General features: G+C 68.5%; 55 protein-coding genes and 1 tRNA gene. 15 read left to right on the top strand and 41 right to left on the bottom strand.

Annotation, left to right across the window (positions count from 1 at the left end; all coding sequences use genetic code 11):
• Nucleotides 1-143: 143 nt before the first annotated feature.
• The 7 genes from E3D03_RS12480 to E3D03_RS12450 form a co-directional block, all read right to left on the bottom strand.
• Nucleotides 144-1682, bottom strand: coding sequence for a DegQ family serine endoprotease (locus E3D03_RS12480; protein WP_263567218.1), 1539 nt, complete (start codon nucleotides 1680-1682; stop codon nucleotides 144-146).
• Nucleotides 1683-1897: 215 nt separating this feature from the next.
• Nucleotides 1898-2197, bottom strand: coding sequence for a hypothetical protein (locus E3D03_RS12475; protein ID WP_062560842.1), 300 nt, complete (start codon nucleotides 2195-2197; stop codon nucleotides 1898-1900).
• Nucleotides 2161-5760: a vitamin B12-dependent ribonucleotide reductase gene (locus E3D03_RS12470; RefSeq protein WP_263567229.1), complete on the bottom strand. Its 3600-nt coding sequence runs from the start codon at nucleotides 5758-5760 to the stop codon at nucleotides 2161-2163. The genes E3D03_RS12475 and E3D03_RS12470 overlap by 37 nt, the downstream gene beginning before the upstream one ends.
• 419 nt (nucleotides 5761-6179) lie before the next feature.
• Complete coding sequence (locus E3D03_RS12465) at nucleotides 6180-6737, bottom strand: 5-formyltetrahydrofolate cyclo-ligase (RefSeq protein ID WP_263567217.1); 558 nt, start codon at nucleotides 6735-6737, stop codon at nucleotides 6180-6182.
• Entirely contained in the window at nucleotides 6722-8107 is a 1386-nt protein-coding gene (mgtE, locus tag E3D03_RS12460) for a magnesium transporter (RefSeq protein ID WP_263567216.1), read from the bottom strand. Before mgtE ends, E3D03_RS12465 begins: the two co-directional genes overlap by 16 nt.
• A gap of 76 nt (nucleotides 8108-8183) precedes the next feature.
• Nucleotides 8184-8999: a histidinol-phosphatase gene (gene hisN / locus E3D03_RS12455; RefSeq protein ID WP_263567215.1), complete on the bottom strand. Its 816-nt coding sequence runs from the start codon at nucleotides 8997-8999 to the stop codon at nucleotides 8184-8186.
• 79 nt (nucleotides 9000-9078) lie between these two features.
• On the bottom strand, nucleotides 9079-9438 hold the full coding sequence (locus E3D03_RS12450; protein ID WP_062560845.1) for a helix-turn-helix domain-containing protein: 360 nt from the start codon (nucleotides 9436-9438) through the stop codon (nucleotides 9079-9081).
• A 180-nt stretch (nucleotides 9439-9618) separates the two neighbouring features.
• Between E3D03_RS12450 and E3D03_RS12445 the strand changes: the two genes are divergently transcribed.
• A complete protein-coding gene (locus E3D03_RS12445; protein ID WP_263567214.1) occupies nucleotides 9619-10587 on the top strand; it encodes an NADPH:quinone oxidoreductase family protein in 969 nt (322 codons plus the stop codon).
• A gap of 122 nt (nucleotides 10588-10709) precedes the next feature.
• Entirely contained in the window at nucleotides 10710-11453 is a 744-nt protein-coding gene (locus E3D03_RS12440; protein ID WP_263567213.1) for a Bax inhibitor-1 family protein, read from the top strand.
• A gap of 53 nt (nucleotides 11454-11506) precedes the next feature.
• Here the strand turns inward: E3D03_RS12440 and E3D03_RS12435 are convergent, their stop codons facing one another.
• Nucleotides 11507-12703: a winged helix-turn-helix domain-containing protein gene (locus tag E3D03_RS12435; protein WP_263567212.1), complete on the bottom strand. Its 1197-nt coding sequence runs from the start codon at nucleotides 12701-12703 to the stop codon at nucleotides 11507-11509.
• A gap of 88 nt (nucleotides 12704-12791) precedes the next feature.
• Here E3D03_RS12435 and E3D03_RS12430 point away from each other — a divergent pair, with 88 nt between their 5' ends.
• Nucleotides 12792-13034 (top strand): BolA/IbaG family iron-sulfur metabolism protein, encoded by a 243-nt coding sequence (locus tag E3D03_RS12430; protein WP_062560848.1) that lies wholly within the window; start codon nucleotides 12792-12794, stop codon nucleotides 13032-13034.
• 38 nt (nucleotides 13035-13072) lie between these two features.
• The gene (gene grxD / locus E3D03_RS12425; protein ID WP_062560849.1) at nucleotides 13073-13435 is read left to right on the top strand and encodes a Grx4 family monothiol glutaredoxin; all 363 of its coding nucleotides are present in this window, start codon (nucleotides 13073-13075) and stop codon (nucleotides 13433-13435) included.
• Between the two features lie 51 nt (nucleotides 13436-13486).
• Here the strand turns inward: grxD and E3D03_RS12420 are convergent, their stop codons facing one another.
• From E3D03_RS12420 to E3D03_RS12410, 3 genes are all read right to left on the bottom strand, one after another.
• Entirely contained in the window at nucleotides 13487-14158 is a 672-nt protein-coding gene (locus E3D03_RS12420; RefSeq protein ID WP_062560850.1) for a phage holin family protein, read from the bottom strand.
• A 10-nt stretch (nucleotides 14159-14168) separates the two neighbouring features.
• A complete protein-coding gene (locus E3D03_RS12415) occupies nucleotides 14169-14630 on the bottom strand; it encodes a YqjD family protein (RefSeq protein WP_263567211.1) in 462 nt (153 codons plus the stop codon).
• Between the two features lie 82 nt (nucleotides 14631-14712).
• Nucleotides 14713-15852, bottom strand: coding sequence for an aminotransferase class V-fold PLP-dependent enzyme (locus tag E3D03_RS12410; protein ID WP_263567210.1), 1140 nt, complete (start codon nucleotides 15850-15852; stop codon nucleotides 14713-14715).
• Nucleotides 15853-15992: 140 nt separating this feature from the next.
• Here E3D03_RS12410 and E3D03_RS12405 point away from each other — a divergent pair, with 140 nt between their 5' ends.
• From E3D03_RS12405 to E3D03_RS12395, 3 genes are all read left to right on the top strand, one after another.
• Nucleotides 15993-16703, top strand: coding sequence for a type 1 glutamine amidotransferase (locus tag E3D03_RS12405; protein ID WP_263567209.1), 711 nt, complete (start codon nucleotides 15993-15995; stop codon nucleotides 16701-16703).
• Nucleotides 16700-18058, top strand: coding sequence for a glutamine synthetase family protein (locus E3D03_RS12400; RefSeq protein WP_062560854.1), 1359 nt, complete (start codon nucleotides 16700-16702; stop codon nucleotides 18056-18058). The genes E3D03_RS12405 and E3D03_RS12400 overlap by 4 nt, the downstream gene beginning before the upstream one ends.
• Nucleotides 18059-18124: 66 nt before the next feature.
• Nucleotides 18125-19432, top strand: coding sequence for an NAD(P)/FAD-dependent oxidoreductase (locus tag E3D03_RS12395; RefSeq protein ID WP_263567208.1), 1308 nt, complete (start codon nucleotides 18125-18127; stop codon nucleotides 19430-19432).
• Here E3D03_RS12395 and E3D03_RS12390 read toward each other — a convergent pair.
• The 4 genes from E3D03_RS12390 to folK all read right to left on the bottom strand — a co-directional run bounded on the left by E3D03_RS12390 (nucleotide 19340) and on the right by folK (nucleotide 23246).
• Entirely contained in the window at nucleotides 19340-20077 is a 738-nt protein-coding gene (locus tag E3D03_RS12390) for a DUF2062 domain-containing protein (protein ID WP_263567207.1), read from the bottom strand. The two genes, E3D03_RS12395 and E3D03_RS12390, sit on opposite strands and share 93 nt — an antisense overlap.
• A gap of 10 nt (nucleotides 20078-20087) precedes the next feature.
• Nucleotides 20088-22205 carry a RelA/SpoT family protein gene (locus tag E3D03_RS12385; RefSeq protein WP_263567206.1) on the bottom strand — a complete coding sequence of 706 codons (2118 nt, stop codon included), beginning with the start codon at nucleotides 22203-22205 and terminating at the stop codon, nucleotides 20088-20090.
• A 21-nt stretch (nucleotides 22206-22226) separates the two neighbouring features.
• Nucleotides 22227-22583 (bottom strand): DNA-directed RNA polymerase subunit omega, encoded by a 357-nt coding sequence (rpoZ, locus tag E3D03_RS12380; protein WP_018000477.1) that lies wholly within the window; start codon nucleotides 22581-22583, stop codon nucleotides 22227-22229.
• Between the two features lie 69 nt (nucleotides 22584-22652).
• On the bottom strand, nucleotides 22653-23246 hold the full coding sequence (folK, locus tag E3D03_RS12375; protein WP_263567205.1) for a 2-amino-4-hydroxy-6-hydroxymethyldihydropteridine diphosphokinase: 594 nt from the start codon (nucleotides 23244-23246) through the stop codon (nucleotides 22653-22655).
• A gap of 12 nt (nucleotides 23247-23258) precedes the next feature.
• On the opposite strand from folK, the gene E3D03_RS12370 reads away from it, so the two are divergent.
• A complete protein-coding gene (locus E3D03_RS12370; RefSeq protein WP_018000475.1) occupies nucleotides 23259-23813 on the top strand; it encodes an NYN domain-containing protein in 555 nt (184 codons plus the stop codon).
• A gap of 26 nt (nucleotides 23814-23839) precedes the next feature.
• Here E3D03_RS12370 and E3D03_RS12365 read toward each other — a convergent pair whose 3' ends face one another.
• The 3 genes from E3D03_RS12365 to E3D03_RS12355 all read right to left on the bottom strand — a co-directional run bounded on the left by E3D03_RS12365 (nucleotide 23840) and on the right by E3D03_RS12355 (nucleotide 27459).
• Nucleotides 23840-25210 (bottom strand): peptidoglycan -binding protein, encoded by a 1371-nt coding sequence (locus E3D03_RS12365; protein WP_263567204.1) that lies wholly within the window; start codon nucleotides 25208-25210, stop codon nucleotides 23840-23842.
• Nucleotides 25200-26822 (bottom strand): hypothetical protein, encoded by a 1623-nt coding sequence (locus E3D03_RS12360; RefSeq protein ID WP_263567203.1) that lies wholly within the window; start codon nucleotides 26820-26822, stop codon nucleotides 25200-25202. The genes E3D03_RS12365 and E3D03_RS12360 overlap by 11 nt, the downstream gene beginning before the upstream one ends.
• An 82-nt stretch (nucleotides 26823-26904) precedes the next feature.
• The gene (locus tag E3D03_RS12355) at nucleotides 26905-27459 is read right to left on the bottom strand and encodes a gamma-glutamylcyclotransferase (protein WP_062560860.1); all 555 of its coding nucleotides are present in this window, start codon (nucleotides 27457-27459) and stop codon (nucleotides 26905-26907) included.
• Between the two features lie 92 nt (nucleotides 27460-27551).
• Between E3D03_RS12355 and E3D03_RS12350 the strand changes: the two genes are divergently transcribed.
• Nucleotides 27552-28529, top strand: a complete 978-nt coding sequence (locus E3D03_RS12350; protein WP_263567202.1) for a DUF2125 domain-containing protein — start codon at nucleotides 27552-27554, stop codon at nucleotides 28527-28529.
• Here E3D03_RS12350 and E3D03_RS12345 read toward each other — a convergent pair.
• The 11 genes from E3D03_RS12345 to yajC all read right to left on the bottom strand — a co-directional run bounded on the left by E3D03_RS12345 (nucleotide 28526) and on the right by yajC (nucleotide 36842).
• Nucleotides 28526-29455 carry a prephenate/arogenate dehydrogenase family protein gene (locus E3D03_RS12345; RefSeq protein WP_263567201.1) on the bottom strand — a complete coding sequence of 310 codons (930 nt, stop codon included), beginning with the start codon at nucleotides 29453-29455 and terminating at the stop codon, nucleotides 28526-28528. The genes E3D03_RS12350 and E3D03_RS12345 overlap by 4 nt on opposite strands.
• Nucleotides 29455-30558 carry a histidinol-phosphate transaminase gene (gene hisC / locus E3D03_RS12340; RefSeq protein WP_263567200.1) on the bottom strand — a complete coding sequence of 368 codons (1104 nt, stop codon included), beginning with the start codon at nucleotides 30556-30558 and terminating at the stop codon, nucleotides 29455-29457. Before hisC ends, E3D03_RS12345 begins: the two co-directional genes overlap by 1 nt.
• 162 nt (nucleotides 30559-30720) lie before the next feature.
• Nucleotides 30721-31239 carry a DsbE family thiol:disulfide interchange protein gene (locus tag E3D03_RS12335; protein ID WP_062562228.1) on the bottom strand — a complete coding sequence of 173 codons (519 nt, stop codon included), beginning with the start codon at nucleotides 31237-31239 and terminating at the stop codon, nucleotides 30721-30723.
• Between the two features lie 13 nt (nucleotides 31240-31252).
• The gene (gene ccmD, locus E3D03_RS12330) at nucleotides 31253-31396 is read right to left on the bottom strand and encodes a heme exporter protein CcmD (RefSeq protein WP_062560864.1); all 144 of its coding nucleotides are present in this window, start codon (nucleotides 31394-31396) and stop codon (nucleotides 31253-31255) included.
• Nucleotides 31393-32118 carry a heme ABC transporter permease gene (locus E3D03_RS12325; RefSeq protein WP_062560865.1) on the bottom strand — a complete coding sequence of 242 codons (726 nt, stop codon included), beginning with the start codon at nucleotides 32116-32118 and terminating at the stop codon, nucleotides 31393-31395. The genes ccmD and E3D03_RS12325 overlap by 4 nt, the downstream gene beginning before the upstream one ends.
• Before the next feature lie 63 nt (nucleotides 32119-32181).
• Nucleotides 32182-32838 (bottom strand): heme exporter protein CcmB, encoded by a 657-nt coding sequence (gene ccmB, locus E3D03_RS12320; RefSeq protein ID WP_062560866.1) that lies wholly within the window; start codon nucleotides 32836-32838, stop codon nucleotides 32182-32184.
• Nucleotides 32835-33467 (bottom strand): heme ABC exporter ATP-binding protein CcmA, encoded by a 633-nt coding sequence (gene ccmA, locus E3D03_RS12315; RefSeq protein WP_062560867.1) that lies wholly within the window; start codon nucleotides 33465-33467, stop codon nucleotides 32835-32837. Before ccmA ends, ccmB begins: the two co-directional genes overlap by 4 nt.
• The gene (locus E3D03_RS12310; RefSeq protein WP_062560868.1) at nucleotides 33464-33820 is read right to left on the bottom strand and encodes an Mth938-like domain-containing protein; all 357 of its coding nucleotides are present in this window, start codon (nucleotides 33818-33820) and stop codon (nucleotides 33464-33466) included. Before E3D03_RS12310 ends, ccmA begins: the two co-directional genes overlap by 4 nt.
• Nucleotides 33820-34815 (bottom strand): protein translocase subunit SecF, encoded by a 996-nt coding sequence (gene secF / locus E3D03_RS12305; protein ID WP_062560869.1) that lies wholly within the window; start codon nucleotides 34813-34815, stop codon nucleotides 33820-33822. Before secF ends, E3D03_RS12310 begins: the two co-directional genes overlap by 1 nt.
• A 12-nt stretch (nucleotides 34816-34827) precedes the next feature.
• Complete coding sequence (gene secD / locus E3D03_RS12300) at nucleotides 34828-36492, bottom strand: protein translocase subunit SecD (RefSeq protein ID WP_263567199.1); 1665 nt, start codon at nucleotides 36490-36492, stop codon at nucleotides 34828-34830.
• A gap of 17 nt (nucleotides 36493-36509) precedes the next feature.
• A complete protein-coding gene (gene yajC / locus E3D03_RS12295) occupies nucleotides 36510-36842 on the bottom strand; it encodes a preprotein translocase subunit YajC (RefSeq protein WP_062560871.1) in 333 nt (110 codons plus the stop codon).
• A gap of 323 nt (nucleotides 36843-37165) precedes the next feature.
• Between yajC and mazG the strand changes: the two genes are divergently transcribed.
• Nucleotides 37166-38008: a nucleoside triphosphate pyrophosphohydrolase gene (gene mazG, locus E3D03_RS12290; RefSeq protein WP_263567198.1), complete on the top strand. Its 843-nt coding sequence runs from the start codon at nucleotides 37166-37168 to the stop codon at nucleotides 38006-38008.
• On the opposite strand, the gene dusA is transcribed toward mazG, so the two are convergent.
• Both dusA and E3D03_RS12280 read right to left on the bottom strand, forming a co-directional pair.
• A complete protein-coding gene (gene dusA, locus E3D03_RS12285) occupies nucleotides 38005-39015 on the bottom strand; it encodes a tRNA dihydrouridine(20/20a) synthase DusA (protein ID WP_263567197.1) in 1011 nt (336 codons plus the stop codon). The two genes, mazG and dusA, sit on opposite strands and share 4 nt — an antisense overlap.
• Before the next feature lie 32 nt (nucleotides 39016-39047).
• Nucleotides 39048-39124, bottom strand: a tRNA-His gene (locus E3D03_RS12280).
• Between the two features lie 113 nt (nucleotides 39125-39237).
• On the opposite strand from E3D03_RS12280, the gene E3D03_RS12275 reads away from it, so the two are divergent.
• The gene (locus tag E3D03_RS12275) at nucleotides 39238-39474 is read left to right on the top strand and encodes a DUF6324 family protein (RefSeq protein WP_018000457.1); all 237 of its coding nucleotides are present in this window, start codon (nucleotides 39238-39240) and stop codon (nucleotides 39472-39474) included.
• On the opposite strand, the gene E3D03_RS12270 is transcribed toward E3D03_RS12275, so the two are convergent.
• The 8 genes from E3D03_RS12270 to E3D03_RS12235 form a co-directional block, all read right to left on the bottom strand.
• Nucleotides 39455-39934: an MmcB family DNA repair protein gene (locus E3D03_RS12270; RefSeq protein WP_263567196.1), complete on the bottom strand. Its 480-nt coding sequence runs from the start codon at nucleotides 39932-39934 to the stop codon at nucleotides 39455-39457. The genes E3D03_RS12275 and E3D03_RS12270 overlap by 20 nt on opposite strands.
• 327 nt (nucleotides 39935-40261) lie before the next feature.
• The gene (locus E3D03_RS12265) at nucleotides 40262-41194 is read right to left on the bottom strand and encodes a YdiY family protein (protein ID WP_062560875.1); all 933 of its coding nucleotides are present in this window, start codon (nucleotides 41192-41194) and stop codon (nucleotides 40262-40264) included.
• 420 nt (nucleotides 41195-41614) lie between these two features.
• A complete protein-coding gene (locus E3D03_RS12260; RefSeq protein WP_263567195.1) occupies nucleotides 41615-41920 on the bottom strand; it encodes a hypothetical protein in 306 nt (101 codons plus the stop codon).
• 101 nt (nucleotides 41921-42021) lie between these two features.
• Complete coding sequence (nusB, locus tag E3D03_RS12255; RefSeq protein ID WP_062560877.1) at nucleotides 42022-42522, bottom strand: transcription antitermination factor NusB; 501 nt, start codon at nucleotides 42520-42522, stop codon at nucleotides 42022-42024.
• Nucleotides 42523-42524: 2 nt separating this feature from the next.
• Complete coding sequence (locus E3D03_RS12250; protein ID WP_263567194.1) at nucleotides 42525-43076, bottom strand: 6,7-dimethyl-8-ribityllumazine synthase; 552 nt, start codon at nucleotides 43074-43076, stop codon at nucleotides 42525-42527.
• A 4-nt stretch (nucleotides 43077-43080) separates the two neighbouring features.
• Nucleotides 43081-44199, bottom strand: a complete 1119-nt coding sequence (ribB, locus tag E3D03_RS12245; protein ID WP_062560879.1) for a 3,4-dihydroxy-2-butanone-4-phosphate synthase — start codon at nucleotides 44197-44199, stop codon at nucleotides 43081-43083.
• Entirely contained in the window at nucleotides 44189-44755 is a 567-nt protein-coding gene (locus E3D03_RS12240; RefSeq protein ID WP_263567193.1) for a hypothetical protein, read from the bottom strand. Before E3D03_RS12240 ends, ribB begins: the two co-directional genes overlap by 11 nt.
• On the bottom strand, nucleotides 44755-45348 hold the full coding sequence (locus E3D03_RS12235; RefSeq protein WP_062560881.1) for a riboflavin synthase: 594 nt from the start codon (nucleotides 45346-45348) through the stop codon (nucleotides 44755-44757). Before E3D03_RS12235 ends, E3D03_RS12240 begins: the two co-directional genes overlap by 1 nt.
• 226 nt (nucleotides 45349-45574) lie before the next feature.
• Between E3D03_RS12235 and E3D03_RS12230 the strand changes: the two genes are divergently transcribed.
• From E3D03_RS12230 to E3D03_RS12220, 3 genes are all read left to right on the top strand, one after another.
• Nucleotides 45575-46972 (top strand): capsule biosynthesis protein, encoded by a 1398-nt coding sequence (locus E3D03_RS12230; RefSeq protein WP_263567192.1) that lies wholly within the window; start codon nucleotides 45575-45577, stop codon nucleotides 46970-46972.
• Nucleotides 46973-47126: 154 nt separating this feature from the next.
• The gene (locus E3D03_RS12225; RefSeq protein WP_263567191.1) at nucleotides 47127-48248 is read left to right on the top strand and encodes a polysaccharide biosynthesis/export family protein; all 1122 of its coding nucleotides are present in this window, start codon (nucleotides 47127-47129) and stop codon (nucleotides 48246-48248) included.
• Between the two features lie 4 nt (nucleotides 48249-48252).
• Nucleotides 48253-50247: a capsular polysaccharide biosynthesis protein gene (locus E3D03_RS12220; protein WP_263567190.1), complete on the top strand. Its 1995-nt coding sequence runs from the start codon at nucleotides 48253-48255 to the stop codon at nucleotides 50245-50247.
• A gap of 495 nt (nucleotides 50248-50742) precedes the next feature.
• On the opposite strand, the gene ribD is transcribed toward E3D03_RS12220, so the two are convergent.
• Complete coding sequence (gene ribD, locus E3D03_RS12215; RefSeq protein WP_263567228.1) at nucleotides 50743-51747, bottom strand: bifunctional diaminohydroxyphosphoribosylaminopyrimidine deaminase/5-amino-6-(5-phosphoribosylamino)uracil reductase RibD; 1005 nt, start codon at nucleotides 51745-51747, stop codon at nucleotides 50743-50745.
• A gap of 14 nt (nucleotides 51748-51761) precedes the next feature.
• A complete protein-coding gene (gene nrdR, locus E3D03_RS12210; protein WP_062560884.1) occupies nucleotides 51762-52226 on the bottom strand; it encodes a transcriptional regulator NrdR in 465 nt (154 codons plus the stop codon).
• Nucleotides 52227-52424: 198 nt separating this feature from the next.
• Here nrdR and E3D03_RS12205 point away from each other — a divergent pair, with 198 nt between their 5' ends.
• Complete coding sequence (locus tag E3D03_RS12205; RefSeq protein WP_263567189.1) at nucleotides 52425-53549, top strand: TRAP transporter substrate-binding protein; 1125 nt, start codon at nucleotides 52425-52427, stop codon at nucleotides 53547-53549.
• Nucleotides 53550-53639 lie beyond the last annotated feature (90 nt).

The raw sequence follows: 53639 nt of genomic DNA, 5'->3' as shown, positions 1-53639 counted from the left end.
CTTTTTTCATGGCCGTCGCCCGCGCGGCGGCCTGGCCTTCACCGTTTCACAAATACTCACGCTGCCCGCGCCACCACCCCCGGCGGCCGGCACGGCAAAGGGGCGCCCGCCAAGGCGCCCCTCGAAAGAAGCGTGGCCCCGGATCACTCGACCGGCAGGGCGACGAAGCGCGGCTCGCCGGCGCGGCGCACCATGACCAGGATCGACTTGCGCCCGGCCTCGCGCGCCTCTTTCACCCGCCCCTCCAGGTCGGCGAGCGAGGTCACCGGCTGCTGGCCGGCCTCGGTGATGACATCGCCGGCGGTCAGGCCCTTGTCGGCGGCGGCGCCGGTCGGATCGACCGATTGCACCACCAGCCCCTGCATGTCGCGCGACACGCCCAGCTCGGCCGCGATCTCGGGCGTCAGCGGCGCCAGCGTCATGCCCATCAGGTCGCTCGCGGTTTCCCTGGCGCTGTCCACCTTGCCCGAACCCGAACCCTCGGCCAGTTCGCGCCGGCCCAGCGTCACCTTCAGTTCGACCGGCTTGCCCTCGCGCTGCACGGTCACGTCCACCGCCTTGCCGACCGGCGCATCGGCCACGCGGCGCACCAGGTCGCGCGGGTCCTTGACCTCGCCGCCGGCGAAGCTGGTGATCACGTCGCCCGCCTTCATCCCGGCATCGGCGGCGGGCCCCGAGGGCACGTCCGTGACCATGGCGCCGCTCGCTTCGGCCAGGCCCAGCGAATCGGCAATGTCCTGCGTCACCGGCTGGATCTTGACCCCCAGCCAGCCGCGCCGGGTCTCGCCGAATTCCTCGAGCTGCTCGACCACCTTCGAGACCACGTTCGAGGCCATCGAGAAGCCGATGCCGATCGAGCCGCCGTTCGGCGACAGGATCGCGGTGTTCACCCCGATCACCTCGCCGTCCATGTTGAACAGGGGCCCGCCCGAGTTGCCGCGGTTGATCGCCGCGTCGGTCTGGATGAAATCGTCATAGCTGCCCGACAGCGCGCGGTTCCGGGCCGAGATGATCCCGGTCGAGGCCGAGAAGCCCTGCCCCAGCGGGTTCCCCAGCGCCAGCACCCAGTCGCCCACGCGCCCCTTGTCGCTGTCGCCGAACTTGACGAAGGGCAAGGGGTCCTTGCTTTCGACCTTCAAGACGGCGATGTCCGTCTTGTCGTCGCGGCCCACCACCTTGGCCGGCAGCGTCTTGCCCGAGAAGAACTCGACCTCGATCTCGTCGGCGCCTTCGATCACATGGTTGTTGGTGACGATCAGCCCCTCGGGCGAGACCACGAAGCCCGAGCCGAGCGCATTCGAACGCTGCTGCTCCATCGGCCCGCCGCCGAACGGGTTGCCGCCCTCGCCCTGCGGAAAGCCGGGAAAGCCGAATTCGCGGAACAGGTCGCTGAACGGGCTGCCCTCGGGCAGTTGCGGACCGCGCACCAGCGGCGTCGAGACGGTCGAGGTCGTGGTGATGTTCACCACCGCCGGGCTGACCTGCTCGACCAGGTCGGCAAAGCTCTCCGGCATGACGTTTTCCTTGCGCGCCTTGCTTTCGGGGGCGGCAAGCGGCTGGTTGTCATTGGCGGCGGCCTGCGGCGACTGGGCGGCGGGCGCCTGGGCCAGTGCCGGCGACAGCGCCAGCAGCAGCGCCAGCCCCGAGCCGGTCAGAAGAGGACGAAAAGAGGGTCTGTTCATCTGGATGGTCTCCTTCCATGCCGGGGCCGCGCGAACCGGTCCCATGGCAATCTGCTCATGTTCAAGGGGATTTTCGGTCCCGTTGCAAATGAACCACGCTCGCAAAGGATGAACTGATCGTGACTTGCAGGCAATGCCCGGGTTCAAGCCCGCCACGGCAAAAAGGTTCCGCTGCCGGGCGTTGCCCGGGCCACGGAACCCCTGCCCTGACGGTTTCAGTTCAGCTGCGCCGCCTCGCCCGCGCAAAGCAGCGTGACCAGCGTGCTCGCGCCGCGCATCTCGATGCCGGCGACATCGACGGGGCGGCGGTTCAGCGCCCCGCCCAGGATCTCGATCGAGCCGGTGCCGTGAAAGGTCGCGTCCAGCAGCCGCAGCACCGCCTCGCCGCGCAGTTCGGCCTCGATGCCGCCCGGAACCGCCTGCACCCGCTCGGGCGTGATGCGGCGCGCGCCGACCAGAAGCTCCATCCCCGCCTCCATCAGCTGCACCCGCTGGTGCCGCCGCAGGTGTTGCATTTCATGCAGGTGCCGTTGCGGACCAGCGTGTAATTGCCGCATTCGCCGCAGGGATCGCCCTCATAGCCCTGCATGCGCGCCTTGGTCCGCGCATCCATCGCCACCGGATCGGCCGAGGCCACCGCCAGCGTCGAAACCTGCGATTGCAGCACCAGCAGGTCCTGCGGCAGCCGCTTCCGCAGATAGCCGGTCGAGCTGATCTGCTTCAGCATCTCCAGCGAGCGCGAGGCCTTCTCGCCCACCGGCGCGACATTCGGCTGGCCCTCGGCCTCGCCGCCGCCCATGTCGTCGAAGCGCGCGCCCTGCGGCTGGACATGCGCGAGGTCCGTGCGGTCCAGATAGCTGACGGCCAGTTCGCGGAAGACATAGTCCAGGATCGAGGTCGCGTTCTTGATGCTGTCATTGCCCTGCACCATGCCCGCCGGCTCGAAGCGGGTGAAGGTGAAGGCGTCGACGAATTCCTCCAGCGGCACGCCGTATTGCAGGCCGACCGACACGGCGATGGCGAAATTGTTCATCATCGCCCGGAAGCCCGCGCCTTCCTTGTGCATGTCGATGAAGATCTCGCCCAAGGACCCGTCGTCATATTCGCCGGTGCGCAGATAGACCTTGTGGCCACCGATCACCGCCTTCTGGGTATAGCCCTTGCGGCGATGCGGCAGCTTCTCGCGGTTGCTGCGCACGGCCTCCTTGACGATGATCTTCTCGACGATCTTCTCGGCGATCACCGTGGCCTTTTCCTGCACATTGCCCGAGGCGAGGATCTCTTCGGCCTCCTCGTCGTCCTCGACCAGGGCCGAGGCCAGCGGCTGCGACAGCTTGGACCCGTCGCGATACAGCGCATTGGCCTTGACGCCCAGCGACCAGCTCAGCTCATAGGCCGCCAGCGCATCGGCGATGCTGGCGCTGTTCGGCATGTTGATGGTCTTGGAAATCGCGCCCGAGATGAAGCTCTGCGCCGCCGCCATCATGCGGATATGGCTTTCGACCGACAGGGTGCGGCTGCCCTTCTTGCCGCAGGCGTTGGCGCAGTCGAAGACCGGGTAATGTTCGGGGCGCAGATGCGGCGCGCCCTCCAGGGTCATGGTGCCGCAGACATGGTCGTTCGCGGCCTCGATCTGCGCGCGGGTAAAGCCCAGGTGCCGCAGCAGGTCGAAACCCGGATCGGCCAGCTTCGCGGCCGGGATGCCCAGCGTATCGCGGCAGAAATCCTCGCCCAGGGTCCACTGGTTGAAGACGAAGCGGATGTCGAAGGCCGCCGCCAGCGCCGCCTCGATCTTTTCCAGCTCGCGCGGGCCGAAGCCATGGCCGACCAGGCTGGTGTGGTTGATGCCGGGGCAATTCCCGAGGCTGGCGTGGCCGACGGCATAGGCCACGATCTCCTCGATCTGCGCCGGGCCGTAGCCCAGCGCCTCCAGCGCCGCCGGGACCGAGCGGTTGATGATCTTGAAATAGCCGCCGCCGGCCAGCTTCTTGAACTTCACCAGGGCGAAATCCGGCTCGATGCCGGTGGTGTCGCAATCCATCACCAGCCCGATGGTGCCGGTTGGCGCGATCACCGTGGCCTGGGCATTGCGATAGCCGTGCTCCTCGCCCAGGGTCAGCGCCTCGTCCCAGGCGCCCTGCGCCAGCGCCACCAGGCGCGGGTCGGGGCAGTTCGCGGCGTCCAGCTCGACCGGGCGGACGTTCAGCCCGTGATAGGCGCCGGTGCCGTGGGCGGCGGCGCGGTGGTTGCGGATCACCCGCAGCATGTGCGAGGCGTTCTTTTGGTAGCCCGGGAAGGGCCCCAGCTCGCCCGCCATCTCGGCCGAGGTGGCATAGGCGACGCCGGTCATCAGCGCGGTCAGCGCGCCGCACAGCGCCCGGCCCTCGGTCGAATCGTAGCCCAGGCCCATGGTCATCAGCAGCCCGCCGATATTGGCATAGCCCAGGCCCAGCGTGCGGAAGTCATAGCTGCGCTGCGCGATCTCGCGCGAGGGGAACTGCGCCATCAGCACCGAGATCTCCAGCGTCAGCGTCCAGAGCCGCGTGGCATGGATATAGCCCTCGGCATCGAAGCCCTGCCCGTTCCAGAAGGTCAGCAGGTTCATTGAGGCCAGGTTGCAGGCGGTGTCGTCCAGGAACATGTATTCGCTGCACGGATTGCTGGCCCGGATCGGCCCGTGCTCGGGGCAGGTGTGCCAGGCGTTGATCGTGTCGTGGAACTGGATGCCCGGATCGGCGCAGGCCCAGGCGGCATGGCCGATCTGGCTCCACAGCTCGCGCGCCGAGACGGTCTTGGCCACCTTGCCGTCGGTACGGCGCACCAGCTCCCACGGCTGGTCCTCGCGGACCGCGCGCAGGAAGGCATCCGTCACCCGCACCGAGTTGTTGGAATTCTGCCCGGAAACCGAGGCATAGGCTTCGGAATCCCAATCGGTATCGTAGCTGGGGAATTCAATCGAATCAAAGCCCTGGCGGGCATATTGCAGAACCCGGTTCACATAGGTTTCCGGGATCATGCTGCGTTTCGCGCTGCGTATCGCCGATTTCAACGCCGCGTTCCGGGCGGGGTCGGTGGCATGCTCGACGCTGCCGTCCCAGCCGCGGATCGCGGCGAAGATCTCGTTCAGCTTCCGTTCGTGCATCTTGGACCCGGCCACCAGGGCGGCGACCTTCTGTTCCTCGATGACCTTCCAGTTGATGAACTGCTCGATGTCGGGGTGATCCATGTCGCAGATCACCATCTTTGCGGCGCGTCGGGTCGTCCCGCCCGATTTGATCGCCCCCGCTGCGCGGTCTCCGATCTTCAGGAAGCCCATGAGCCCCGAAGACTTGCCGCCGCCCGACAGTTTCTCGCCCTCCCCTCGAAGGGACGAAAAATTGGTGCCCGTGCCCGAGCCATATTTGAAAAGCCGCGCCTCGCGGACCCACAGGTCCATGATGCCGCCGTCGTTCACCAGGTCGTCGCTGACCGACTGGATGAAGCAGGCATGCGGCTGCGGATGCTCATAGGCGCTGTCGGACTTGACCAGCGCGCCGGTCTTGAAATCGACATAGAAATGCCCCTGCGACGGGCCGTCGATGCCATAGGCCCAATGCAGTCCGGTGTTGAACCATTGCGGCGAATTCGGCGCCGCCATCTGCGCCGCCAGCATGAAGCGCATCTCGTCGTAATAGGCGCGGGCGTCTTCTTCGTTGGAAAAATACCCGCCCTTCCAGCCCCAATAGGCCCAGGCGCCGGCCAGCCGGTCGAAGACCTGGCAAGCCGAGGTCTCGCCGGTGCTGCGCTGATCCTCGGGCAGCTCCGCCAGCGCGGCCTCGTCCGGGACCGAGCGCCACAGGAATTCCGGCACGCCCTTTTCCTTGACCCGCTTCAGCCGCGCCGGCACCCCGGCCTTGCGGAAATATTTCTGCGCGATCACGTCCGAGGCGACCTGGCTCCAGCCCTGCGGCACCTCGACGGATTCGTTGCGGAACACGATACGCCCGTCCGGATCGCGGATCTCGCTCAGGGTTTTCGCAAATTCCATCCCGCCATAGGCGCCGCCCTCGGCCGTGGTGAAACGCCGCTCGATCCGCATGCCCGTCATCCCCTCATTGCCCCGCACCACCGCCCAGACGCCAGCGTCGCCCGCACCCGCAGGTGCGGCCCGACCTGCCCGGCAGGCGGCATCGGTAGCCATTCATTGAACTCTCGCCCGCGCCCACCAGGACCAGATCTGGGGTAGATGACCACAAGATCTGGTAGTGTCGTCGGCATGGGCTACAAATTGGCGCGAGCCCTCGCGCATTTCAATCAATTTTTTCGCTTTACAGCCCGGCCGCGACATCCTGTCAGCCGCGGCGCAGATTCGCCATCAATGCGTTGTTAACAACTGGGCTTTTGTGCACCGCCGCGAAAAGCCGAATGTTCAGGCCGGGTTCGGCGCCGCCGTTCAGGTGTTTTCCACAGGCTTGTCCCCATGAAACTCCCGCCGGGGTTGCAGCTTCGTTCCGGCCTTCACGTCAGAGGATTTTTTCGCTCCGGCAGGATCAGGTCGCGGTCGGTGACGATCATGTCCAGCGGCTGGTCGGTCGGCTCGCAGGGAATCGCCCGAATCTCCTGCACCGCATAGGCCAGGCCGATGGCGACGGTCGGGCCTTCGGCGCGCAGCATCTCCAGCGTGCGGTCGTAGAAGCCGCCGCCATAGCCCAGCCGGTTGCCGGCGCGGTCGAAGCCCGCCAGCGGCACGATCAGCACCTGGGGACGCAGCTCGGCCGAATCGGCCGGCGGATGGCTGGTGCCGAAGCCGCCGGGCTCGAGCCGGCCGTCATAGGCGCGAAACACCAGCGGCCGGGCCCGGCCGGGCACCACCGGCAGGCAGACCGGACCGTCATGCGCCGCCATGGCCGGGCGCGGGTCGGCCTCGTCCCGCATCGGCCAATAGCCGGCCAGCACCTTGCCGGCATGCGGCGCCAGCACGGCGATCAGCCGCTCGGCCATGGCGGCATCGTCGCCGCCCGCGGCGCGCGCCGCCAAAGCCTGCACGCGAAGTGCGGATTTCAGATCAGTATCCATGACGCCAACCCCAGAAAGGCAAAGAATCCCATCATATCCGTCATCGTGGTGACGAATGTCCCCGAAGCCAGCGCCGGGTCCAGCCCCAGCCGGCTGAGGCCCAGCGGCACCAGCACGCCCCCGGTCGCGGCGACGATCTGGTTCGCGATCATCGCCATGCCCAGCACCGCGCCGATCATCGGCGCGCCCAGGATCAGGCTGCCGGCCAGGAACAGGATCACCGCCAGCCCCAGCCCGTTCAGCATCCCCGCCGCCAGCTCGCGCAGGATGACGCGGCGGGCGTTGGCGCTGGTCAGTTCGCGCGTGGCCAGCGCCCGCACGGCGACGGCCAGCGACTGCGTGCCGGCGATGCCGCCGGTCGAGGCGACGATGGGCATCAGCGCCGCCAGGATCACCAGCTGCGTCAGCGTCGATTCGAAGCGCGAGATCACCAGCGCCGACAGCGAGGCGGTGAACAGGTTCGTCACCAGCCAGGGCAGCCGCTGCCGCGCGGTCTGGAACGGCCCGTCCGAGACGTGGCTGTCGTCCGAGACCCGGGCCATGCGCAGGAAGTCCTCCTCATGCTCCTCGTCCAGCACCGACATGGCGTCGTCGATGGTGATGACGCCGACCAGCCGGTCGTCCTCGTCCACCACCGGGGCCGAGATCAGGTGATACTTGTTGAAGACATAGGCCACGTCGCCTTCCTCGGCCCGGGCGCTGATGGTGCGGAAACTGTCCTCGGTGATGGCGCGCAGGGCCACGTCGCGGCGCGAGGCCAGAAGCTTGCCCAGCGTGACATAGCCGACCGGGTGGCGGCGCGGATCGACCAGGATGACGTGATAGAACTGGTCGGGCAGCCATTCCTCGGCGCGCAGGAAGTCGATGGCCTCGCCCACGGTCCAATGCTCGGGGGCGGTCACCACCTCGGATTGCATCAACCGGCCGGCGGAATATTCGGGATAGTTCAGCGAGCGCTCGACCGCCGCCCGGTCGCTGTCGTCGAGCGCGGCCAGGATCTCCTGCTGCTCGGGCGCGTCCATGTCCTCGATCAGGTCGACGACGTCGTCGCTGTCCATCTCGCGCACGGCCTCGGCCAAGACTTCGCGCGGCAGCTGCTCGACCACCTCGTCGCGGATCGATTCGTCGATCTCGGACAGGATCTCGCCGTCGATCTCGCCGGAATAAAGATGCAGGAACTCGCGCCGCCGGGCGGGCGTCAGCTGCTCGATCAGGTCGGCGATATCGGCGGCGTGCATCGGCTCCAAGAGCCCGTCCAGCGCCGGGCCGTCGCCGGCGTCGATGGCGGCGTTGATCGCCTCCTGCCCGGCGCGGCTCAACTGGAAATCGTCCTCGGGGATCTCGGTCTCGGCTTCGCGGGGCTCGGTCATCGGCTGGCTCCTCGGAACTCGGGGGCTGGGGCGAGGATTTCGGTCGGCGCCACCATAGGGGCGCGGCGCGCGGGGCTCAATCGCGGTTCAGAAGCGCCAGCGCCTCGGCATGCAGTTCGGCCGAACCGGCGGCGAGGATGGTGCCGCCGTGATGCGCCGGGCCGCCCTGCCAGTCGGTGACGGTGCCGCCCGCCGCCCGCACCAGCGCGATGGGCGCGGCCACGTCATAGGGCTGCAACCCGGCCTCGATCACCAGATCGACATGGCCGGCGGCCAAAAGCGCATAGGCATAGCAGTCGAGGCCATAGCGGGTCAGCCGCACCTGGTCCGCGACGCGGCGAAAGGCGGTATGTTCGACGGGATTGCCGACCTCGGGATAGGTGGTCATCAGCGTCGCCTGCGCCAGCGCCACGCCCCGGCGCGTGGCCAGCGCCTGCTCGCCCGCGCGCGAGATCAGCCGGGCACGGCCGAAGCCGCCCTCGAAACGCTCGTCCAGATGCGGCTGGTCGACGATGCCATAGATCGGCCCCCCGGCATCCGAGAGGCCGATCAGCACGCCCCAGCTGGGCGCGCCGCAGATGAAGGCGCGGGTGCCGTCGATCGGGTCCAGAACCCAGGTCAGGCCGCTTTGTCCGTTCTGGACGCCGTATTCCTCGCCCAGGATCGCGTCCTCGGGGCGCTCGGCGGCCAGGATCGCGCGCATGGCGCGTTCGCTGGCCCGGTCGGCCTCGGTCACCGGGTCGAAGCCGGTGCCCGCCTTGTTGTCGGGATGCAGCCCGGGACTGCGGAACAGGCCCAGGGTCTCGATCCGGGCCGCGTCGGCCAGGCGATGCGCCACGGCCATGATCCGCTCGGCCCCTTCGACAGGGATGTCTTGGTTCGCGCTTGTCATCGCCTGCCCCCGTGCTTGCCTGGGCGCAGGTTTAGCCGCTCGGCTTCGGAAGCGGAAGCCTGTGCGGGCCGGCCGTCATTCAGGCCGCGTCGGACAGCACCCGGGCCAGTTCGAAGATCTGGCGGCGCTGCGCCTCGGGCATGGCGTAATAGGCCCGGACCAGCTGCAGCGCTTCCTTGTCGGCCAGGATGTCGCCCTCGACCGCGTCGTGCAGATGCCCGTCCTCGAGCCCTTCGAAGAAGAAGCTGACCGGCACGTCCACCGCCTGGGCGATGTCCCACAGCCGCGACGCCGAGACGCGGTTCATCCCGGTCTCGTATTTCTGGATCTGCTGGAACTTGATCCCGACCTTCTCGGCCAGCTGCTGCTGGGTCATGCCGATCATCCACCGCCGGTGGCGGATGCGCTTGCCGACATGGACGTCCACATTGTGCTTCATGGTAACACCTCACTCAATCTAAACGGGCGCTACACCAGTTTGACGCAATTTTCGAGTTCGATAATGTGGACCTGTCCAAAAAGACAATCGCGGACAGCCCTGCGGGCGGACTATCCGAAGCCCCGGGAAATACAGGAAAAACCAGCGCGAGATTCGCGTTTTCAGCCAGGAGTGTGAATCATGGGCAGCGACTGGAACATGATGCAAATCAAGGAAATGGCGGGACTTCCCGTGCCGGGCGTGCTGCGCCTGCCAGAACCCGGGCCGGGTCAGGTGCTGGTGCGGCTGCGCGCCGCTGCGCTGAATTTCGCCGATCTGCTGATGACCACCGGCCGCTACCAAGAGACGCCGCCCCTGCCCTTCATCCCCGGGCTCGAGGGCGCGGGCGAAGTGCTGGCCACCGGTCCGGGCGTCGATCTGGCGCCGGGCACCCGGGTCGCCGTGCAGGCCCAGGGCACCATGGCCGAGGCGAATCTCTTCGCCGCCGCCGATTGCCACCCGATCCCCGACGGCATGAGCCATGACGAGGCCGCGGGCTTCCTGATCGCCTATGGCACCAGCCATTTCGCCCTGACCCAGCGCGCCGGGCTGCGGGCGGGCGAGACGCTGGCCGTGCTGGGCGCCGCCGGCGGCGTCGGCCTGACCGCGGTCGAGATCGGCGCGGCGCTTGGCGCCCGCGTCATCGCCGTGGCCCGCGGCGCCGACAAGCTCGACATCGCCCGCGCCGCCGGTGCCGCCGAGACCATCGACAGCGCCACCTGCCCCGACCTGCGCGCGGCGCTGCGCGACCTGGGCGGTGTCGACGTGGTCTATGACCCGGTCGGCGACGCCCCGGGTGAGGCCGCCTTCGGCGCGCTGCGCCCCGGCGGGCGCTTCCTGGTCATCGGCTTTGCCGGCGGCAAGCCGCCCGCCCTGCCCCTGAACCACGCGCTGGTCAAGAACATCGCCATCCACGGCTTCTATTGGGGCGGCTATCGCAAGCTCGACCCCGCCGCCCTGCGCCAGGACATCGCGGCGCTGTTTTCGCTTTACGCGCAGGGCCGGCTGCGCCCGCATGTCGGGGCCACCCTGCCGCTGGCGCAGCTCGCCGAGGGCTATGCCCTGCTCGAGTCGCGGCGCTCGACCGGAAAGGTGATCGTTAGCCTGTGAAATTTTCGTCAAATGCCCCGCAATCCGACGTGATCGCATTGAAATCTTGTGCCGCGTGACCGATATTTGCGGGGATGGTGGGCCGTAGCGGCCGCACCGCGATTTTCGACCGGGGAGAACCTATGCAAGATTACAATTCGATCCGCACGGCCGGGACCGCGACGCGCTCGGCTGCCGTGGATGAAGGGCTGCGCGCCTATATGAACAAGGTCTACGGCCTGATGGCCGTGGCCATGCTGGTGACCGCCGGCGCCGCCTGGGGCATCTCGGGCCTGGCCATGAACCCGGACGGCACGCTGACCTCGCTTGGCGCCGCGATCTATACCTCGCCGCTGCGCTGGGTCATCATGTTCGCGCCGCTGCTGGTGGTCTTCGGCTTCGGCGCCGCGCTGAACCGGCTCTCGGTCTCGGCCGCGACGACCGTGTTCTATGTCTTTGCCGCGCTGATGGGCCTGTCAATCAGCTGGATCTTCATGGTCTACACCAGCTTCTCGATCATCCAGACCTTCCTGATCACGGCCATCGCCTTTGCCGGCCTGTCGCTTTACGGCTACACGACCAAGCGCGACCTGTCGGGCATGGGCACCTTCCTGATGATGGGCCTGATCGGGCTGATCGTGGCCTCGATCGTGAACATCTTCCTGAAATCCAGCGCCATGCAATTCGCCATCTCGGCGATCGGCGTGCTGATCTTTGCCGGCCTGACCGCCTTCGACACGCAGAACATCAAGAACACCTATCTGCAGCTGGCGAATTCGGACCGCGATTTCCTGGGCAAGGCCGCGATCATGGGCGCCCTGCAGCTCTACCTGGACTTCCTGAACCTGTTCATGTTCCTGCTGCAATTCATGGGCAACCGCGAGTGATCGCGACCCCAGGCTGACGCCATCGAACCGCCGGGCAAAACCCGGCGGTTTTTTCATGCCCGCAGCCAGTCCGGGGTCAGGCGGATGTCCCGCGCCCCCGCCAGCGGCAGCAGGCGCTGCAACTCGGCCATCAGCCCGGCCAGCCGCGCCTTGCCCATGCGCTGCCCCGGCTCGGGCCAGAAGGCGCGGACCGCCAGCGCGTTGCCGTCACGCCTGGCATCCAGCCGGCCGATCAGCCGGTCGCCCTGCATCACGGGAAAGACGTAATAGCCGTATTGCCGCCGCGCCACCGGCACGAAGATCTCGATGCGATAGCGAAAGCCGAACAGCCGCTCGGCCCGCGCCCGGTCCCGCAGCGCCGGATCAAAGGGCGACAAGAGCCGCACCCGGCCCGAAGGCTCGGGCAGCGCGGCGACCCGGTCGAGAAGGTCCGGCAGGGCATAGCTGCGCCGGCGCTGGCCGTCGGCAGCCTGGACCTCGATCTCGGCGATGCGGCCTGCCGCCAGGGCCCGGGCGCACCAGGCCTTCGCCTCGTCGGGCGTCGCGATCTGGAAGAACGCGGCCAGCTCGCCCGAGGTCGCGAAGCCCAGCCGCTCCAGCGCCGCCGACAGCGCCCAGTCGAGGATCTCGGCATCGTCGAGCCGCGCCGCCCGCTGCGCCTCGGGGATCACCCGCTCGGCCAGGTCATAGACCTTGCGAAAGCCGCTGCGGTGCCGGATCGCCAGCCGGCCCGAGCGCCACAGGTATTCCAGCGCCGTCTTGGACGGGTGCCAGTCCCACCAGCCGCCCGAGCCGCGCGGCTCGTCCCCGCCCAGGTCCGAAGTCGAGGCCGGGCCGTGATCGGCGATATGGCGCAGCACGCTGTCGAATTCCGCGTCCCAGCCCTCGCGCCGCCATTTCGGCCAGCGGCGCTGCATGTGTGCCTCGTCCCGGGCGAATTTCAGCCGCCACATCGGATAGAAGCGCATCGGGATCACCGCGGCGTCATGGGTCCAGTGCTCGAACGCGGCGCGGTGCCGGGCGATCAGCGATTCCAGTGCCGCCGGCCGATACTGCCCGCGCCGCGACCACAGGATCAGGTCATGCGCCCGCGCCAGCGTGTTGACGCTGTCGACCTGCACGAAGCCCAGCCCGGTCAGCACGCCTTCCAGATCGGCACCGCGCCCCGGCCCGGAGCCGGGCCGCAAGAGCAGGTGGCGGTCCAGGAACAGCCGGCGGGCGTCGCGGTTCGTCAGCAGGGGCAGCGTCATGGCGTCCGTTCGAATGATGCGCGGGGAGGCGACCTTGCGGGGCGCCCGGGCTTGGCCTACATCATGCAGAACAAGGAAAGGATCCGCCATGGCAATGGAAGCCCATGACATCGAAGCCCTGATCCGCGCCGCCTTCCCGCAGGCACAGATCACGATCACCGACCTGGCCGGCGACGGCAACCATTACGCGGCCGAGGTGATCGACGAGAGTTTCCGTGGCCTGAACCGGGTCCAGCAACAACGCGCGGTCTATGCCGCGCTGCAAGGCAAGATGGACGGGCCGAGCGGCGCGCTGCATGCGCTGGCGCTGACCACCAAGGCCCCCGAGTAAATCGCAAGCACGCCGTGCTTCAGCAAGGAACCGCAGATATGACCGACGCACGCCAGCAGATCCAGCAGACCATCGACGGCCATGACGTCGTCCTGTTCATGAAGGGCACCAAGGAAATGCCGCAATGCGGCTTCTCCAGCCGCGTGGCCGGGGTGTTGAACTACATGAACGTCGATTATCGCGACGTGAACGTGCTGGCCGATGCCGACATCCGCCAGGGCATCAAGGATTTCTCGGACTGGCCGACCATCCCGCAGCTTTACGTCAAGGGCGAATTCGTCGGCGGCTGCGACATCATCACCGAGATGACGCTGTCGGGCGAGCTCGACCAGCTGTTCGACAAGGCCGGCGTCGCCTATGACAAGGACGCCGCGAACAAGATCCGCGAAGCGAACGCCTGAGCGCCCCGCCGCAGCGAAAAAGCCCGCCGTCCGGCGGGCTTTTTGATGTTTTCACCAGCGCTCGTCGTCGTCCCAATCGTCCTCGGATCGGCGGCCGCCCAGGCGCGAGGCCAAGGTCATGCCGATCGCGAAGGCGCCGATCAGCGGCACGAAGGGCGCGGCGCGGGACTGGGTCGCACCTTGCGCGACGCGCTCGGCCGCATCGGCCGGCAGGCCCAGCTTGCGCGAGGCGCTTTCGCCCGCCTTGCGCACGGCGCCGACGACGCGGGCCTCGGTCCGGTCCGCGAAGCGGTCGGCGCGATAGGCCAGGGTGTCGGCCACGGAATGCACGCGCTGGCTGGCCCGATCGACCATCTCGCCGGCCTTTTCCGAGGCACGGTCCAGGGTGCGATCCGCAAGCCCGCTGACCTTCTCGACCGCCGCATCGGCGGCAAGGTGCAACTGTTGCTCGATCTCGGCCTTCAGCTCGTCGGTGCTGGGCGTCGGGTGACGCTCCTTGCCGCCGGCCAGCATCAGGATGATCCCGATCAGCAGGAACCCGGTCCCGATCGCCAGCGAGGCCCAGAGCGGACCCCAGTGCAGGTGATAGGCCAGCCAGGTCCAGAGCGCCGCCAGCAGGAACCCCGCCGCCACCAGCAGCGCCACCCCTGCCCCAGCCATCAGCCCGGCACGGCGCAGCTTGTCCGTCAGGGCAAGCTGCAAGTTCCTGGTATAGGCGAACATGGCGGCGCGCTCAGCGACGGGCGATGATCAGGCCCAGCAGGAAGCCGACGCCGGCGGCGATGCCAAGCGCCTGCGCCGGGTTGCGGCGCACCATGGTCGAGACCTCGTCGTAATACTCCTCGGCATGCTCGGCCATCTCGCCGGCACGGCGTTCGCCTTCGCGATACAGGCGGCGGGCTTCGCCGCGGGCGCGGTCGGCATAGTCGTGGCCGCGCTCGCGCGCCGCCTCGACATATTCCTCGCCGCGCTTGCGGGCGGTTTCGACGAATTCCTGGCCCTTTTCCCGCACCGTGTCATAAAGCTCGGCGCCGCGCTCGCGGGCGCTGTCCAGCGCCGCGCCGGCGTCGTCGGCCGCGTTGCGGGCGTGCCGGCCCATGTCGTCGGCGGCGTCGCGGGCATGTTGGCCGAGATCGTCCGTCGCCTTACGGGCTTCGTTCTTCATGTCCTCGGCGGTGGATTGAGGATTGGCCATGGCAATCTCCTTTCACAAGGCTGTATCGGTTTCGCAGACAGAACCGCGACACCCCGCCGATTGTTCCACCGCCGGGCGCGATTTAGGGCGCCTCGGGCAGCACCGCGTCAAAGGCCGGCAGCAGCCGCGCCAAGGTGCCGTCCACGTCCTTGAGCTTGTCGAGTCCGAAAAGCCCGATGCGGAAGCTGCGGAAGCCTTCGCCCTCGCCGACCTGCATGGGCACGCCGGCGGCGATCTGATAGCCCTCGGCCAGGAACTTCCTGCCGTTTTGCACCTCGGGGTCGTCGGTATAGCACACCACCACCCCCGGCGCCGCGAAGCCATCGGCCGCGACCGATCGCAGCCCGCGCCGCGCCAGGTCGGCGCGCACCGCGTCGCCCAGCCGCCATTGCGCCTCGCGCGCCGCTTCGAAGCCCAGGGCCCGGGTCTCGGCCATGGCGTCGCGCAGGCCGATCAGCGCGTCGGTCGGCATGGTGGCGTGATAGGCATGGCCGCCGTCCTCATAGGCCTTCATGATCGCGCGCCATTTCTTCAGGTCCAGCGCGAAGCTGTCGCTGGTCGTCTGATCCAGCCGCTCCAGCGCCCGGGCCGAGAACATCACCATCCCGGCCGAGGGCGAGGCCGACCAGCCCTTCTGCGGGGCCGAGATCAGCACGTCGACGCCGGTCGCGGCCATGTCGACCCAGATCGCGCCCGAGGCGATGCAATCGAGCACCATCAGCGCGCCCACCTCATGCGCGGCATCGGCCAGCGCCTTGATATAATCGTCGGGCAGGATCATCCCCGCCGCCGTCTCGACATGCGGGGCGAAGATCGCCTCGGGCCGGGTCTCGCGGATCCGGGCCACCACCTCGTCGATGGGCGCGGGGGCGAAGGGGGCGCGCGGCTCGTTCCCGGCCGGGCGGGCCATCATCACCGTGGTCCCGCGCGCGAAGCCGCCGGCCTCGAAGATCTGGCTCCAGCGGAAGCTGAAGAAGCCGTTGCGGATGATCAGCGCATGGGCATCGCGGCCGAACTGCCGCGCCACCGATTCCATCGCGCAGGTGCCGCCGCCGGGGACCAGCGCCACCGCGTCGGCGCGATAGACTTCGCGCAGGTTGGCCGAAATCTCGCGCATGGCGGCCTGGAACCGCTGCGACATGTGGTTGAGCGAGCGGTCGGTAAAGACGACCGAGAATTCCTGAAGCCCCTCGGGGTCCACGTCTGGGCGAAGTCCGGGCATGGTCTGTCCTTCATTGCTGATCTGCGGGTCCGACCCTAGCGCGGGGCGCGCGCCCGGGCCAGCCCCGCCATAAGTCGCAGCCTCTTGCCCGCGGCGGGCGGCGCGACTAGCTTTGCACCTGGACAATCAACAGGCCAATCATGCGCATCGGCATCCTGAAATGCGGCCAGTCGCCCGAGGTCATTCGCGGCGAGCTGGGCGATTACGACACCCTGTTCGAGCGGCTGCTCGCGGGGCGCGGCTTCGAATTCACCAGCTATCACGTCGAGGCGATGGCGTTCCCCGCCTCGGTCCATGACGCCGAGGGCTGGCTGCTGACCGGCTCGCGCCACGGCGTCTATGAAGATCACGCCTTCATCCCGCCGCTCGAGGATTTCATCCGCCGCGCCTATGCCGAGCATGTGCCGCTGGTCGGCATCTGCTTCGGCCACCAGATCATTGCCCAGGCGTTGGGCGGCAAGGTCGCCAAGCACCCCGGCGGCTGGGCCATAGGCCCGCAGGACTATGATTTCGACGGCGAGCTGGTGACCATGAACGCCTGGCACCAGGACCAGGTGCAGGAACGGCCGCCGGGCGCGACCGTGCTGGCCGGCAACGATTTCTGCGAGAATGCCGTGCTGGCCTATGACGACCGCGCCCTGACCGTGCAGGCGCATCCCGAATTCGGCGACGATTTCATCCACGGGCTTCTGGACCACCGCGCCAAGGGCGTGGTGCCCGAGCCCTTGCAGGACGCGGCGCGGGCGCGCATGGGCGGGCCGTTGCATTCCGCCGGCATCGCCGACCGCATCGAGCATTTCCTGAAGCAGCCCCGCGCCAGCATGGCCGAAGCCCGCCGAGGTGTCGCATGAGATCGCACTGGATCGACGAGACCCCGCAGGCCGCGCAGGATTACGTCGCCGGCCGCCGGCTGGACGAGGTCGAATGCATCGTCGCCGACATCGCCGGCGTGGCGCGCGGCAAGGCCATGCCGGCCTCGAAATTCGCGCATCAGGAACGGTTCTACCTGCCGAACTCGATCTTTTTGCAGACCATCACCGGGGATTGGGCCGACAATCCCTCGGGCGCCTTCACCGAGCCCGACATGATCCTGATCCCGGATTTCTCCACCGCGACGGCGGCGCCCTGGACGGCGGACGTGACCTTGCAGGTGATCCACGACGTCTCGGACCAGTCCGGCAGGCCGGTGCCCATCGCGCCGCGCAATGTGCTGAAGCGCGTGGTCGAGCTCTACCGCGCCAAGGGCTGGCGGCCGATCGTCGCGCCCGAGATGGAGTTCTTCCTGACCGCGCGCAACATCGACCCGAACCAGCCGATCATGCCGCCCATGGGCCGCTCGGGCCGGCGGGCGGCGGCGAAGCAGGCCTATTCCATGTCGGCGGTGGACGAATACGGCAAGGTCATCGACGACATCTACGACTTCGCCGAGGCGCAGGGTTTCGAGATCGATGGCATCCTGCAGGAAGGCGGTGCCGGCCAGGTCGAGATCAACCTGAACCACGGCGACCCGGTGCATCTGGCCGACCAGATCTTCTATTTCAAGCGGCTGATCCGCGAGGCGGCGCTGCGCCACGACTGTTTCGCCACCTTCATGGCCAAGCCGATCGAGGGCGAGCCGGGCAGCGCCATGCACATCCACCATTCGGTGGTCGGGCTGGCGGATGGCCGCAACATCTTTTCCGACGCGCAGGGCCGCGAGACGCCGGCCTTCCTGCATTTCATCGCCGGGATGCAGAAGCACCTGCCGGCGGCGGTGGCGCTGCTGGCGCCCTATGTCAACAGCTATCGCCGCTATGTCCCTGATTTCGCGGCACCGATCAACCTGGAATGGGGCCGCGACAACCGCACCACCGGGCTGCGCGTGCCGATTTCCGGCCCCGAGGCGCGGCGGCTGGAAAACCGCTTGGCGGGGATGGATTGCAACCCCTATCTGGGTCTCGCCGCCAGCCTCGCCTGCGGCTACCTGGGGCTGTGCGAGCAGGAGAACCCGCGCGCGGAATGCCTGGGCGACGCCTATATGTCCGAGGACGAGCTGCCCTATAACCTGGGCGATGCGCTGGACCTGATGGCCGAGAGCGCGCCGATGCGCGAGGTGCTGGGCTCCGAGTTCGTCGCAGTCTATCAGGCGGTGAAGCGCAACGAATACAAGGAGTTCCTGCAAGTCATCAGCCCGTGGGAGCGTGAGCATCTGCTGCTGAACGTGTGAGATCGGCGCCGGTCGGTTCCGGCCGCGCGCGTCGCATGGGTATTTGTGGAGCAAAGAAGCGCCGGCATGAACCTGCTGTTTTCCAACGACCGGCTGGGGGAATATCCGCCGAGCCTTTACGCCGCGACGCGCACGCCGCTGCCGGCCTTCCCGCAGCAGCGCGGGGAGGCGCGGGCCGATGTGGTCGTGGTCGGCGCGGGCTACACCGGGCTGTCGGCGGCGCTGCATCTGGCCGAGGCGGGCTTCTCGGTCATGGTGCTGGAGGCGCATCGGGTCGGCTTCGGCGCCTCGGGGCGCAACGGCGGGCAGCTCGGCTCGGGGCAGCGGCTGGAGGTCGATGAGCTGGAGCGGCTGGCCGGCGTTCCGGCCGCGCATCGGCTGTGGGGCATGGCCGAGGAGGCCAAGGCGCTGACCCGCGACCTGGCCGCGCGCTCGGGCGTGCCGGTCGCCGATGGCATCGCCCATGCCTTTCGCAAGCCCGGCGAGTTCGAGCATGCCCGCGGCATGATCGAGAAGCTGGCGCGCGACTATGGCTACGCGCGCATCGAGGCGCTGGACCGGGAGGCGTTCCGGGCGCTGGTGCCCTCGGAGGCCTATATCGCCGGTGAGCTGGACCATGGCGCCGGGCATCTCGATCCGCTGGGCCTGGCGCTTGGCATGGCGCGGCTGGCCGATGCGGCCGGAGCGCAGATCCGCGAGCTGAGCCATGTCCATCACATCCGCCACGGCCGGGCGGGCGAGAAGAGCATCGTGCAGACCGGCAAGGGCCGGGTCATCTGCGACCATGTCATCCTGGCCGCGAACGGCTATCTCGGCCATCTGGACATGCGGATCGCCGCGCGGGTGATGCCGATCAACAATTTCATCGTCGCGACCGAGCCCTTGGGCGCGCGCGCGGCCGAGGTGCTGACCCGGCCCATCGGCGTGCATGACACGAAATTCGTGGTGAATTACTGGCGGCTTGATCCCGAGGGTCGGCTGATCTTTGGCGGCGGCGAGAATGTCAGCTATCGCTTCCCGAAGGACATCGCCGCCAAGGTGCGAAAGCCGCTGCTGGAGATCTATCCCGGGCTGGCCGATGTGCGGCTGACCCATGCCTGGGGCGGCACGCTGGCGATCACCATGAACCGGATGCCCTGCTTCGCCCGGCCGGCGCCGAACTGCCTGTCCGCCAGCGGCTATTCCGGGCACGGGCTGGCGCTGGCGACGCTGGCCGGCAAGCTGATGGCGCAGGCGGTGGCGGGTCAGGCGCAGGGTTTCGACACCATGGCCGCCCTACCCTCACGCCCCTTTCCCGGGGGTGGCGCCCTGCGCTGGCCGCTGCTGGTCGCCGGCATGGGCTGGTATTCCCTGCGCGACCGGCTGGGTTTTTGAGGGCTGGGCCCTTGCGGCCAGCTCCGCGGCGCGGCGGGCCTTGGCGCGGGCGATGCGCTCGGCCATCTGCTTTTCGCGGTGGCGGTGATAGGCCTTGATGACCGGCACCGTCAGGTAATGGATGGCGATGCAGATCGGCAGGCCCTCGATCACGCCGCCGACCATATAGGGCGTGAAGATCTGTTCGTTGAATTGCAGAAGCTGGTCCCAATGCGCGACGCGGTCCGTCACCGGCGCCAGCAGGTTGTTCCACAGCTCGCTGCCGGCGCGGGTGAATTCCTCGAAGATCAGGTGCGGGGTGAACTTGCCCTCGACCCCCAGAATCCAGCGGCCGAGCCCGGTCGCGGTCAGCGCCACGAAGGGCGTGGTCAGCGGGTTGCCGACGAAGGTGCCCAAAAGCGCCGCCAGGATATTGCCGCGGATGATCCAGGCGATCAGCGCCGCGCCCATCAGGTGAAAGCCGAAGAAGGGCGTGAACGAGACGAAGATGCCCGCCGCCCAGCCCCGCGCCACGCGATGCGGCCGGTCGGGCAGCCGCCGCAGCCGGTGCAGCACGTATTTAGACGCCCGTTTCCAGCCCGAGCGGGGATAGAACATCTCGGTCCACATCTGAGCGTAGCTCAGCGGTTTCCTGCGCTTGAACATGGCCGCGCCCTCAGGCCAGATGCGCCGAGGGGTCGCGGATGCGCGAGACCTGGGCCACGTCGCTTTCCGCCTCGAGCGCGGTCAGCAGCGCGTGCAGATGCTCGCGGCCGCGCAGCTCGACCTCGACCCGCAGGCGATAGAAATCCGGCTTGCGGTCGATGAATTCCAGGTCCGAGATATTGGCGCCCTGGGCGCCGATCAGCGTGCAGATCCGGCCCAGAACGCCCGCGTCGTGGCGGATGGTCAGCGACAGCATGGTCGAATAGGCGGCCGGGTGCTGCCCCTCGCGCCAATGCAGGTCGACCCAGCGTTCCGGGCTGTCCTCGAATTCGGCCAGCACCGGGCAGTCGATGGCATGGATCACCACGCCCTTGCCGCGATAGGTGATGCCGACGATGCGCTCGCCCGGCAGCGGGTTGCAGCAGGGCGCGCGGGTGAATTCCTGGTCGGCCTCGAGCCCGGCGACGGCGCGGCGGGCGTCGATCTCGCTGCGGGCCGAGGCGAGCTCGGGGTAAAGCGTCGAGAGCACGTCATGGGCCGAGATCTCGGCGCTGCCGATCCGGGCCAGCAGCTCGTCGGTATCGGGCAGCGCCATGGTGCGCGCGGCGGTGCGCAGCGCCTTGTCGCTGACCTTGCGGCCGACATGCTCGAAGGCCACCCGCACCAGTTCCGAGCCGAGGCGGATGAAGCGCGTCCGATCCTCTTGCCGCAGGCTGCGGCGGATGGCGGCCTTGGCGCGGCCGGTGACCACGATGTCGAGCCAGGTCGCCTGCGGGCGCTGGCCCGAGGCGGCGATGATCTCGACCGACTGGCCATTCTTCAGCCGCGTCCACAGCGGCACGCGGATGCCGTCCACCTTGGCGCCGACGCAGGAATTGCCCAGCCGCGTGTGGATGGCATAGGCGAAATCCAGCGGCGTCGCCCCTTTCGGCAGCGGGATCACGTCGCCCTTGGGCGAGAAGCAGAACACCTGGTCGGAATACATCTCGAGCTTCACATGCTCGAGGAATTCGTCGTGGTCCTCTTCGCCGAAACGCTCGGTCAGGCTGGCGATCCATTCGCCCGGATCGACGGCAAAGGGGTTCTCGGTGCGGGCGCCGTCGCGATAGGCCCAATGCGCCGCCACGCCCGATTCCGCGACCTCGTGCATCTGCCGGGTGCGGATCTGCACCTCGACCCGCTTGCCGTCGCGGCCCGACACCGTGGTGTGGATCGAGCGATAGCCGTTGGCCTTGGGCTGGCTGATATAGTCCTTGAACCGCCCCGGCACGGCGCGCCAGCGATGGTGGATCACGCCCAGCGTGCGATAGCAGTCCGGCTCGGTCCGGGTGATGATGCGAAAGCCGTAGATGTCCGACAGGCGCGAGAAGGACAGCTGCTTTTCCTGCATCTTGCGCCAGATGCTGAACGGGCGCTTGGCGCGGCCATAGACATCGGCCTCGATTCCCTCGCGCTCCAGTTCGGCGCGGATGTCGGCGGTGATCTTGGGGATCACGTCGCCGGATTCGCGTTGCAGGCTGACGAAGCGGCGGATGATCGAATTGCGCGCCTCGGGGTTGATGACCTTGAAGGCAAGGTCCTCAAGCTCTTCGCGCATCCATTGCATGCCCATCCGGCCGGCCAGCGGCGCGAAGATGTCCATGGTCTCGCGCGCCTTCTGCTGCTGCTTGTCGGGGCGCATGGACTTGATGGTGCGCATATTGTGCAGCCGGTCGGCCAGCTTGACCAGGATCACGCGAAGATCGCGCGACATCGCCATGAAAAGCTTGCGGAAATTCTCGGCCTGCTTGCTATGCGCGCCGCTGAGCTGCAGGTTGGTCAGCTTGGTGACGCCATCGACCAGGTCGGCGATCTCGCGGCCGAACATCTGCGCCACCTCGGTCCAGGTCGAGCGCGTGTCCTCGATCGTGTCGTGCAGAAGCGCGGTGACGATGGTGGCATCGTCCAGCCGCATCTCGGTCAGGATGGCGGCGACGGCGACGGGATGGGTGAAATAGGCCTCGCCCGAGTGGCGGAACTGGCCCTCGTGCATGCGACGCCCGTATTCATAGGCGTCGCGGATCAACTCGGCATTGGTGCGCGGGTTGTAGTTGCGAATGAGCGCGATCAGGTCTTCGACGTCGATCATGTTCAGCCGAAGACCTTATGTTCAGTTCCTGCCTTGCGCGTCCAGCATCATGCGCAGCATGCGCTCCTCCGACTCTTCGTCGGCGGGTTTCGGGCGGTCGATCTCGGCGCCCAGCAGCAGCGCCATCGCATCCTCTTCCGGCTCGTCGACCTCGATCTGGGTCTGGCTGGATTCGATCATGCGCTCGCGCAGCTCATCGACGGGCTGGGTCTCGTCGGCGATCTCGCGCAGCGAGACCACGGGATTCTTGTCATTGTCGCGGTCGACGGTCAGCGGGCTGCCCGCGGCGATTTCACGCGCACGATGGGCGGCCAGCATCACCAGGTCAAAGCGGTTCGGAACCTTGTCGACGCAATCTTCGACTGTCACGCGGGCCATCGGTCACCTTATCAGCTGGAATCGGGGTGCAGGGCGAAGCCGGATAAATGGCGTCGCACCCCGGAAATGTCAAGCGGTCAGGGGCTTCATACCCGCCAGCGCACCCGCTGGCAAGGCCGCCAGCATCTGCGCCACCGTCAGCCCCAGGCGCGGATGGCGCCAGTCCGGCGCGATCTCGGCCAGCGGCGCCAGCACGAAGCCGCGGTCCTGCATCCGGGGATGCGGCAGGATCAATTCGGGCGGCGCATGCCGCGGCTGTTCCTCGGGCGGCAGGCCGCGCCAGTGATCCTGGGTCGCGGCATCGGGCAGCACCAGCCCGTCCAGCGCCAGCAGGTCCAGGTCCAGGCCGCGCGCCTGCCAACGCGCGCCTTCGCGGGTGCGGCCGAATTCTGCCTCAATTTCGTGCAATATCCCCAGAAGCCGGGCCGGCGGCAGGTCGCAGGTGAGCGAAACCGCTCCGTTCACGTAATCGGGACCGGAACCGGCCGGAAAAGCCGGGGTGATCCAGAAACGGCTGATTGCACATGGCTGGACCTGGGGTATTTTCAGCAGCTTATCCAGCGCGAATCGGATTGTTTCCGCCGGGACACCTGCCGAACTAGGCAGGTTTGCACCCAGCGCCACCAAGGCTAGTTTCGCGTTCTGGTTTGGGTTTCGGGACATCTTGGGGGAATCGTGTTTTACAAGGATGATCGGCTGGCGTTGTTTATCGACGGGTCGAACCTTTACGCCGCGGCAAAATCGCTGGGCTTCGACATCGACTACAAGCTGCTGCGGCAGGAATTCGAGCGGCGCGGCAAGCTGATCCGCGCCTATTACTACACGGCCCTACTGGAAAACGAGGATTATTCACCGATCCGCCCGCTGGTCGACTGGCTGCATTACAACGGCTATTCCATGGTGACGAAGCCTGCCCGCGAATACACCGATGCGCTTGGCCGCCGCAAGGTCAAGGGCAACATGGACGTCGAGCTGGTGATCAACGCCATGGAACTGGCGCCGCGGCTGGACCATGCGGTGCTGTTTTCCGGCGACGGCGACTTCCGCCCGCTGGTCGAGGCGTTGCAGCGCCAGGGCGTGCGGGTCTCGGTGGTCTCGACCATGCGCTCGCAGCCGCCGATGATCGCGGACGAGCTGCGCCGCCAGGCCGACAATTTCATCGAGCTGGACGCGCTGCGCGACATCATCGGCCGGCCGCCACGCGAAGCTGCACCGGCGCAGGACGCCTGAGCCCGGAGACCCGGGATCGGGCGTGCCTAGCGCTCGGTCAGCTTCAGCTCGATGCGGCGGTTCTGGGCCCGGGCCTCGGGCGTGTCGCCCTGGGCCACCGGCCGCGTATCGGCAAAGCCCGCCGGCAGCAGCCGGTCGGCCGGAAAGCCCAGATCGTCCACCATGTAGCGCACCACGGCCAGCGCCCGCGCCTGACTGAGTTCCCGGTTGTCGCGATAGCGCCCCTGCCCCGACAGGGGCTGGCTGTCGGTATGGCCGTCAACGCGGATGATCCAGTCGATCTCGGGCGGGATCTCGGCCGAGATCTGCTTCAGAAGATCGCTGACCCGGGCGATCTGCGCCCGACCCTCGGCCGAGAGCGTCGCCTCGCCGGCCGGGAACAGCACCTCCGAGGAAAAGGCGAAACGGTCGCCGACGACGCGCACGCCCTCGCGGCCCTCCAGGATCTGCGACAGCCGGCCGAAGAATTCCGAGCGATAGCGCGCCAGGTCCTTGGCCTCGGCCTCGGCCTTGCTGCGGGCCTCCGCCTCCAGCGCGCGGCGCTTCTTCTCCTCCTCGGCGGCGCGCAGCAGCGCCAGGTTCAGCTGCTGGCCCAGGTCCTCGACCTTCAGATCGGCGGCCTTGCGCTCCTCGCCAGCCGCATCCAGCACCGCGCGCAGGCTGCCAAGCTGGTCGTTCAGTTGCAGCACCTGCTGGTTCAGCAGCGCCAGCCGGCGCTGATCCTCGGTCGAAAGCGCCTCTTGCTGCGAGAGCTTCTGCTGCGCCACGGCCAGCAGCGCGGCCTGCTTTTCGGCCTCGGTCGCCCGAGCCTGCGCCTGGTCGCCCAGATCCTTCTTCGCGGCCTCGGCGGCGGCGAGCAGGGTCAGCGTGTCCTCGGCCTGCTTGCGGGCGGCTTCCAGTTCCATCGTCATGGCGGTCAGCTCGGCATCGGATTGCGCGAGCTTGTCCTGCAGGGCTTTGGCCGCCTCGGCATCGGCGGTGCGGGCAGCCTGGGTCCGGGTCAGTTCCTGCGCCGCATCCACGTTGCGGCGGCGCAGGTCGGCCACCAGCGCCTCCAGCGCCTCGCGCCGGGCGGCCGCCAGCCGCGCCGCCTCGGTCTGTTCGTCGATCCTGCCCTGCGCCTCGGCCAACTGGCCGCGCGTGGCGCCCAGGTCGCGGTCCAGCCCCTCGGCCCGGCTTTGCGAGGTCGAGAGCGCCGCCGTCAGCTGCGCCAGCTGCGCGCCCAGCTGATCCAGCTCGCTGTCCTGGGTGGTGATCTGGTCGCGCAGCACCGATTGCACCAAGAGGAAGATGGTCAGCACGAACATCATGACCATCAGCAGCGCGGTCATGGCATCGACGAATCCCGGCCAGATCGTGGCCGAGAACCGGTTGCCGCCGCCCCGGCTAAGCCCCATCGCCACGCTCCAGGTTGCGGATGGCGCGGGTCAGCGCCGCCATGTCCTCGCGCAGCTCCGAGATCAGCCCGTCGCGGCCGCTGGCGGCTTCCTCGACCAGCCGGCCCAGCTGCACGTCGATCGAGCGCAGCCGCATCCGCGCCTCGGGATCGTCGCCCGAGGGCGCACGCGCCGGCGCCTGTTCCAGGATGCGGTCCTGCCCCTCGGCCAGCCGTTCCAGCGCCCGGATCAGCAAGCCGTTGTCGGGCGCCGGGCGCTCGGACAGGGCGGCGAGGCGGGTCAGCGTCTCGGTCAGCGCCGGATCGCGTGCCGGCGTCTCGGCCAGCGCCGCCAGCCGCTCCTGGCCCGCCGCCAGCCGCTCCAGCGCCTGCGGCAGCGCGTCAAAGGCAGGCTGGCCGGCCAGCAGACGCGCCTGCCCCTCGGCCAGCCGGTCCAGTGCAGCCAGCAGCCCGGTATCCTGGCGCGGCGCGGCGGCAAGCCCCGCCAGCCCCTGCTCGACCCCGGACAGCGCCCGCGCCGTCGCCTCGCGCTCGGCGGCGAGGGTTGCGCCCAGGCGGTCGCGATCCTCGCCCAGAAGCACCGCCAGCTGCTCGACACCCTGCGCCAGGGCCAGCGCGCGCTGGTCGGCGGCCGCGGCCTCCTGGTCGCGCAATTCGTCGCGCTGCGCATAGAATTCCTGCAAGCCGGCCAGCTGCGCCTCGACCCGTTCGGCGAAATCGACCAGCGCCGCCTCGCCCAGGCCATGCCCCTCGCCGCCCAGGCCGACGCGGGTAAAGCCCGACATCCATTCTTCCAGCTCGCGATAGAAGCGGTTCTGGCCATGGGTGACGAACAGTTCCAGCAAGCCCACGACCAGCGAGCCGGCCAGGCCCAGGAGCGAGCTGGAAAAGGCCGTGGCCATGCCGCCCAGCTGCGATTCGAGCCCGGTCATCAGCTTGTTGAAGACCTCGATCCCGGTTTCGCCATCCTTGGGCGCCAGCGCCCGGATGGTGTCCACCACAGCCGGCACCGTGGTCGCCAACCCATAGAACGTGCCCAGAAGGCCCAGGAAGATCAGCAGGTTGGCAAGGTAGCGCGTGATGTCGCGCGCCTCGTCGATCCGCGTCGCGACCGATTCCAGGATCGAGCGCGACGATTCGGTCGAGATCACGCCCCCGACCGGCCCGCGCTGGCCCAAGAGCGCCGAAAGCGGCGCCAGCAGGCGCGGCGCCTGGTCGGCATCGGCGGGCTCGGCCGTGCTGACGCCGCGACCGGCGGCATTGCGGCGCCGGGCGGCGAATCGCTCGATCCAGCTGACCGACTTCACCAGCTCGGCCACCTGCCAGAAGCAGCCCAGCACCCCCATCACGAAAACGGCGAGGATCAACCCGTTCAGCGCCTCGTTCGAGGAAAAGATGCGCAGGATGCGGCCATAGGCGAACCAGGCCCCGGCCACGACCAGCGCCAGCGCGATCAGCATCAGCACGATCTGGCGCACGGGTTGCGAGAATTGCGGCTGGCTCGGGCCGGTCAGCCCCGGCTCGCCCCGGCGCGTGGCCGCAAGGCGGGCGGCGCGGGTCTTGCGGCCTTCGGCGGCAGCTTGCGGCGGCGGATCGGCGTCGGACGGGGACAAGCGGCAACTCCATTCCCTGCTTCGTGGGCGACTGTAGTGGCCGGATCGCCCGCTGCCAAGCGATGCGGCGGGGCGCCGCCGGTCAATCCGGCTTTGGTCGCACCAGCAGCCGGACGCGGCGCGCCAGCTCGTCCATCTCCAGGTCCTCGACGCCCATCTCGGCCAGGTGCATGGCGGTGTTGAACAGATAGTCGGCGTTCGGGCCGCGGCCGCCATGGGCGCGGGCGATGATCTCGGCCTGCTGGGCCATGTCCAGATGCGCCCAATACTGGTCGTGGTCGCGGCGGATGACATAGGCGACGGCCTCGACCCGGCGCCCATCGGCCAGCAGCAGCGGCAGCTGCAACTCGGCATAGGCCTCGGTGGTCAGCTCGCGCTCGCGCAGCCCGGCCAGCGTGTTCGGCCAGTCGGCATCCTCCACCCGCAGCGCCAGCCCCACGCAATGCGCCTGCGCGTCGATGTCCAGCCCCAGGACCAGCCCCGGCGCCTCGACCGTGCCGCGATAGACCACCGAGCGCAGGCAGAAGCGGCGGGCAAAGCCCTCGACCCGCGCCTGCACCGTTTCGGCCACCGCAAAGCCGGGATCCCACATCAGCGAGCCATAGGCAAAGACCCAATGCTCTGGCCGCTCACCCATTCCTGACCCCACCCCGCTTTGCTTTCGCTTGCGAAAAACTTAGGACAGCATGGCCGCCGATCCAAGACGGCTCGACCGAGACGAGGAAACCCATGCGCCGATTGCTTCTGTGGCTGACCGTGCTTGCCCTGGCTCTGGGCGGCTTGTGGCTGGGGGCCGAGGGGTTGCTGGTGCGCGAGCTGCGCCGAAGCGCGGCCGAGACCCCGGGCGTCGGGATCGGCACCCTGCACGAGCTGCGCCGGCCCGGCCGCATCGGCGTCTCGGCCGTCGCCGTCGAGCTGGAGACGCCCTCGGGCCGGCTGGCGCTGCCGCAGGCCCAGGCCTGGGTCAGTCCGCTGCACCCGACCGAGCTGCGGCTGGATCTGCCGCCGCAGGCGATGCTGGACGCCGGCACCGGGCCGATGGCGCTGGGTCTGACCGATGCCGAGGCCGGCCTCGGCGTGCGCCCGCTGGCCGGCGCCGAATTCCGCAGCGTCTTCGCCCGCTCCGGCCCGCTGACGCTGCAGGGCGCGCCGCTGGCGCAGGGCTTTGAGGCCCGGGCCCGGCTGGCCGACGACGGCGGCTATGACGTCGCGCTGTCGCTGCACGACCTGGCGCCCGAGGCGCTGTCGAACCCCCTGCCCCTGCCCGGCACACTGAGCCTCGAGGCGACCGGCCGGCTGTGGCTCGACCGACCGCCCTCGCCGCAGACGCTGACGCCCGAGACCATGCCGCTGCCCACCGGGCTGCGGCTCGACGGGTCCGAGTTGCGGCTGGGCAAGCTCGGCGCCCGCATCCTGGGCGAGGTCCGTGCCGATGCCCAGGGCCGGGCGCAGGGGCTGCTCGCGGTCTATACGCCCGACGCGCGGCCGATGCTGGACGCGGCGGCGGCGGCCGGGCTGATCCCGCAAAAGGTGGTGATGCTGGCCGGCGCCATGCTGAAGAACATCTCGGAACTGCCGCTGCCCGAGGGCGCGGATTTCCCGGCCCCGGCTGCGGGTGAGTTGCGCCTGCCCCTGGTCCTGGCCGGCGGCAAGGTCAGCCTTGGCCCGGTCACGCTGGGCCCGGCGCCGCTGTTCCCGCGCCGCTAGGCGTCCTTGGCGGGCGTCTGGCTGCGGCCGAAGTCGGGCGCCGCGGTGTCCTGCCCGGCCTCGATGATGCCGCGCCGGATCGCCCGGGTGCGGGTGAAATAGTCGTGCAGATGCGCGCCGTCGCCCATGCGGATGGCGCGCTGCAGGACGAACAGCTCCTCGGTGAAGCGCCCGAGGATGTCCAGTACCGCGTCCTTGTTCTGCAGGAAGACGTCGCGCCACATCGTCGGGTCCGAGGCCGCGATCCGGGTGAAATCCCGAAAGCCGGCGGCGGAATACTTGATGATCTCGCTTTCCGTCACCCGCTTCAGGTGATCGGCGACGCCGACCATGGTATAGGCGATCAGGTGCGGCGTGTGGCTGGTCACCGCCAGCACCAGGTCGTGATGCATGGCGTCCATCTCTTCGACATTGGCGCCCATGGCCCGGACCAGCCCAGCGAGCCGCGCCACCGCCTCGGGGTCGCTGCCCTCGACCGGGGTCAGCAGCCACCAGCGGTTGCGAAACAGGCTGGCAAAGCCCGAGCGCGGCCCGGAATGCTCGGTGCCGGCCAGCGGGTGGCCGGGCACGAAATGCACGCCCTCGGGGATATGCGGCGCCACCGCCTCGACCACGGCGCGCTTGACCGAGCCCACGTCGGTCATTGTCGCGCCGGGCTTGAGGAAGGGCGCGATCTCGGCCGCGACCGCGCCCATGGCGCCGACCGGCACCGCCAGCACGACCAGATCAGCGCCCTCGGCGGCCTCGGCCGCGGTCTCGACCACGCGGTCCACCAACCCGATCTCGCGCGCGGTGGCCCGGGTCTCGGGGCTGCGGGCATAGCCGACGATCTCGGCCGCCAGCCCGGCCTCGCGCATGGCCAGCGACATCGAGCCGGCAATCAGCCCCAGCCCGATCAGGGCGACGCGATCATAGATCCGACCCATCAGCGTCGCTCCGCCCGTTCGGCCATGAACTGGCCGATGACATGGGCGACGCGCCGGCACGAGGCCTCGTCGCCCACGGTAATGCGCAGGCAGTTCGGCAGGCCATAGCCGCCGACCCGGCGCACGATCAGCCCCTGGGCCTTCAGATAGTCGTCGCAGGCCTCGGCCACGGCCTGGTCCTCGAACCGGGCCAGGATGAAATTGGCGCAGGACGTGTCCGAGGGCACGCCCTTCTCGGCCAGGGCCTCGGCCAGCCAGGCGCGCATGCGGGCGTTCTCGGCCTGACAGCGGGCGATATGCTCGCGGTCGCGCACGGCGGCCTCGGCGGCATCGAGCGCGGCCGAGGACAGGTTGAACGGCCCCCGGATGCGGTTCAGCACGTCGATGATCTCGCGCGATCCGTAACCCCAGCCGATGCGCAAGCCGCCAAGGCCGTAGATCTTGGAAAAGGTCCGGGTCATGAACACGTTCGGCAGCCGGGTCGCGAGCTCGGCCCCGCCGTCGTAATCCTCGACATATTCGGCATAGGCGGCATCGACCACTACGATGGCCTGCGGCAGGGCACGGGCCAGCCGCTCGATCTCGGGCAGGCCGACCATGGTGCCGGTGGGATTGTTCGGATTGGCCAGGAACACCAGCCGCGTGTGCGCGCTCGCCCCGGCGATCAGCGCATCGATATCGGTGACGCGATCACGCTCGCGCACGGCGACCGGCGTCGCCCCTGCGGCATGGGCGCTGATGCGATACATCAGGAAGCCGTGCTCGGTGAACAGCACCTCGGTCCCCGGCCCGGCATAGGCCTGGCACAGGAAATGGATGATCTCGTCGGAACCCACGCCGCAGATGATGCGCTCGGGGTCCAGCCCATGCACCTCGCCGATGGCGGCGCGCAGGCTGGCATGATCGGTATTCGGATAGCGATGCAGGGCATGCGCCGCCCGCACCACGGCCTCGCGCGCCTTTTCGGACGGGCCGAACGGGTTCTCGTTCGAGGACAGTTTCACCACGTTCTCGACCCCGGCCACCTTGGCGGCCCCGCCCTGGTAGAGCGCGATCTCCATGATCCCGGGTTGCGGAGCGATGATGGTCTGGTTCTGCGACATGACGGGCCTCTTGCAAGCCCGGCCCTCTTACCGCCCGGCGCCCGCCTTGGAAAGGCTCGACCACCGGCAGGCTTCTTTGCTCTGCAAATACCCATGCGGCGGCGCGGCCGGAAACCCCCCGCGCGCGTTTTCACCGTTTTCCAAATACTCCGGCAAGGGTGCCTATTGGCCCGCCAGCGCCTTTTCCAGCTCCGGCAGGAAACGCGCGGTGTAATCCTCGCGCACCAGCGGCCCGGCATGGCGATAAAGGATGCGGCCGGCGCCATCGACGATGAAGGTCTCGGGCGGTGCGGTCACGCCCCAGTCGATCGCCACCCGGCCGCGCGGATCGGCCGCCAGGGCATGAAACGGATCGCCGTGTTCGGACAGAAAGCCCGAGGCCGCGGCCTCGGGGTCCTTCAGGTCGACGCCATAGACCGGCAGGCGCTTGGAAAGCTCGGTCAGGGTCGGGTGCTCGGCCCGGCAGGGCGGGCACCAGCTGGCCCAGAAATTCACCAGCTTCACGCCCGGCTGGCGCAGCATCGCATCGGTCAGCTGCACCTTGCCGGGCAGCGTCTGGTCCCCCACCGCCGGCGCCTCGCGCCCGACGAAGGCCGAGGGCACCGCCTCGGGGTCGGGCCGCATCAGCGCCCAGCCGGCCAGGCCGGCGAAACCCAGGAACACCGCCACCGGCAGCACCATCAGGGGCGAGACCTTAGCCACGGCGTTCATGCTCCTGCAATTCGCGGCGGGCACGGGCATTGGCCAGCACGCTCTGGACGATGACGCCCACCAGCAGCGCCAGGCTGATGCCATAGGCGGCCAGCACGGTCCCGGCATATTTGCCCAGCTCGATCATGCGCGCATCTCCCTTGCCAGCAGCGCGGCCAGGCGGCGGCGGCGGATCTCGGTCCGGGTACGGACCAGCAAAAGCGCCAGGAACAAAAGGAAAAAACCCAGCATCGACAGGTACAGCGGGTATTTGTAGACCGCGGACATCCGCTCGCCCGGCGCCAAGGACAGCGAGGCGCCCTGGTGCAGGCCCTGGTTCCAGAAATTCACCGCATAGCGCGACAGCAGCGCGAAGACCGAGCCGACAAGGCACAGCACGCCGGTCAGGTCGGCGGCGCTGTCGGGATTCTCGACCGCTGCCCAAAGCGCGATATAGCCGAGATAGAACAGGAACAGGATCAGGAACGAGGTCAGCCGCGGATCCCATTCCCACCAGGTGCCCCACATCGGCTGACCCCAGATCGCCCCGGTGATCAGCGCGATCAGCGTCATCACCGCGCCGACCGGCGCCGCCGCCTTGGCGGCCAGCGCGCTGACATGGTGGCGCCGGACCAGCCAGATCAGCGAGGTGACCAGCATCATCAGCCAGATATTGATCGCCATCAGCGCCGCCGGCACATGCAGGAAGATGATCTTGACCGTGGCGCCCTGCTTGTAGTCCTGCGGCGTCAGGAAGCCCCAGACCAGCCCCGAGACGGTGCAAAGCGCCGCCCCTGCCACCGCATAGGGCAGGATCGCGCCCGAGGTGCGCATGAACTTGACGGGGTTGGCATATTCCCAGATCGACATGGCTTCTCCCTAGCCCGTGCCCGCATTTCGCTCAAGTGCGCTTCGGTCGCAGCCCGGGCCCGATCACCGCAGATTGACCCGCAGCGCCGCCGCGGCCGCGAAGGGCACCAGCGCCAGCACGCCGAGCGTGACTCCGGCCAGGAAGATCAGCGCCGGCAGCGGATCGCCGCCCGCGGCGCCGCGCCGCACCGCCTCGGCGCCGAAGATCAGCGTCGGCACGTAAAGCGGCAACACCAGGAGCGACATCAGCAGGCCGCCGCGGCGCAGCCCGACCGTCACCGCCGCGCCGAAGGCGCCCAGCATCGACAGCGCCGGCGTGCCGATCAGCAGCGAGACCACCAGCCAAGGATAGGCCGGCCCGGGTAGGTGCAGAAGCAGCGCGAAGACCGGCGCCGCCAGGGCCAGCGGCAGGCCGGTCACCAGCCAATGCGCGCAGGCCTTGGCCGCGACCGCACCCTCCAGCGGCAGCGGCGCGGTGGCGAGCAGGTCGAGGCTGCCGTCCTCGAAATCCAGCGCGAAGATGCGGTCGAGCGACAAGAGGCACGAGAGCAGCGCGCCCACCCACAGGATGCCCGGCGCGATGCGCGCAAGCGTGCCGCCCTCGGGGCCGACGCCAAAGGGCACCAGCGTGCAGGTAATCAGGAAGAACGCCAGCGCCAGGCCGAAGCCGCCGCCGGCGCGGGTCGCCAGACGCAGGTCGCGCAAGAGCAGCGCCTTCATGCGAAAGCCTCGTTGAAGCCGGCCGGGCGGGTGTCGCGCCGCGCCGGCCCGGCGCGGAACGGGGTCAGGTCCAGGGCCACGGCCTCGGGCAGGCCCAGGTCGATATGGGTGGCGATCAGCGCCGCGCCGCCCTGCCCCAGATGGGCGCGCAGCATGGCCGCGAACAGCGCCACCGAATCACGGTCCAGCGATACCGTGGGCTCGTCCAGAAGCCAGACCGGCCGGCCGGTGACCATCAGCCGCGCCAGCCCCAGCCGGCGCTTCTGCCCGGCCGACAGCGCATGCGCCGGCCGCGCCGCCAGGTCGCGCAGGTTCATCGCCGCCAGCGCCGGGGCAATGTCGCGCCGACCAAAGACCTCGGCCCAGAACGCCAGGTTCTCGGTCACGCTCAGCGCCGGCTTCAGCCCGTCGGCATGGCCGGCATAGGCCATGGTCTCGGGCGCGGCCTCGACCGTGCCGGCCACGGCCGGCTGCAACCCGGCCAGCGTGCGCAGAAGCGTGGTCTTGCCGATGCCGTTCGGGCCGCGCAGCACCAGCACCTGCCCGGGTTCGACGGCGAAGGACAGGTTCTCGACGGCGCGCAGCCCGCCCCGCGCCACGGCAAGCTCGCGGACGGCGAGCAGGCTCATAGCGGGATCAGCGCGCAGGCGACGCGCCGGCCCTCGGCCAGCGTCACGTTGTAGCTGCGCGCGGCCGAGGGCGAGCTCATCGGCTCGGCCATGACCCCCGCCGCCTCGAGCGCCTGGGTCAGCGCGCGCGGCGGAAAGGCGATCTCGGCCCCCATGCCCAGGAACAGCACGTCGACCGAACCGGCCAGCGCCAGCAGCGCCGCGGCGTCCTCGAGCCCGCCCCAGGGCCGCACGCCCTCGGGCGTGACGATGACGGCGCCGCGATGCACCGTGCCGCCGACCCGGAAAAAGCCGGGGCCGTAGCCGTCCACCGGCACGGCCCCCGAAAATTCGGTCGGTGTCATCACCGCCATCAGGGCGCGTCCCGGAAGGCGGCCGGGATGTCCTCGCCCGGGGCCTGTTCCTTCTTCGCGCCGGGCTTGGTCCAGTCGCGCTTGACGCCCAGCCACAGCACGATGTTCTTGGCGACATAGACCGTGGAATAGGCGCCGACGAAGACGCCCCAGAGCATGGCGAAGACGAAGCCGCGGATCACGTCGCCGCCGAAGATCATCATCGCGCCAAGCGCCAGCGCCGTGGTCACCGCCGTCATCACCGTGCGCGACAGCGTCTCGTTGACGGTCAGGTTCATCACGTCGATCAGCGGCATGGACTTGAACTTGATCAGGTTCTCGCGCAGCCGGTCAAAGACCACGACCGTGTCGTTGACCGAATAGCCCAGCGTGGTCAGCAGCGCCGCGATGGTGGTCAGGTCGAACTTCAGCTGGAACAGCGAGAAGATGCCGACCGTCAGCAGCACGTCATGCACGATCGAGACCACGGCCCCCAGCGCGAACTGCCATTCGAAACGCAGCCAGATATAGGCCATGATCGCAAGGGTCGCCGCGCCCACGGCGTAGAATGCCGTCTTGATGAGCTCACCCGAGACCTTGGGCCCGACCGATTCCACCGCGGCGAAGCGGACCTGCGGATCGACGGTCTTCAGCGCCGCCTCGACCTGGTTCAGCTGTTCGGGCGTGACCGAGCCGGTGGCGTCGGTGGTGCCGATGCGGATCATCGCGACATGCTTCTCGGTGCCGAAGCTCGGGTCGAAGACCTCGGTGATGGCGATCTCGCCCAGGTCGAGCTCGTCGAGCGCCTGGCGATAGTCGCCGACCTCGAAGGCGGTGCTGCTTTCGGTGCGGATGGTGGTGCCGCCCTTGAAGTCGATGCCGAAGTTCAGCCCCATGACCAGCACGACGACCAGCGAGGCCACCATGGCCACGGCCGAAATGCCGAAGGTCAGCCACTGCCAGCGGAAGAAGTTGAAGTTCGTGACTTCGGGGACCAGTTTCAGACGGAATGCCATGTTTCTGCCCCCTTACAGAACCAGTTGCTTCGGTTTGCGCCATTCCAGCCAGAACAGGATCATCAGCCGCGTCAGGTAGATCGCGGTAAAGACCGAGGTCACCAGCCCGATGGTCAGCGTCACGGCAAAGCCCTTGACCGGGCCGGAGCCCAGGAAGAACATGACCATGGCCGCGATGAACGAGGTGACGTTGGCGTCGATGATCGCCGACATCGCCTCGCCGAAGCCGTCGTCGATGGCCTTCACGATGCGCTTGCCGGCGCGCAATTCCTCGCGGACGCGTTCGTAGATGATGACGTTGGCGTCCACGGCCGTGCCGACGGTCAGCACGATGCCGGCGATGCCGGGCAGCGTCAGCGTGGCGCCCATCATCGACATGACCGCCAGGATCAGGATGACGTTGATGATGACCGCGACCGAGGCGAAGACCCCGAACAGCCCGTAGCTCGCGACCATATAGGCCACCACCGCGGCCGTCGCGATGACCGAGCTCAGCCGGCCGGCGTCGATCGAATCCTGGCCCAGTTCCGGGCCGATGGTGCGCTCTTCCAGGAAGCTCATCTTCGCGGGCAAGGCGCCCGCGCGCAGCAGCACGGCAAGCCGGGTCGAGGCATCGACGTCCATCGAGCCCGAGATCTGACCCGAGCCGGTGGTGATCGCCTGCCGGATCACCGGCGCCGAGATCACGTGGTTGTCCAGCACGATGGCGAAGGGCTGGCCGATATTGGCCGAGGTATAGGCCCCGAAGCGCTTGGCGCCCGAGGGGCCGAAGCGGAAATCGACCGCCGGCTGGCCGTTCTGGTCGAAGCTGGGCTGGGCGTTGGTCAGATCCTCGCCGCTGACGACGGGGCTGTCCTCGATGACGTAGAACACCCCCGGCTCGTCCATCGAGGGCAGCAGCACGTTGCCGGGCCCGGGCCGGGCATTGGCATCGGCGGTGCGGCTGACCACCGGGTTGAAGGTCAGCTTGGCGGTGGTGCCGATCAGCTGCTTCAGTTCCTCGGCCGAGCCGATGCCGGGCACCTGGATCAGGATGCGGTCCTTGCCCTGGCGGGCGATGGTCGGCTCGCGCGTGCCGACCTCGTCGATGCGGCGCCGGATGATCTCCAGCGACTGCTGCACGGTGCGGTCGTCGGTCGCGGCCCTTTCGGCATCCGACAGCTGCACGATCAGCCGGTTGCCCTGGGCCGAGACGGCGATGTCGCTCTGCCCGGCGCCGGTCAGCGAGGTGACGGGGGTGGCGAGGCCGCGGGCGATCTCGACCGCCTTGGCCATCTGGTCGGCATTGCCGATCTCGACCGCAAGCTGGCCGTCCTCGGCCTGCACGCGGCGCACGGCGCCGACCACGTCGCGTTGCGCGACCAGCGCATCGCGCAGTTCCGGCCAGATGCCGTCCATGCGCGCCTTGTAGACGTCCTGGACATGCACCTCGCCCAGCAGGTGGGCACCGCCGCGCAGGTCGAGACCGAGGTTGACCAGACCCGAGGGCAGGATGCCCGGCCAGCCGGCCCGGGCTTGGGCCTCCTCGGGGCTTTCGAACCCGTTGCGTTCGGCGGCGGCGATGGCGTCGTTATGCTGCTCGACCCGGTTGTAGAACAGGTTCGGGGCGGCATAGAGCAGACCGACGGCGACCAGGCCGAGGATCAGCAGACGCTTCCAGAAGGGGATGTCCAGCATGGCGGTGCTTGCGGCCTTCAGCTGTTGGCGGCGGCGGGCTGGGTGCGGTTCACCAGCCCGGTCACGGTCGAGCGGATGACGCGGACCTTGACGCCCGGCGCGATCTCGACCTCGAGCTCGGTGTCGCGCACGGCGGTGACCTTGCCGACCAGACCGCCCTGGGTCACGACTTCGTCACCCTTCTTCAGCGCCTCGACCATGGCGCGATGTTCCTTCATGCGCTTCTGCTGCGGGCGGATCATCAGGAAATACATGATGACGAAGATCAGGATCAGCGGCGCGAAAGAGGCGATGCTGGCACCGGCAGAAGGGGCGCCGGCGGCTTGGGCGAATGCGGGGGTCACGAACATCGAGTCTTTCCTGTCCTGAGTTCTCCGGGCGCTCCCCCGGCGGAATTGGCGCGCACCCTATCCGCGGCCCGTCGGGATGGCAAGAAAGCGGGACATGACAAAGCCGCCATTCGTCGCGCGAAAGGGGCTTTGCCCCCGCGCGTTCCGCGCTCCCCCAGGATATTTGGACAAGAAAGAAATCGCGCAGTCCATCCGGCTTCTTTCTTGTGGAAATATCCCGGGGGTGAGGAGCGCAGCGACGAGGGGGCAGAGCCCCCTTTGCGTGGACATGGGGGCGCCCCTGTGGCAGGGCTGGCAGGCATGTCCTGCGAGAGGTGGCGACAATGGCTGACGACAAGGCGCCGGTGATCCATCCGGCCTTGGTGCAAGAGGCGGACGACAGGACCGGCATCGACCGGCTGCTGGCGATCATGGCGGCGCTGCGCGACCCACAGACCGGCTGCCCTTGGGATATCGAACAGGATTTCGCCTCGATCGCGCCCTATACGATCGAGGAGGCGCATGAGGTCGCCGACGCCATCGCCCGCGAGGCCTGGGACGAATTGCCGGGCGAGCTGGGCGATCTGCTCTTGCAGGTGGTGTTTCACGCCCGCATGGCCGAGGAAGCGGGGCTGTTCGCATTTGCCGATGTGGTCGACAAGGTCACCGCCAAGATGATCGACCGCCATCCGCATATCTTCGGCGACGAATCCCGCGACAAATCCGCCGAGCAGCAGGTCCGCGACTGGGAGGCGATCAAGGCCAGGGAGCGCGCCGCCAAGGCGGAAAAGGGCGTGTTGGACGGGGTGGCGCTGGGGCTGCCCGGCCTGACCCGTGCCGTGAAGCTGCAAAACCGCGCCGCCCGCGTGGGCTTCGACTGGCCCGGTCCCGAGGATGTGCTCGTGAAGCTCGTCGAGGAGACCCGCGAACTGGTCGAGGCCCGCGATAGCGCCGATCACGCGCATTTGACCGAGGAGTTCGGCGACCTGATGTTCGTGATGGCGAATCTGGCCCGGCACCTGAAGATCGACCCCGAGGAGGCGCTGCGCGGCGCCAATGCCAAGTTCACCCGCCGCTTCCAGTCCATCGAGGCCGCGCTGGCCGCCGAGGGCCGCCGCCCCGAGGACAGCGACCTGGCCGAGATGGACGCGCTGTGGGATCGGGCGAAAGCCGCCGAGCGGGCCTAGGCCGCCGGCGCGGCGACTTCGGCCAGGGCGGCGTCATAGACCGCCAGCGCCTCGGCTGGGGTGCGGGCACGCGAGGCGCCCTCGGAGAGTTGCCGGCGCCAGCCGCGCGCGCCGGGCCGGCCGTGGAACAGGCCCAGCATGTGCCGCGTGACCTGGTGCAGCCGCCCGCCCGCGGCCAGATGCGCCTCGACCAGTTCGCGCAGCGCGGCGGCCGCGTCCAGCGGGTCGGCGAAGGGCGGCGTCTCGTCCCACAGCAGGTCGGCCTGCCCCAGCATGTCCCAGGGCTGGTGATAGGCGGCGCGGCCGACCATGACCCCGTCCATGACCCGAAGCTGCTCGCGCACCGTGTCGAGGCTGGCGATGCCGCCGTTGATCGACAGGTGCAGCCCGGGAAACGCCTGCTTCATGCGCTGCACCAGCGCATAGTCCAGCGGCGGGATCTCGCGGTTCTCGCGCGGGGACAGGCCCTGCAGCCAGGCCTTGCGGGCATGGATGGCCAGCCGGCGCACGCCCGCCTCGCGCATGCGGGCGATGAAGGCCGGCAGCACCTCCTCGGGGATCTGGTCGTCGACGCCGATGCGGCATTTCACCGTCACCTCGACCGGGCTCGCGGCGATCATCGCCGCGACGCATTCCGCGACCAGTTCGGGCCGGGTCATCAGCACGGCGCCGAAACAGCCCGATTGCACGCGGTCGCTGGGGCAGCCGACGTTCAGGTTGATCTCGTCATAGCCCCAATCGGCGCCGATGCGCGCGGCCTCGGCCAGCTGGCCCGGGTCCGAGCCGCCTAGCTGCAGCGCCAGCGGATGCTCGACCGCGTCGAAATCCAGCAGTTTCGCCCGGTCGCCGAAGACCAGCGCCGGGGCGGTCACCATCTCGGTGTAAAGCAACGCGCGGCGCGACAGCAGCCGGTGGACGCGCCGGCACAGGCTATCGGTCCAATCCATCATCGGCGCCACGGAAAGCCGGGCCGCCTCCACGATGCCATGTTTCTGGACCGGGACCATGATATCTGCGCTGCTTTCGGGGGTGATTTCGGTGGTACCGCCTCCCCGGCTCGAACGGGGGACCTCTAGATCCACAATCTAGCGCTCTAACCAGCTGAGCTAAGGCGGCACAGGCGCGTATCTATCGCCAGCGCCCCGGCTGCGCAAGCCCGACTTGCCGGTTTTTGACAGGCGCGTTAAGGAAAAATTCCGCACCCAAGCGCCAGCCGGCAGGAGAGCAGCATGAGCATCAACAGCGAAAGCGAAATCGCGGCGAATCTTCAGATCGGCCCCACCGATCGCGGCATGGTCCGTATCTATGTCGAGGCCGAGGGCGTGGACCTGCCGCTGGATTTCGACCCCGAGGAAGCCGAGGAAATCGCCGAGGAACTGCTGGCCGCCGCCGAGGCCGCGCGCAGCATGGGCCAGCCCTCGCCGGGCGCCGGCAAGGGCGAGAAGCCTAGAAAGCCGCGCCGCTGACCCCCATCGGGTCGGTCAGCGACAAGAGCCGGCCGGCCGAGACCCGGGCGATGTCGCGCAAGAGCCGCGAGCGCCGCGCCGCCGCCAGCCGCGATTCGGGCGCCATGCGCAAAAGCTCCGCGCCCCAGCTGTCGGCGCGGATCAGCCCCGAGCCCTGCGGCAGCAATTCGTCGGGAAAATCGGTATCCACCGCCCAGAAGAAGCGGTCGCAGAACTCCAGATAGCCCTGCCACTTGCGGTCGCCGGTGAAATCGGCCCGGCAGCTCTTGCATTCGACCACCCAGATCTCGCCCTTGGGCGAGATCGAGATCACGTCGACCCGCAACCCGCCCACGGGCACGAATTCGCAAAGCGCGGCGTGGCCCAGCCCGGTCAGCATCCGCGCGACGCCGCGCTGCAGGCGCTGGCCGGGCTTGGCGGGCAGGATCTCGGTTTGGGCGTCGCTGGACTGCTGTGACATGGCCGAACCATGAACGAAACGGCAACATCTTGCAAGCCCGGCCCCGCCGGCCCTTGCGATGCGGGGCGCGGGCGCCTATTTTCGGCGCAGGCGGGTTTCTGCTCTTCTCGTGTGTGGCCTCTTTTTCCACTGGCCTATAATTTCACCGAGGGGGCTGGCTCTGTCGGGGCCCTGGTCCCGTTATCCGGCTCCCACCTGGACATCCAGGCTTTCGGGGAAACTAGCGCTGCCACGGTTGCTGCGGTTCCCGCCGCCCTTTCCCCCCTCCGGAAACGAAAAGGGACGGCCCGAAGGCCGCCCCCGTTGTCACGAGAGAGAGGGAAAGACTTAGAAGCCGTAGACCAGCGACACGCCCAGCGTGTTGTCGGTGCGGATGTTGCGGTCCGAGACGTATTCGGTCTTGTAGGACACGCGAGTCGCGAAGGCTTCGGTCATCTTGAAGTTCAGACCCAGTTCGTTCGTGATCGTGTCGTTCGCGTCCGAGGTCAGATAGTCGGTGTCGTTGGTCACGAAGAAGTTGTCGTTGATGCGGTGGTAGAACCGCGACGACAGCAGGTAACCGACATCGGTATCCGAGTCGTAGTCGATGGTGCCGTCCAGCGGATCCAGCGGATCTTCGGTCGCGACCACGGCCTTGGTGTAGCGCACGCCGACGGCGGCCTGCACGCGCCAGGCGGTGGTGTCGGTGTTGATCACGCGGTAGCCCGGGCCGACGCCGAAATAGGCGTCACGCTTCAGCCGGCCGTCAAGCGAGTCGAAGGTTTCGCCGTCGGACAGGCTGATCGGGTCGCCGGCCAGCGCGTCGGTAGCCAGGCGGCCCAGGGCGAAGCCGTAGAAGCGATCATTGAAGTTGTACATGCCTTCATAGATCACATAGGTCTTTTCGGTGTCCTTGTTGCCGGCGTTGTTGTCGCCGTATTCAAGCAGGATACCGACCGACTGCGAGAACTGGCCCTGGTTGTGCGACAGGCGGCCCGACAGGTTGAAGTCCTGGTTTTCGCTGTTGCCGGTCGAGCCGGTGTAGCTGAGCGCGACCGAGCCGAAGGTGCCCTGGCGCTGGTCGGGATTGCCGAAGCGATAGGCGTCTTCCGAACGGGCGAAATCGTCGCGGACGTCGCGTTCGACATCGCGCATGTCTTCGTTGACTTGGGTGATGCCGACGGCATTGGCCCCGGCCGAGGTTTCCGACTGCGCAAAGGCAGGAGCCGCGAAGGAGGCAGCCAGGGCGGTGGCGCCGGCGAGGTAGGCAAGGGTTTTCATCGTGATCAGTCCTTTTCCCGAACCGTGTTCCGTGTCCGTGGCCCCGGCCTTCCGGCACCACGAGCATCTCTGCTGCATCAGAGGTAGAACCAGCCGCCCGGTGGATAAAGAGGGGGCGGAAACGTGAACCGATCTCCCAAAAACGTGAAAATTGCAGGGAACCCGAGCATCGGCGGAAATTGGACCAGTTGAAATCGTGATGAAACCAAATCGCCGTTTGGTTGTAGCGAACTTTATCCACAAGTTTCAGAAGGTAGGAGGACACCGTCGCGCTCACGAAAGGTTAACGGGCGGTAACATCCCTGCCGGCGAGGCCGATTGCACAAAAAAAAGGCAGCGGATTTTCGCTGCCTTGCTGCGGGAATTGTTGCGCCAGGTCCACAGTCCTGGCGCAAAAATGTCATCCTGGCGTGAGGGCGCCTAGCGTTTACTGGGCGCGCTGGACGGGACCAGCGCCGGGATGTGGCGGCGCAGGGGCCGCCGCAAGCCGCCGCGCGGGCCGTCGCCGCCGGCCATCAGCATGATGCGGATGCCGAACTGCACGCCGGAAAACAGGACGGTGTGGAAGACGACCAGCATCAGCACGGCGATCCAGCCGCCGCGCGTGGCGAAGACCAGGTGGCGCAGCGATGCCACGTCCAGCGCCAGAAGCAGCCCGGTAAAGGCGAGCGCCAGCACGAAGCCGATGGCGATGCTGAGGATATAAAGCCGGACCAGCCTGGGCATGCCATTCTCCGTGCGGGGTGGGACGGCCCATCCTAGCGCCAAGGCCGGCGTTTCCGAAGCCGAAAATGCGTGGCGCGTCACAATGTCCGCGGCGGGCGCCCTCAGAAGGCGTCCGGGCGCGCCTCGCGGGCCATGTGGTCGAGCACGGCATTGACGAATTTCGACTCGCGCCCCTCGGCGAAGAAGGCCTGGGCCAGGCGGACGTATTCGGTGATGACTACCTTGGGCGGCGTCTTCGGCGTCACCAGCTCGGCCCCGGCGGCGCGAAAGACCGAGCGCAGCACCGGGTCGATGCGGTCGATCGGCCATTTCGCCACCAGCGCCCGGTCGGTCATCTGGTCGATCTTCGCCTGCCAGGCGACGGCATCGTCGACGATGCGGGCAAACAGCGCGTCATCGGCTTCGGCCGAGACGATATCGTCGTCCTCGCCCTCGCGGCCGATGCGCCAGTTCAGGAATTCGCGCTGGACGCGGTCGGCGGAGGTGCCGGCGGCCTCCATCTGGAACAGCGCCTGCACGGCATAAAGCCGGGCGGCGGCGGCACGCGCCTGGCGGGCGGCGCGGTCGGCATTGCGGTCGGCGGGGCTTTTCTTGTCGGTCATGGTCAGGCGCCCCTCGGTCCGTCGATCTCGCCGGCCAGGCGGATCACGTCGCGGGCGCCACCGGGAGCGTCGCCGCGCGGCGATTGCCGGTCCCAGCCGCGTTTCAGCGCGATCAGGTGCAGCGCCGCCGCAGCCGCGCCACCGCCCTTGTTCTGGGTCGCCGGGTCGGCGCGGACCGCGGCCTGTTCGTAATTCTCGACCGTCAGGATGCCGTTGCCGATGCAATGGCCCTGCAGCCCCAACAGGGTGATGCCGCGCGAGCTGTCGTTGCAGACCGTGTCGTAATGCGTCGTCTCGCCCCGGATCACGCAGCCCAGCGCGACATAGCCGTCATAGAGCCCGCGCGCCGCGGCCAGGCCGATGGCGGTCGGCACCTCCAGCGCGCCCGGCACCTCGACCAGGTCCACCGTGGCGCCAGCATCGGCCGCGACCTGCCGCGCTCCCGCGATCAGCGCCTCGGCGATCTGCCGGTAATAGGGCGCGACCACGATCAGCAGCCGGGCGCCGTCCAGGCGGGGCAGCGGCAATTGGTAATGTTCGATGCTGGCGGCCATTGCGTCACTCTTTCGGAATCGAGCGCGTGGAATGGATCGAAAGACCGTAGGCGTCAAGCCCGACGACCTTGACCGGGGCCGAATTCGTCAAGAGCACCAGTTCCGACAGCCCCAGCGCCGACAGGATCTGCGCGCCGAGCCCGTATTGGCGCAGGACGTGCGTGCTGACCTCGTCCTGGCGCGGCAGGCGCGGCTCGAGGTCGCGGAACAGCACCACGACGCCCCTGCCCTCACCGGCGATGGCCGACATGGCGGCGCCCAGCGTGCCCGCCTCGGCCCGGCCGATGCCCAGCACGTCGTGCAGCGGGTCCAGCACATGCATGCGCACCAGCACCGGGCCGGGCGCGGTCAGGTCGCCCTTGGTCAGCACGATATGCTCGGCGCCCGAGGTCTCGTCGGCAAAGATGCGCATCATCCAGTCGCCGCCATGGACCGAGCTTACCGCGCGCTGGCCGCGCTCCGCGATCAGGTTGTCGTGGCGGCGGCGATAGGCGATCAGGTCGCTGATCGTGCCGATCTTCAGCCCGTGCTTCTGCGCGAAGGCCACCAGGTCCGGCAGCCGGGCCATGGTGCCGTCCTCGTTCATGATCTCGCAGATCACCCCTGCCGGGTTCAGCCCGGCCAGGCGCGAGATGTCGACCGCGGCCTCGGTATGGCCGGCGCGGACCAGCACGCCGCCTTCACGGGCGCGCAGCGGGAAGATATGGCCCGGCGTGGCGATATCGGCCGCGCCCTTGGTCGGGTCGATGGCGACCGCGATGGTATGGGCGCGGTCATGGGCCGAGATGCCGGTGGTCACGCCCTCGCGCGCCTCGATCGACATGGTGAAGGCGGTCTCGTGCCGGCTGGAGTTCTTCGAACTCATCAGCGGCAGCCCCAGCGCATCGATGCGCGCGCCGGGCATGGACAGGCAGATCAGCCCGCGGCCGTGGGTGGCCATGAAATTGACCGCGTCGGGCGTCGCCATCTGCGCCGGGATCACCAGGTCGCCCTCGTTCTCGCGGTCCTCGTGGTCGACCAGGATGAACATGCGGCCGTTGCGGGCCTCGTTGATGATCTCCTCGGTCGGCGAGATCGCCACCGACCAGTCCCGCTCGACCGCACCGGGCTTTTCATACTGCATCCGCAACTCCTGCAAAGAACCGCCGCCCGGCAAGGAAACCCGCCAGCCCGCCGGCCGCCATCATTTCGCGCTCATGCTCGGTCTCGCCGATCATCAGCACCGCATCCCCGGGCAGGCCCTGCGCCCGCAGCCAGGCCTTCATCCTGTCGCGCATCGCCGACCAGCTGGCGCCGAAATGCGGCAGGTCCTGCACCGAATGCGCCCCGATCTGCACCCGCAGCGCCTCGGGCGCAAGGCCCGGGCCGCAGCCCAGGTGCGGCACGGCGCCGCTGGCCGCGATGCGGGCGCATTCGCGCGCGCCGACCGGCTGGCCGGGGCGAAACACCCCCAACGCATTGCTGGAATAGAGAAAGGCCACCAGGTCGCGCCCGGTCGTCGCCCGCACCCCGGCATAGGTCTTGTAATCGAGGCCCAGGTCGCGCGCACGCCGCACCCGCATGCGCACCACCTCGACCGGCAGGCGCTCGCCCAGAAGCTCGCGCCGGGCCACGCGCCAGCAATGGGCGCGAAAGCCGCTGGCCTGGCCCGGCCCGCGGTTATGGCCGATGCCGGCCATCAGCCCGCCTCGGCCAGCCGCGCGACATAGCGCGCCAGCGTGTCGATCTCGAGGTTCACCGCATCACCGACCTGCGCCCGGCCCCAGGTGGTGACGGCTTGGGTATGCGGGATCAGGTTGACGCCGAAGGCGGTGCCCTCGACCTCGTTCACCGTCAGCGAGGTGCCGTTCAGCGCCACCGAGCCCTTGGGGGCGATGAAGCGCGCCAGCGCATCGGGCGCGCGGAACCGGATGCGGGTGCTGTCGCCCTCGTCATGCATTTCCTCGATGACCGCGACCCCATCGACATGGCCCGAGACGATGTGCCCGCCCAGCTCGTCGCCGACCCGCAGCGCGCGTTCCAGGTTCAGCCGCTTGCCGGCTTCCCAGCCGTTGGCGCCGATATTGGTCCTGGACAGCGTCTCGGCCGAGATGTCGACGTCGAACCAGTCGGGGCCCTTTTCGACCACGGTCAGGCAGACGCCGTCGCAGGCGATCGAGGCGCCCAGATCGACGCCCTCCATGGCGTAATGGCAGGCGATCCGCGCCCGCATGTCGCCGCGCATCTCGACGCGCGAAACTTCGCCGATATCGGTGATGATGCCGGTAAACATCGGCGCCTCCTTGTTTTCCGCTGCCCGAGAACTAGAGCCTTGGCGCGCGATCTTCAAGCAAAGCCGCAACAGCGGTTAACCGGCGTTAAGCGAGAATCGGGAAAGCCCGTGACAAGCGCGGGTTTTTGGTGCAATCGGGGCATGCAGGTCCCGGTGGCGCGTCCGCCTGAAACAACCAGTTCAACCCCGTTTCGTTCGCAACCCCTAGCCTGACCGGCTGGAGACCATGACCGCAAGCCGCACCGTGCGCGACCCCGCGCCGCAACCCCGCCCGCAGGGCAGCAAACCCTCGGAAACCTCCGGGCGGTTGCTGTCGGCGGTGCCCTCGACCGCCGCCCTGCCCGCCGCAAGGCGGGTGTTCCTGATGCTGCAAGGCCCGCATGGCCCGTTCTTCGACCGCGTCGGCGCGCTCTTGCGCGACACCGGCGCCCATGTCTGGCGCGTCAGCTTCAACGCCGGCGACGAATTCTTCTGGTCGGACCCCGCGCATCTGATCCGCCACCACGGCGCGCCCGAGGAATGGGCCGACCACCTGGACCGGATCATCGCCGAAAAGGGCGTGACCGACATCGTGCTCTATGGCGACGTGCGGCCGATCCATGCCGCCGCGCGCGCCGCGGCGCAGCGCCACGACCTGGTGATGCATGTCTTCGAAGAGGGCTATCTGCGCCCGTTCTGGATCACCTATGAACGCGGCGGCTCGAACGGCCATTCCGCGCTGATGCGCATCCCCCTGCGCGAGATGCGCAATGCGCTGCGCAACCGCATCGGGGAAATGAACCGCCCGCCCGCGCATTGGGGCGACATGCGCCAGCACAAGTTCTATGGCGCGCTTTACCATTTCTTCGTGCTGGCGGCGAACCAGCGCTATCCCGGCTATCGCACGCATCGCCAGATCGGCGTTTTCCAGGAATTCCGGCTGAACCTGCGCCGCTTCCTGCTGACGCCCGTCGACGCGCTGGCGCGGATGCGCGAGGCCGGGGCCGTGCGGCGTGGCGGCTTTCCCTATGTGCTGGTGCTGATGCAGCTCGAACACGATTCGAACTTTGTCGCCCATTCGCCCTATGCCCGCATGGCGGAATTCACCGACGAGCTTCTGACCGAATTCGCCCGCTCGGCGCCGCGCCACCACCATATCGTGTTCAAGGCCCACCCGCTCGAGGATGGCCGCGGCGGCATCCGCCAGGCCATCCAGGACCGCGCGCTGGCGCTGGGGATCGCCGAACGGGTGCATTTCGTGCGCGGCGGCAAGCTGGCGCGGCTTTTGAACCAAGCGCGTTCGGCGGTGACGGTGAATTCGACCGCGGCGCAGCAGGCGCTGTGGCGCGGCCTGCCGGTCAAGGCGATGGGCCGCGCGGTCTTCGACAAGCCCGGCCTCGTCTCGGACCAGAGCCTCGGGGAATTCCTGCACGATCCGCGCCCGCCCAAGGCCGTGGCCTATCGCCGCTACCGCGACTTCCTGCTGGAAAGCAGCCAGGTGCCGGGGGGCTATTACGCCGCCCGCTCGCGCGCCCATGCGCTGCGCATCGTGGTCGACATGATGCTGGCACCCGAGGATCCCTATCAGGCGCTTTTCGCCGGACGTGGCAAATATCGGCAACAGATGGGCGACAAGGACGAGTGAAGCGCCCAAAGACATGGAAAACCCGGACCCGCTAGGCTAACGTGCCGCAAAAGACCGTGGCGATCCGGGAATCGCGCGAGTGGACAGGAGTGACAGTTTGATCGAAGTCAGTTTTTCAGCCCATGGTGGTGGTTCGGCCGCGCTTCGGTCCGGCATGTTCGCTTCGCGCCTGGCGCGGATGGCGGTTCTGGGCGCGGTTCTGCTGGTTTCCGCCTGCGGCCTGCCGCGTTCGGGTCCGACCAAGAACGAGATCATCTCGGGCTCGGTGGAAAAGGGCGGCAGCACCCATATCGTGAATGTGGACGACCGGGTGAACCGCGCCGCGAACTATTCGCCCGCCTATGGCTTCTCGTCGGATTTCCGCGCCGCCGGCCAGGTCGGCGCCGACGAGGTGCGCCCGGGCGACGTGCTGGGCCTGCAGATCTGGGAAAACGTCGATGACGGTCTGCTGGCCTCGATGGGGCAAAGCTCGACCGCGCTGACCGAACTGCAGGTGGACAGCCAGGGCTATATCTTCGTGCCCTATGCCGGCCGCATCCGCGCTGCCGGCAACAGCCCCGACGAGCTGCGCCGCATCATCACGCAGAAGCTGGAAAGCCAGACCCCCGACCCGCAGGTCATGGTGACGCGCGTCGCCGGCGACGGCGCCACCGTCTCGGTCATGGGTAAGGTGAACGCGCAGGGCGTCTTCCCGATCGAGCGTCCGACCCGGACGCTGTCCTCGATGCTGTCCAAGGCCGGCGGCGTGTCGATCGAGCCCGAGATCGCGGTGGTGACCGTGAAACGCGGCAATTCCAGCGGCAAGGTCTGGCTGCGCGACCTCTACTCCAACGCCCGCAACGACATCGCGCTGCGCCCCGGCGACGTGATCCTGGTCGAAGAGGACGAGCGCAGCTTCACCGCGCTTGGTGCGCTTGGCGGCCAGACCAAGGTGCCGCTGGGCAATGAGCAGATCAATGCCATCGAGGCGGTGGCCATGGTCGGCGGCCTCAGCACCACCCTGGCCGATCCCAAGGGCGTGTTCATCCTGCGCGACGAGCCGCAGGCGGTCGCCCGCGCCGTGCTGGGCCGCAACGACATCTATGGCAACCAGCGCGTCGCCTATGTGCTGGACCTGACCAAGCCGGACGGCATGTTCCTGGCCCGCGACTTCATCATCCGCGACAGCGACACCGTCTATGTGACCGAAGCGCCCTTCGTGCAGTGGCAGAAGACGCTGAACTCGATCCTGACGCCGGTCGGCCAGGTCGGGTCCGTGGACAGCTCGTTCCGGTAGGCGGATGGATCCTGACGACAAGGCCGCCGGGGAGACCCGGCGGCTTTTCATATTCAACGGCGGTTTCCTGACCCGGCCGCGCCTGCGCCGCATCCTGACGCTGGCCGGCTGGGTGCCGCGGCTGGGCCTGCCCGGCCCCGGCGATGCGGTGGGTATCTGGGGCAACAGCCCGACCGCCTGGCGCGGCCGCAGCGTCGCCGCCCGGCGCGGCGCCCGGCTGGTGCATGTCGAGGACGCCTTCCTGCGCTCGGTCCTGCCCGGGCGGGCGCGCGGGCCGGTCGCCCGGCGCGGTCCCATCGGCCTGCTGATCGACCCGGTCGGGCTGCATTTCGACCCCAGCGCACCCTCGCTCATCGAGACGCTGGTGCAGGCTCCGGGCACCGCCGCGCTGCACGATGCCGCCGGCACCGCCATCGCCCGGCTGATCGCGGCCGATCTCTCGAAATACAATGCGCACCTGCCGGAACTGGCGCCGCCCGCGCCGGGCTATGTGCTGGTGATCGACCAGACCCGCGGCGACGCCTCGCTGCTGGGGGCGGGCCGGGCCGATTTCCTGGCCATGCTGGCCGCGGCGCGGGATGAAAACCCCGGCCTGCCGCTGGTGATCCGCGCCCATCCCGAGACCAGCGCCGGTCTGCGCCCCGGCCATTTCAGCGCCGCCGACCTGCGCCCGGGCGAGGTGATCTGCGACGCAGCCCTGTCGCCCTGGCGCCTGGTGCAGGGCGCGGCGCGGGTCTATGTCTGGTCCTCGCAGCTTGGTTATGAGGCGATGCTGGCCGGCCAGCGGCCGCGCATCTTCGGCCGGCCCTTCTATGCCGGCTGGGACCTGTCGGACGACCAGCACCGCTTTGCGCGCCGCAGCCCGGCGCCGATCCAGGGGCTGTTCGCGGCCAGCCACCTGCGGGCGCCGGTCTGGTATGATCCCTGCCTGGACCGGCTGACCGATTTCGACGGTGCGCTGCGCCAGATCGAGGCCGAGGCCCGCGCCTGGCGCCAGGACCGCAACGGCCACCTGGCGCTTGGCATCCGGCTGTGGAAACGGCCTTTCGTCGCGCGCTTCTTCGGCAGCGGCAAGGGCGTGCGCTTCACCGCGACGCCCGGTCCGCGGGTGACGATGGCCTGGGCCAACCGTGCCGCCGCCGTGCCCACCGCCCTGCGGATCGAGGACGGTTTCATTCGCTCGCGCGGCCTTGGCGCGGCGCTGGTGCCGCCGCTGTCGCTGGTCGCGGACGACCTCGGCATCTACTACGACCCGACCGGCGAAAGCCGGTTCGAGCGGCTGATGGCCGAGCCGCTGCCGCCGGGCGGGCGCGAGCGCGCCTTGGCCTTGGCCGACCAGTTGCGGCGCGCGGGCGTGACGAAATACAACCTCTCGGGCGCTTTGCCGCTGCTGCCGGCGGGGCGGCGCATCCTGGTCCCCGGCCAGGTCGAGGACGACGCCTCGATCCGCCTTGGCGCCGGGGCCGAGCGCACGAACCTCGCGCTGCTGGCGCGGGTGCGCGCCGAAAATCCCGATGCGGTGCTGATCTACAAGCCGCATCCCGATGTCGAGGCCGGGCTTCGTCCTGGCCTGATCCCCGAGGCCGAGATGCGCCGGCTGGCCGATGTCGTGGCCCATAACGCCGGGGCCGATGCGCTGATGGCCGCGGTCGACGAGGTCTGGACCATGACCTCGACCCTGGGCTTCGAGGCGTTGCTGCGCGGCCTCACCGTCACCACGCTGGGCGCGCCCTTCTATGCCGGCTGGGGGCTGACACGCGATCTGGGCCCGGTGCCGGCGCGGCGCCAGGCGCGGGTCGACCTGGCCGGGCTGATCCACGCCGCGCTGATCGCCTATCCGCGCTATTTCGATCCGCCGAGCCGCCTGCCCTGCCCGCCCGAAACCGCCGTGGCGCGCCTGACCGACCCCGGTTTCGCCGGCCAGGCGGGGCCTTCGATCCGGCTCCTGGCCAAGGCCCAAGGCGCGCTCAGCACCCACGCCTGGCTGTGGCGGCGCTAGCCGTTATAGAGATCGCTGATGGGAACCATTGCTGTGATGCTAGCGGCGGAGGTGCGGATGCTTGCTCCTACGGCTTCTGCATGCGGCCTCATCCGCGACGGTAAGCTGGGCGGCGTCTGGCAGGGTGAACAGGTCGGAAGCCGGATGCTCATGCGCCAGGCCATGACTTCGAGAGGTCAGAACCGGCTCGTGCGGATAAGCGCGGCCGAAGAATGGCGGCACCTGACCGGGCCAATGCGCTAGGACCGAGCCTCGCCCGACCCAGCAGCTTGCAAGCATCTTCCTCGGCAAGGCCCGCCCGCAGGAAATTCGAGCAATTTCAAGCGTCTTGCAGATGCCCCGTGATCGCGTGATCAGCGAAGCATTCGCTCGCCGGCAGGTCGCGTCATGCCGCCCCGAGACCGGCGGTCGCAAGCTGCTTCCATCGAGCGAAAGAGCCTGATCCTCCGTCCGTAACAATTCTCTGGACTGCCGAAATCAGATCAGGAAGCTCTGTTACGAGCGCCGATCCCCGCCATCATCCCCGGCGCGCAGCCAGCGATGCAGGATGTCACCGCCCAGCCGGCGCGTCTCGACCAGGCGAAAGCGCGGCGCTTCGGCCAGCCGCTGCAGCCCCAGCGCCGCGACGCCGGCGCGACCATCGCCGCCCAGCACCAGGCCGGCGGTATAGCCGATCAGTTGATCGACCAGCCCGGCACGCAAGAGGCTCGCGGCCAGCACGCCGCCGCCCTCGCAGAACACCCGGGTCAGCCCGCGCGCGCCGAGTTCGGCCATGAAACCCGCCGGTTCGCCCGAGACCTGCCACAGCGGCCCATGGTCCGGCCCCTCGGCCGGCAAATCCGGCAACGCCCGGCCCGAGACCACGATGCGCACCGGCTGCCGGACCGGGCCGAAGCCGCGCACGTTCAGGCCCGGCCGGTCGGCACGCGCCGTCTCGCCGCCGACCATCACCGCGTCATAGCTCAGCCGCAGGGCATGGACGTGGCGGCGCGCCTGCGCGCCGGTGATCCACTGGCTTTCACCCGAGGCGGTGGCGATGCGGCCGTCGAAACTGCCGGCCAGTTTCAGCGTCAGCATCGGCCGGCCGGCGGTGATGCGGGTCAGGAAACCGCGCTGCGCTTCGCGCGCCTCGGCGGCGCAGACGCCTTCCGTCACCGCGATGCCGGCGGCGCGCAGGATGGCATGGCCGCGCCCCGCCACGCGCGGGTCGGGATCGGTCAGGGCGCTGACCACGCGGGCAACGCCGGCGCGAACCAGCGCCTCGGCGCAGGGCGGGGTCTTGCCATGATGGGCGCAGGGCTCCAGCGTGACATAGGCGGTGGCGCCGCACGCGGCCGCGCCGGCCTGGGCCAGCGCCATGACCTCGGCATGCGGCCGGCCGCCGGGCTGGGTCCAGCCGCGCCCGACCACCCGGCCGTCCCGCACCAGCACGCAGCCCACGGCCGGATTGGGCCAGGTATTGCCCAGACCGCGCCGGCCCAGCGCCAGCGCGTGCCGCATGGGACGGGCGTCGTTCACGCTTCGGCGCCGCCGGGGCGCAACTCGCTGACGAACTTGTCGAAATCGTCGGCGGCCTGGAAGTTCTTGTAGACGCTAGCAAAGCGCACATAGGCCACGGTGTCGATCCGGGCCAGCGTCTCCATCACGATCTCGCCGATGACCTTCGAGGGAATGTCGGTGTCGCCGAGGCTTTCGAGCCGGCGCACGATGCCCGAGATCATCTGGTCGATGCGCTCGGGGTCGATCGGGCGCTTCTGCATGGCGATGCGGATCGAGCGCTCCAGCTTGGCGCGGTCGAAATCCTCGCGCCGGCCGCTGGACTTGACCACGACCAGGTCGCGCAGCTGCACGCGCTCGTAGGTGGTGAAGCGCCCGCCACAGGCCGGGCAGAACCGCCGCCGCCGGATCGCCACGTTATCCTCGGCCGGACGCGAATCCTTGACCTGGGTATCCACATTCCCGCAGAACGGACAGCGCATCCCTTGTTTCCTTGAAGCCCAAAACCCCCGTCACTATAGGCGCCCCCGAACCGCTTGGGTAGTGCGATGATGCAGCCACAAGATCGGGGGCGGCGGCGCGGGCCCGGCACTGCCACTCGCGTCTCGACAGGCCGCGGCGGGCGGTGCAACATGCGCCGCAATCGGCCGAGAGACCGGCCGAGCCAAGCGGAGGAAACCATGAAGAGCAAGAACCAGTTCGACCGGCGCGGCTTTCTGACCCGGGCCACGGTCGGCGGCGCGGCGGCGGCGGCCGGGACCGCGCTTGCCGCCCCTGCCATCGCCCAGGAGATGCCCGAGATCAAATGGCGGCTGACCTCGTCCTTTCCGAAGTCGCTCGACACGATCTATGGCGCCGCCGACGAGCTGTCGCGCCGGCTGAAAGAGGCGACGGGGGGCAAGTTCGTCATCCAGCCCTTTGCCGCCGGCGAGCTGGTTCCGGCCTTGCAGGCTGCCGATGCGGTCAGCGAGGGTTCCGTCGAGGTCTGCCACACGGTCGGCTATTATTATTTCGGCAAGGATCCGACTTGGGCGCTGGGATCGGCGGTGCCGTTCTCGCTGTCCGCGCGGGGCATGAACGCCTGGGCCTATCATGGCGGCGGCACCGACCTTTACAACGAATTCCTGGCCGACAAGAACATCCACGCCCTGCCCGGCGGCAATACCGGCGTGCAGATGGGCGGCTGGTTCCGCAAGGAAATCAAGACCGTGGACGACCTGAAGGGGCTCAAGTTCCGGGTCGGCGGCTTTGCCGGCAGCATTCTCGAGCGGCTGGGCGTGGTGCCGCAGCAGCTGGCCGGCGGCGACATCTATCCGGCGCTGGAAAAGGGCACGCTGGATGCGACCGAATTCGTCGGACCCTATGACGACCAGAAGCTGGGCTTCGTCAAGGTCGCGCCCTATTACTATTATCCCGGCTGGTGGGAAGGCGGTCCGACCGTCCATTTCATGTTCAACAAGACGGCCTGGGAGAGCCTGCCCGAGAACTACAAGTCGCTGGTGACGTCGATCTGCCAGGGCGTCGATGCCGACATGCTGCAGAAATACGACTACAAGAATCCCACCGCGATCAAGCAGTTGGTGGCCGAGGGCGCGCAGTTGCGGCCCTTCTCGCCCGAGATCCTGGAAGCCTGTTTCGAGGCCGCGAACGCGGTCTATACCGAGCTGGACGGCTCGAATCCGGGGTTCAAGAAGATCTGGGATTCGATCAAGGCGTTCCGGCACGACTATTATACCTGGACGCAGATCGCCGAGTACAACTATGACACGTTCATGATGCGCCAGCGCAACGCGGACAAGATTTAAGCCTTGCAAGACAACGGGTAAGGCGGGGCCTTGGGGGCTCTGCCCCCCGCGCCTGGCGCGCCCCTCGATGGGGCGCGTCAGGCGCTCCCC

The sequence above is a fragment of the Paracoccus sp. DMF genome, from assembly GCF_004407025.1.
Classification (GTDB): Bacteria; Pseudomonadota; Alphaproteobacteria; order Rhodobacterales; family Rhodobacteraceae; genus Paracoccus; species Paracoccus aminovorans_B.
This window is presented reverse-complemented; position numbering and strand designations above follow the sequence as displayed.

What these genes read in the sequence shown, in the direction of transcription:
- E3D03_RS12350 (WP_263567202.1), top strand. Translation starts at nt 27,552, where the DNA reads ATGCGCCGATTGCTTCTGTGGCTGACCGTGCTTGCCCTGGCTCTGGGC.
- ccmB (WP_062560866.1), bottom strand. Translation starts at nt 32,838, where the DNA reads ATGAAGGCGCTGCTCTTGCGCGACCTGCGTCTGGCGACCCGCGCCGGC.
- ccmD (WP_062560864.1), bottom strand. Translation starts at nt 31,396, where the DNA reads ATGATCGAGCTGGGCAAATATGCCGGGACCGTGCTGGCCGCCTATGGC.
- E3D03_RS12355 (WP_062560860.1), bottom strand. Translation starts at nt 27,459, where the DNA reads ATGGGTGAGCGGCCAGAGCATTGGGTCTTTGCCTATGGCTCGCTGATG.
- E3D03_RS12465 (WP_263567217.1), bottom strand. Translation starts at nt 6,737, where the DNA reads ATGGATACTGATCTGAAATCCGCACTTCGCGTGCAGGCTTTGGCGGCG.
- E3D03_RS12480 (WP_263567218.1), bottom strand. Translation starts at nt 1,682, where the DNA reads ATGAACAGACCCTCTTTTCGTCCTCTTCTGACCGGCTCGGGGCTGGCG.
- E3D03_RS12265 (WP_062560875.1), bottom strand. Translation starts at nt 41,194, where the DNA reads ATGAAAACCCTTGCCTACCTCGCCGGCGCCACCGCCCTGGCTGCCTCC.
- folK (WP_263567205.1), bottom strand. Translation starts at nt 23,246, where the DNA reads ATGTCCCGAAACCCAAACCAGAACGCGAAACTAGCCTTGGTGGCGCTG.
- secF (WP_062560869.1), bottom strand. Translation starts at nt 34,815, where the DNA reads ATGGCATTCCGTCTGAAACTGGTCCCCGAAGTCACGAACTTCAACTTC.
- mgtE (WP_263567216.1), bottom strand. Translation starts at nt 8,107, where the DNA reads ATGACCGAGCCCCGCGAAGCCGAGACCGAGATCCCCGAGGACGATTTC.
- E3D03_RS12260 (WP_263567195.1), bottom strand. Translation starts at nt 41,920, where the DNA reads ATGCCCAGGCTGGTCCGGCTTTATATCCTCAGCATCGCCATCGGCTTC.
- nusB (WP_062560877.1), bottom strand. Translation starts at nt 42,522, where the DNA reads ATGACCGACAAGAAAAGCCCCGCCGACCGCAATGCCGACCGCGCCGCC.
- nrdR (WP_062560884.1), bottom strand. Translation starts at nt 52,226, where the DNA reads ATGCGCTGTCCGTTCTGCGGGAATGTGGATACCCAGGTCAAGGATTCG.
- E3D03_RS12270 (WP_263567196.1), bottom strand. Translation starts at nt 39,934, where the DNA reads ATGTCACAGCAGTCCAGCGACGCCCAAACCGAGATCCTGCCCGCCAAG.
- yajC (WP_062560871.1), bottom strand. Translation starts at nt 36,842, where the DNA reads ATGTTCGTGACCCCCGCATTCGCCCAAGCCGCCGGCGCCCCTTCTGCC.
- mazG (WP_263567198.1), top strand. Translation starts at nt 37,166, where the DNA reads ATGGCTGACGACAAGGCGCCGGTGATCCATCCGGCCTTGGTGCAAGAG.
- E3D03_RS12205 (WP_263567189.1), top strand. Translation starts at nt 52,425, where the DNA reads ATGAAGAGCAAGAACCAGTTCGACCGGCGCGGCTTTCTGACCCGGGCC.
- E3D03_RS12400 (WP_062560854.1), top strand. Translation starts at nt 16,700, where the DNA reads ATGAGATCGCACTGGATCGACGAGACCCCGCAGGCCGCGCAGGATTAC.
- E3D03_RS12275 (WP_018000457.1), top strand. Translation starts at nt 39,238, where the DNA reads ATGAGCATCAACAGCGAAAGCGAAATCGCGGCGAATCTTCAGATCGGC.
- E3D03_RS12335 (WP_062562228.1), bottom strand. Translation starts at nt 31,239, where the DNA reads ATGGTGCTGCCGGTGGCGGTGTTCCTGGGTTTCGCCGGCCTGGCCGGC.
- E3D03_RS12220 (WP_263567190.1), top strand. Translation starts at nt 48,253, where the DNA reads ATGGATCCTGACGACAAGGCCGCCGGGGAGACCCGGCGGCTTTTCATA.
- hisC (WP_263567200.1), bottom strand. Translation starts at nt 30,558, where the DNA reads ATGTCGCAGAACCAGACCATCATCGCTCCGCAACCCGGGATCATGGAG.
- E3D03_RS12410 (WP_263567210.1), bottom strand. Translation starts at nt 15,852, where the DNA reads ATGCCCGGACTTCGCCCAGACGTGGACCCCGAGGGGCTTCAGGAATTC.
- dusA (WP_263567197.1), bottom strand. Translation starts at nt 39,015, where the DNA reads ATGGTCCCGGTCCAGAAACATGGCATCGTGGAGGCGGCCCGGCTTTCC.
- E3D03_RS12420 (WP_062560850.1), bottom strand. Translation starts at nt 14,158, where the DNA reads ATGTTCGCCTATACCAGGAACTTGCAGCTTGCCCTGACGGACAAGCTG.
- E3D03_RS12235 (WP_062560881.1), bottom strand. Translation starts at nt 45,348, where the DNA reads ATGTTTACCGGCATCATCACCGATATCGGCGAAGTTTCGCGCGTCGAG.
- E3D03_RS12240 (WP_263567193.1), bottom strand. Translation starts at nt 44,755, where the DNA reads ATGGCCGGCATCGGCCATAACCGCGGGCCGGGCCAGGCCAGCGGCTTT.
- ribD (WP_263567228.1), bottom strand. Translation starts at nt 51,747, where the DNA reads ATGCGGCACGCGCTGGCGCTGGGCCGGCGCGGTCTGGGCAATACCTGG.
- E3D03_RS12310 (WP_062560868.1), bottom strand. Translation starts at nt 33,820, where the DNA reads ATGGCGGTGATGACACCGACCGAATTTTCGGGGGCCGTGCCGGTGGAC.
- hisN (WP_263567215.1), bottom strand. Translation starts at nt 8,999, where the DNA reads ATGACAAGCGCGAACCAAGACATCCCTGTCGAAGGGGCCGAGCGGATC.
- E3D03_RS12430 (WP_062560848.1), top strand. Translation starts at nt 12,792, where the DNA reads ATGGCAATGGAAGCCCATGACATCGAAGCCCTGATCCGCGCCGCCTTC.
- E3D03_RS12470 (WP_263567229.1), bottom strand. Translation starts at nt 5,760, where the DNA reads ATGCGGATCGAGCGGCGTTTCACCACGGCCGAGGGCGGCGCCTATGGC.
- E3D03_RS12440 (WP_263567213.1), top strand. Translation starts at nt 10,710, where the DNA reads ATGCAAGATTACAATTCGATCCGCACGGCCGGGACCGCGACGCGCTCG.
- E3D03_RS12415 (WP_263567211.1), bottom strand. Translation starts at nt 14,630, where the DNA reads ATGGCCAATCCTCAATCCACCGCCGAGGACATGAAGAACGAAGCCCGT.
- ribB (WP_062560879.1), bottom strand. Translation starts at nt 44,199, where the DNA reads ATGCAGTATGAAAAGCCCGGTGCGGTCGAGCGGGACTGGTCGGTGGCG.
- E3D03_RS12325 (WP_062560865.1), bottom strand. Translation starts at nt 32,118, where the DNA reads ATGTCGATCTGGGAATATGCCAACCCCGTCAAGTTCATGCGCACCTCG.
- E3D03_RS12225 (WP_263567191.1), top strand. Translation starts at nt 47,127, where the DNA reads ATGTTCGCTTCGCGCCTGGCGCGGATGGCGGTTCTGGGCGCGGTTCTG.
- E3D03_RS12435 (WP_263567212.1), bottom strand. Translation starts at nt 12,703, where the DNA reads ATGACGCTGCCCCTGCTGACGAACCGCGACGCCCGCCGGCTGTTCCTG.
- E3D03_RS12365 (WP_263567204.1), bottom strand. Translation starts at nt 25,210, where the DNA reads ATGGGGCTTAGCCGGGGCGGCGGCAACCGGTTCTCGGCCACGATCTGG.
- ccmA (WP_062560867.1), bottom strand. Translation starts at nt 33,467, where the DNA reads ATGAGCCTGCTCGCCGTCCGCGAGCTTGCCGTGGCGCGGGGCGGGCTG.
- E3D03_RS12475 (WP_062560842.1), bottom strand. Translation starts at nt 2,197, where the DNA reads ATGCAACACCTGCGGCGGCACCAGCGGGTGCAGCTGATGGAGGCGGGG.
- E3D03_RS12250 (WP_263567194.1), bottom strand. Translation starts at nt 43,076, where the DNA reads ATGGCCGCCAGCATCGAACATTACCAATTGCCGCTGCCCCGCCTGGAC.
- E3D03_RS12395 (WP_263567208.1), top strand. Translation starts at nt 18,125, where the DNA reads ATGAACCTGCTGTTTTCCAACGACCGGCTGGGGGAATATCCGCCGAGC.
- E3D03_RS12230 (WP_263567192.1), top strand. Translation starts at nt 45,575, where the DNA reads ATGACCGCAAGCCGCACCGTGCGCGACCCCGCGCCGCAACCCCGCCCG.
- grxD (WP_062560849.1), top strand. Translation starts at nt 13,073, where the DNA reads ATGACCGACGCACGCCAGCAGATCCAGCAGACCATCGACGGCCATGAC.
- E3D03_RS12385 (WP_263567206.1), bottom strand. Translation starts at nt 22,205, where the DNA reads ATGATCGACGTCGAAGACCTGATCGCGCTCATTCGCAACTACAACCCG.
- E3D03_RS12450 (WP_062560845.1), bottom strand. Translation starts at nt 9,438, where the DNA reads ATGAAGCACAATGTGGACGTCCATGTCGGCAAGCGCATCCGCCACCGG.
- E3D03_RS12345 (WP_263567201.1), bottom strand. Translation starts at nt 29,455, where the DNA reads ATGGGTCGGATCTATGATCGCGTCGCCCTGATCGGGCTGGGGCTGATT.
- rpoZ (WP_018000477.1), bottom strand. Translation starts at nt 22,583, where the DNA reads ATGGCCCGCGTGACAGTCGAAGATTGCGTCGACAAGGTTCCGAACCGC.
- E3D03_RS12405 (WP_263567209.1), top strand. Translation starts at nt 15,993, where the DNA reads ATGCGCATCGGCATCCTGAAATGCGGCCAGTCGCCCGAGGTCATTCGC.
- secD (WP_263567199.1), bottom strand. Translation starts at nt 36,492, where the DNA reads ATGCTGGACATCCCCTTCTGGAAGCGTCTGCTGATCCTCGGCCTGGTC.
- E3D03_RS12445 (WP_263567214.1), top strand. Translation starts at nt 9,619, where the DNA reads ATGGGCAGCGACTGGAACATGATGCAAATCAAGGAAATGGCGGGACTT.
- E3D03_RS12390 (WP_263567207.1), bottom strand. Translation starts at nt 20,077, where the DNA reads ATGTTCAAGCGCAGGAAACCGCTGAGCTACGCTCAGATGTGGACCGAG.